49 protein-coding genes and 1 pseudogene (1 of these 50 running past the window's edge) are annotated in these 57,671 nt (G+C 72.2%); 19 read left to right on the plus strand and 31 right to left on the minus strand.

From position 1 onward, the window contains the following. Positions 1–168: 168 nt before the first annotated feature. Positions 169–954, minus strand: coding sequence for a hypothetical protein (locus AB0P03_RS24520; RefSeq protein WP_363630743.1), 786 nt, complete (start codon positions 952–954; stop codon positions 169–171). A 253-nt stretch (positions 955–1,207) separates the two neighbouring features. Continuing rightward, positions 1,208–2,695: a DUF2079 domain-containing protein gene (locus AB0P03_RS24525; RefSeq protein ID WP_363630744.1), complete on the minus strand. Its 1,488-nt coding sequence runs from the start codon at positions 2,693–2,695 to the stop codon at positions 1,208–1,210. A 130-nt stretch (positions 2,696–2,825) separates the two neighbouring features. Between AB0P03_RS24525 and AB0P03_RS24530 the strand changes: the two genes are divergently transcribed. Next, positions 2,826–3,500, plus strand: coding sequence for a response regulator transcription factor (locus tag AB0P03_RS24530; RefSeq protein WP_363589498.1), 675 nt, complete (start codon positions 2,826–2,828; stop codon positions 3,498–3,500). Then, positions 3,493–4,959, plus strand: coding sequence for a HAMP domain-containing sensor histidine kinase (locus AB0P03_RS24535; protein WP_363630746.1), 1,467 nt, complete (start codon positions 3,493–3,495; stop codon positions 4,957–4,959). The genes AB0P03_RS24530 and AB0P03_RS24535 overlap by 8 nt, the downstream gene beginning before the upstream one ends. 96 nt (positions 4,960–5,055) lie before the next feature. On the opposite strand, the gene AB0P03_RS24540 is transcribed toward AB0P03_RS24535, so the two are convergent. Next, a complete protein-coding gene (locus AB0P03_RS24540) occupies positions 5,056–6,099 on the minus strand; it encodes an MBL fold metallo-hydrolase (protein ID WP_363630748.1) in 1,044 nt (347 codons plus the stop codon). Positions 6,100–6,162: 63 nt separating this feature from the next. Continuing rightward, positions 6,163–7,098: a class A beta-lactamase gene (bla, locus tag AB0P03_RS24545; RefSeq protein ID WP_363589492.1), complete on the minus strand. Its 936-nt coding sequence runs from the start codon at positions 7,096–7,098 to the stop codon at positions 6,163–6,165. Between the two features lie 115 nt (positions 7,099–7,213). Between bla and AB0P03_RS24550 the strand changes: the two genes are divergently transcribed. Then, positions 7,214–8,161, plus strand: a complete 948-nt coding sequence (locus AB0P03_RS24550) for a LysR substrate-binding domain-containing protein (RefSeq protein ID WP_363589490.1) — start codon at positions 7,214–7,216, stop codon at positions 8,159–8,161. Positions 8,162–8,232: 71 nt separating this feature from the next. Continuing rightward, positions 8,233–9,120 carry a serine hydrolase gene (locus tag AB0P03_RS24555; RefSeq protein ID WP_363589504.1) on the plus strand — a complete coding sequence of 296 codons (888 nt, stop codon included), beginning with the start codon at positions 8,233–8,235 and terminating at the stop codon, positions 9,118–9,120. Positions 9,121–9,169: 49 nt separating this feature from the next. On the opposite strand, the gene AB0P03_RS24560 is transcribed toward AB0P03_RS24555, so the two are convergent. Then, positions 9,170–9,382 (minus strand): hypothetical protein, encoded by a 213-nt coding sequence (locus tag AB0P03_RS24560; protein ID WP_363589506.1) that lies wholly within the window; start codon positions 9,380–9,382, stop codon positions 9,170–9,172. Between AB0P03_RS24560 and AB0P03_RS24565 the strand changes: the two are divergent. Both AB0P03_RS24565 and AB0P03_RS24570 read left to right on the plus strand, forming a co-directional pair. Continuing rightward, positions 9,360–9,497, plus strand: a pseudogene (locus AB0P03_RS24565) (pirin family protein); the annotation flags it as partial. The gene AB0P03_RS24560 and the pseudogene AB0P03_RS24565 sit on opposite strands and share 23 nt — an antisense overlap. A gap of 369 nt (positions 9,498–9,866) precedes the next feature. Next, a complete protein-coding gene (locus AB0P03_RS24570; protein ID WP_363589488.1) occupies positions 9,867–10,223 on the plus strand; it encodes a beta/gamma crystallin domain-containing protein in 357 nt (118 codons plus the stop codon). A gap of 166 nt (positions 10,224–10,389) precedes the next feature. Here the strand turns inward: AB0P03_RS24570 and AB0P03_RS24575 are convergent, their stop codons facing one another. The 4 genes from AB0P03_RS24575 to AB0P03_RS24590 form a co-directional block, all read right to left on the minus strand. Then, positions 10,390–10,575: a hypothetical protein gene (locus AB0P03_RS24575; protein ID WP_363630749.1), complete on the minus strand. Its 186-nt coding sequence runs from the start codon at positions 10,573–10,575 to the stop codon at positions 10,390–10,392. 352 nt (positions 10,576–10,927) lie between these two features. Then, positions 10,928–11,848, minus strand: coding sequence for a CAP domain-containing protein (locus AB0P03_RS24580; protein WP_363630751.1), 921 nt, complete (start codon positions 11,846–11,848; stop codon positions 10,928–10,930). Positions 11,849–12,186: 338 nt separating this feature from the next. Further along, complete coding sequence (locus AB0P03_RS24585; protein WP_363581303.1) at positions 12,187–13,311, minus strand: hypothetical protein; 1,125 nt, start codon at positions 13,309–13,311, stop codon at positions 12,187–12,189. Between the two features lie 335 nt (positions 13,312–13,646). Beyond that, a complete protein-coding gene (locus AB0P03_RS24590; protein ID WP_363630752.1) occupies positions 13,647–14,768 on the minus strand; it encodes a basic secretory protein-like protein in 1,122 nt (373 codons plus the stop codon). A 431-nt stretch (positions 14,769–15,199) separates the two neighbouring features. On the opposite strand from AB0P03_RS24590, the gene AB0P03_RS24595 reads away from it, so the two are divergent. The 4 genes from AB0P03_RS24595 to AB0P03_RS24610 all read left to right on the plus strand — a co-directional run bounded on the left by AB0P03_RS24595 (position 15,200) and on the right by AB0P03_RS24610 (position 17,702). After that, on the plus strand, positions 15,200–15,478 hold the full coding sequence (locus AB0P03_RS24595; protein WP_363581299.1) for a hypothetical protein: 279 nt from the start codon (positions 15,200–15,202) through the stop codon (positions 15,476–15,478). Between the two features lie 232 nt (positions 15,479–15,710). Next, the gene (locus AB0P03_RS24600; protein WP_363581297.1) at positions 15,711–16,235 is read left to right on the plus strand and encodes a MepB family protein; all 525 of its coding nucleotides are present in this window, start codon (positions 15,711–15,713) and stop codon (positions 16,233–16,235) included. A gap of 146 nt (positions 16,236–16,381) precedes the next feature. Continuing rightward, positions 16,382–17,203 carry a lipase family protein gene (locus AB0P03_RS24605; RefSeq protein WP_363581295.1) on the plus strand — a complete coding sequence of 274 codons (822 nt, stop codon included), beginning with the start codon at positions 16,382–16,384 and terminating at the stop codon, positions 17,201–17,203. A gap of 217 nt (positions 17,204–17,420) precedes the next feature. Next, the gene (locus tag AB0P03_RS24610; RefSeq protein WP_363581293.1) at positions 17,421–17,702 is read left to right on the plus strand and encodes a hypothetical protein; all 282 of its coding nucleotides are present in this window, start codon (positions 17,421–17,423) and stop codon (positions 17,700–17,702) included. A gap of 267 nt (positions 17,703–17,969) precedes the next feature. On the opposite strand, the gene AB0P03_RS24615 is transcribed toward AB0P03_RS24610, so the two are convergent. Further along, positions 17,970–18,191 carry a hypothetical protein gene (locus AB0P03_RS24615; RefSeq protein WP_363581291.1) on the minus strand — a complete coding sequence of 74 codons (222 nt, stop codon included), beginning with the start codon at positions 18,189–18,191 and terminating at the stop codon, positions 17,970–17,972. A 905-nt stretch (positions 18,192–19,096) separates the two neighbouring features. Between AB0P03_RS24615 and AB0P03_RS24620 the strand changes: the two genes are divergently transcribed. After that, a complete protein-coding gene (locus AB0P03_RS24620) occupies positions 19,097–24,229 on the plus strand; it encodes an RICIN domain-containing protein (protein ID WP_363630754.1) in 5,133 nt (1,710 codons plus the stop codon). Positions 24,230–24,453: 224 nt separating this feature from the next. Here AB0P03_RS24620 and AB0P03_RS24625 read toward each other — a convergent pair whose 3' ends face one another. Genes AB0P03_RS24625 through AB0P03_RS24640 form a run of 4 tightly spaced genes read right to left on the minus strand, consistent with a single transcriptional unit; the run spans position 24,454 to position 30,346 of the window. Next, positions 24,454–26,514 (minus strand): ABC transporter ATP-binding protein, encoded by a 2,061-nt coding sequence (locus AB0P03_RS24625; RefSeq protein WP_363630756.1) that lies wholly within the window; start codon positions 26,512–26,514, stop codon positions 24,454–24,456. 19 nt (positions 26,515–26,533) lie between these two features. Next, positions 26,534–27,451 carry an ABC transporter permease gene (locus tag AB0P03_RS24630; protein ID WP_363630758.1) on the minus strand — a complete coding sequence of 306 codons (918 nt, stop codon included), beginning with the start codon at positions 27,449–27,451 and terminating at the stop codon, positions 26,534–26,536. After that, a complete protein-coding gene (locus tag AB0P03_RS24635) occupies positions 27,451–28,395 on the minus strand; it encodes an ABC transporter permease (RefSeq protein WP_363581283.1) in 945 nt (314 codons plus the stop codon). Before AB0P03_RS24635 ends, AB0P03_RS24630 begins: the two co-directional genes overlap by 1 nt. Positions 28,396–28,441: 46 nt before the next feature. Further along, on the minus strand, positions 28,442–30,346 hold the full coding sequence (locus AB0P03_RS24640; protein WP_363630760.1) for an ABC transporter substrate-binding protein: 1,905 nt from the start codon (positions 30,344–30,346) through the stop codon (positions 28,442–28,444). Positions 30,347–30,750: 404 nt separating this feature from the next. On the opposite strand from AB0P03_RS24640, the gene AB0P03_RS24645 reads away from it, so the two are divergent. The 3 genes from AB0P03_RS24645 to AB0P03_RS24655 all read left to right on the plus strand — a co-directional run bounded on the left by AB0P03_RS24645 (position 30,751) and on the right by AB0P03_RS24655 (position 34,462). Next, entirely contained in the window at positions 30,751–32,355 is a 1,605-nt protein-coding gene (locus AB0P03_RS24645; RefSeq protein ID WP_363630762.1) for an alpha/beta hydrolase, read from the plus strand. Between the two features lie 89 nt (positions 32,356–32,444). Continuing rightward, positions 32,445–33,146, plus strand: a complete 702-nt coding sequence (locus AB0P03_RS24650; RefSeq protein WP_363630764.1) for a response regulator transcription factor — start codon at positions 32,445–32,447, stop codon at positions 33,144–33,146. After that, positions 33,146–34,462 carry a HAMP domain-containing sensor histidine kinase gene (locus AB0P03_RS24655; protein ID WP_363630765.1) on the plus strand — a complete coding sequence of 439 codons (1,317 nt, stop codon included), beginning with the start codon at positions 33,146–33,148 and terminating at the stop codon, positions 34,460–34,462. Before AB0P03_RS24650 ends, AB0P03_RS24655 begins: the two co-directional genes overlap by 1 nt. A gap of 95 nt (positions 34,463–34,557) precedes the next feature. On the opposite strand, the gene AB0P03_RS24660 is transcribed toward AB0P03_RS24655, so the two are convergent. From AB0P03_RS24660 to AB0P03_RS24735, 16 genes are all read right to left on the minus strand, one after another. Then, complete coding sequence (locus AB0P03_RS24660) at positions 34,558–35,412, minus strand: formylglycine-generating enzyme family protein (protein WP_363630825.1); 855 nt, start codon at positions 35,410–35,412, stop codon at positions 34,558–34,560. A 177-nt stretch (positions 35,413–35,589) separates the two neighbouring features. Further along, a complete protein-coding gene (locus AB0P03_RS24665) occupies positions 35,590–36,933 on the minus strand; it encodes an MFS transporter (RefSeq protein ID WP_363630767.1) in 1,344 nt (447 codons plus the stop codon). A 113-nt stretch (positions 36,934–37,046) separates the two neighbouring features. Continuing rightward, positions 37,047–38,810, minus strand: a complete 1,764-nt coding sequence (locus tag AB0P03_RS24670; RefSeq protein WP_363630768.1) for a sulfatase — start codon at positions 38,808–38,810, stop codon at positions 37,047–37,049. Beyond that, complete coding sequence (locus tag AB0P03_RS24675; RefSeq protein ID WP_363581269.1) at positions 38,807–39,409, minus strand: PadR family transcriptional regulator; 603 nt, start codon at positions 39,407–39,409, stop codon at positions 38,807–38,809. The genes AB0P03_RS24670 and AB0P03_RS24675 overlap by 4 nt, the downstream gene beginning before the upstream one ends. Before the next feature lie 350 nt (positions 39,410–39,759). Beyond that, positions 39,760–40,122, minus strand: coding sequence for a hypothetical protein (locus AB0P03_RS24680; RefSeq protein ID WP_363581267.1), 363 nt, complete (start codon positions 40,120–40,122; stop codon positions 39,760–39,762). Positions 40,123–40,247: 125 nt separating this feature from the next. Further along, positions 40,248–41,993 (minus strand): FAD-binding protein, encoded by a 1,746-nt coding sequence (locus AB0P03_RS24685; RefSeq protein WP_363630770.1) that lies wholly within the window; start codon positions 41,991–41,993, stop codon positions 40,248–40,250. A gap of 140 nt (positions 41,994–42,133) precedes the next feature. Further along, positions 42,134–43,339: a serine hydrolase domain-containing protein gene (locus tag AB0P03_RS24690; protein WP_363630772.1), complete on the minus strand. Its 1,206-nt coding sequence runs from the start codon at positions 43,337–43,339 to the stop codon at positions 42,134–42,136. 268 nt (positions 43,340–43,607) lie between these two features. After that, positions 43,608–44,180, minus strand: coding sequence for a hypothetical protein (locus AB0P03_RS24695; protein WP_363630774.1), 573 nt, complete (start codon positions 44,178–44,180; stop codon positions 43,608–43,610). Positions 44,181–44,619: 439 nt separating this feature from the next. After that, the gene (locus AB0P03_RS24700; RefSeq protein WP_363630776.1) at positions 44,620–45,432 is read right to left on the minus strand and encodes a TIGR03619 family F420-dependent LLM class oxidoreductase; all 813 of its coding nucleotides are present in this window, start codon (positions 45,430–45,432) and stop codon (positions 44,620–44,622) included. Then, a complete protein-coding gene (locus AB0P03_RS24705; RefSeq protein WP_363581258.1) occupies positions 45,429–46,787 on the minus strand; it encodes a class I adenylate-forming enzyme family protein in 1,359 nt (452 codons plus the stop codon). Before AB0P03_RS24705 ends, AB0P03_RS24700 begins: the two co-directional genes overlap by 4 nt. Further along, positions 46,784–47,302 (minus strand): polyketide synthase, encoded by a 519-nt coding sequence (locus tag AB0P03_RS24710; RefSeq protein WP_363630778.1) that lies wholly within the window; start codon positions 47,300–47,302, stop codon positions 46,784–46,786. The genes AB0P03_RS24705 and AB0P03_RS24710 overlap by 4 nt, the downstream gene beginning before the upstream one ends. Further along, complete coding sequence (locus tag AB0P03_RS24715) at positions 47,299–48,396, minus strand: beta-ketoacyl synthase N-terminal-like domain-containing protein (RefSeq protein WP_363581254.1); 1,098 nt, start codon at positions 48,394–48,396, stop codon at positions 47,299–47,301. The genes AB0P03_RS24710 and AB0P03_RS24715 overlap by 4 nt, the downstream gene beginning before the upstream one ends. Positions 48,397–48,401: 5 nt before the next feature. Further along, entirely contained in the window at positions 48,402–48,785 is a 384-nt protein-coding gene (locus tag AB0P03_RS24720) for a polyketide dehydratase (protein ID WP_350876226.1), read from the minus strand. 7 nt (positions 48,786–48,792) lie between these two features. Next, the gene (locus AB0P03_RS24725; protein WP_363581252.1) at positions 48,793–49,341 is read right to left on the minus strand and encodes a thioesterase family protein; all 549 of its coding nucleotides are present in this window, start codon (positions 49,339–49,341) and stop codon (positions 48,793–48,795) included. Beyond that, the gene (locus AB0P03_RS24730) at positions 49,338–50,723 is read right to left on the minus strand and encodes an aminotransferase class III-fold pyridoxal phosphate-dependent enzyme (RefSeq protein ID WP_363630779.1); all 1,386 of its coding nucleotides are present in this window, start codon (positions 50,721–50,723) and stop codon (positions 49,338–49,340) included. The genes AB0P03_RS24725 and AB0P03_RS24730 overlap by 4 nt, the downstream gene beginning before the upstream one ends. Continuing rightward, positions 50,720–50,989, minus strand: a complete 270-nt coding sequence (locus tag AB0P03_RS24735; RefSeq protein ID WP_363630781.1) for an acyl carrier protein — start codon at positions 50,987–50,989, stop codon at positions 50,720–50,722. Before AB0P03_RS24735 ends, AB0P03_RS24730 begins: the two co-directional genes overlap by 4 nt. 637 nt (positions 50,990–51,626) lie before the next feature. Between AB0P03_RS24735 and AB0P03_RS24740 the strand changes: the two genes are divergently transcribed. The 5 genes from AB0P03_RS24740 to AB0P03_RS24760 are packed head-to-tail and all read left to right on the plus strand — an operon-like array spanning position 51,627 to position 56,679. Further along, complete coding sequence (locus AB0P03_RS24740; protein WP_363581246.1) at positions 51,627–52,142, plus strand: hypothetical protein; 516 nt, start codon at positions 51,627–51,629, stop codon at positions 52,140–52,142. A 1-nt stretch (position 52,143) separates the two neighbouring features. Beyond that, positions 52,144–53,058, plus strand: coding sequence for a dihydroorotate dehydrogenase (locus AB0P03_RS24745; protein WP_363581245.1), 915 nt, complete (start codon positions 52,144–52,146; stop codon positions 53,056–53,058). Then, a complete protein-coding gene (locus AB0P03_RS24750) occupies positions 53,055–53,846 on the plus strand; it encodes a creatininase family protein (protein ID WP_363630783.1) in 792 nt (263 codons plus the stop codon). The genes AB0P03_RS24745 and AB0P03_RS24750 overlap by 4 nt, the downstream gene beginning before the upstream one ends. Continuing rightward, complete coding sequence (locus tag AB0P03_RS24755; protein ID WP_363581241.1) at positions 53,843–55,138, plus strand: hypothetical protein; 1,296 nt, start codon at positions 53,843–53,845, stop codon at positions 55,136–55,138. Before AB0P03_RS24750 ends, AB0P03_RS24755 begins: the two co-directional genes overlap by 4 nt. Continuing rightward, positions 55,135–56,679: an MFS transporter gene (locus AB0P03_RS24760; protein ID WP_363630785.1), complete on the plus strand. Its 1,545-nt coding sequence runs from the start codon at positions 55,135–55,137 to the stop codon at positions 56,677–56,679. Before AB0P03_RS24755 ends, AB0P03_RS24760 begins: the two co-directional genes overlap by 4 nt. 233 nt (positions 56,680–56,912) lie before the next feature. On the opposite strand, the gene AB0P03_RS24765 is transcribed toward AB0P03_RS24760, so the two are convergent. Then, positions 56,913–57,671, minus strand: the 3' portion of a protein-coding gene (locus AB0P03_RS24765; protein ID WP_363581237.1) for a zinc-dependent alcohol dehydrogenase family protein. Its footprint extends 273 nt past the window's final position; only the last 759 of its 1,032 coding nucleotides appear in the window; the start codon falls outside the window, past its right edge; it ends in the stop codon at positions 56,913–56,915.

A 57,671-nucleotide genomic window follows, 5' to 3' on the forward strand; every position in this document is an offset into this window, starting at 1 on the left:
CAGTACCGCTCCGACATCCTCGACGGCTTCCTCAGCGGAACCGGACTCTCCCTCGACCTCCCACCGCCATCACCTTGAAACGCCGAGGTCAGTAACCGCCCCGGTTTCGATGTCATCTTCTTGTTTCGACACGTCGTCAGCGCTGCCGGTTCCTCTTCCGGCCGACTGTCACGTGTCAGAACGACGTCGGAGCCATGCCGTGGCCAGCATTCCCAGAACCACCAGCAAACCGCCGACCGCGATCCCGATGTGCTTCGCGCTCAGCAGACGGTTGTTCCTGCCTTCAGCCGCAGCATCGCGCGGAGGAGGAGGGATGGTGGCCCCGGAGCTGGGAGTCTCCGGCCCAGGCTGGCCGTCTTGGGGATTGTCCCCTGCTTGGGGCGACGGGGAGCCGGACGCGCCGCTCCCGTCGGCAGCTCCACCCCCGTACGGAGGAGCGCCGTCACCGCGGTCACCGTCGTCGTGCTTGTCGATGCAGTGGGCAGCCGGGAAGGAGAAAACTCGCTCGTGGCGGTCGAATGCCTTCACCACGAAGAGCGGGTGCTCCCTGAAGAAGTCACGAATCTGCCACTCGTACTGGTTGCTGGTCTGGGTGGGATAGTTCACGTCCAAATACGTTGAAACATTGAAGCTGTCCCACGGTGCTGCCGGCGACGAGGGTGAGGATGACGCGTCCCCCTGGAGAACGAGAGCCTCCGGCCCGTGCCGGCCGTTCTTCAGGATGATTCTGAAGTTCTGGTCGATGAGTACGACACGGCGGGAACTGTGGCAGTCACGCAAGGGATTGTGGTCATGGTGTCGCCCCTCCCCCTCCCCCTCCCCATCCCCGTCCTGGAGCCACATGGAGCCGAACGCATGCCGTGCGGACGCCTGCGCAGCGACGTCCGCCAACGGAGACGCAAGGGCGATTACCGCACCCGCCAGCGACGCTGCGACCCGGGGACGACGATTCATCCAACGACCTCCATGGGTGGCGAACGCGCTGGACCGCCTGTTGGGCGACGCATCCGAATCTCGGAAGAAGTTAAGAGGAGTCGACTCGTCATATCGTGAACATCTCGGGGGAGCCCTCCTTTTGTCACTCAGCCGCAGCAGTTCCGGGAGAAGGAGGTAGGGCATGGGCCGGTCCGGGCACCGTGACCGGCCTCCCTGGCCTCCCCGGCCCACCGGCAGCGCCGCTGGGCCGCTGGGCCGCTGGGCCGCCTTGTCATTCCCGCGCGCCGAGGTGGTAGACGGTGACGCCGCCGGCGCTGGCGACGGGACGGTAGCCGGCGGCGGGGAGGGCGCGAAGGGCCTCGGCCTCCTGGCCGGCGGGGAAGAGGCCATCCCGCGGGTGGTCGGGGGCCGCGACCCAGTCGGGCTTCGCGCCCGGGCCTCCGGGGTAGTACGGGAAGAGGAAAACCCGGGTGCGGTCGGTGAGTTGGGGTGCGATGCCGTTGGCGGCAGCCACCTGCGCACCGTCCGGGATCACCCGCAGCACTCCGCGCACGGCGTCGGCCGTCGCGTCGCGCTGCCAGGTGGCGGGCCGGGCCAGCTCGGCGAGGGGGCGGAAGGGCAGGGCGGCGGCCGTCACCGCGAGCCCGACGGCCACGAGGCCGCAGGCCGTCCACCGCCGCAGGCCGTGCCGCGCGCGGAGCCGGGCCAGGGCGTCGGCGAAGGCGAGGAAGACGATCGGCATCAGGACGGCGCCGTAGTGGAAGCCCGTCCCCCAGTAGGCGGGGTTGGTGGACCAGAACCGCCAGCCCAGGGTGGGGAGCGCGAGCAGGATCAGTGGGGAGCGCAGCGCCAGGAACGCGGTGGGGGCCAGCAGCACGGCGACGGTCCCCCACTTCTGGGCGGGCAGGAGCAGCCTGGTCACGGGGTCGCCGGCCGGGCCGTCCACGTTGGAGAGGTAGGTGTAGACGCCGTCGGGATTGAGGGCCGGGATGACGACCAGCACCACCAGCGCCACGGTGGCGGCGGCGAGCGCGACGACGCCCGCGCCGAGTCGGCGGCGACCGTGCCAGAACAGGTAGCAGCCGACGGCCACGACCGTCGCCGCCAGGTCCTCCTTCACGAGCAGCAACGGCAGCGCGCACCACGCGGCCGCACGCCACCTCCGCAGCGTCAGCCGCTCCAGGGAGAAGGCCAACAGCGGTACGGCGAAGGCGATTTCGTGGAAGTCGAAGGCCACCGCCTGCTGCAGACCGACCGACAAGCCGTACCCGACGCCGATGCCCGCGCCCGCCCACGGACCGGCCGCCCGCGCCGCCACCCTGGTCACCGGGACGGCGGACACGGCGAGCAGCGCCGCCTGGGCGACCAGCAGGGTCATCGGGGAGGGGAAGACCCGGTAGAGCGGTGCGAGGGTGGCCAGGATCGGGTGGAAGTGGTCCCCGAGCAGGTGGAAGCCCGGCCCCTTCAGCTCGGAGACCGGCGCGCGGCCCTCGGCGTAACCGCGGACGGCCTGCTCGAAGATCCCCAGGTCGAAGCCGGACGTCCGCAGGTGCAGATGGCGGGAGACGGACAGCGCGCTGTAGGCGGCGAACAGCACGGCGGCGAGCGCCCAGGACAGCAGGACGGTCCGGCCCGGCCGCGGCGGCTCGGGCAGCGGCCGGGATCCGGGCCGGGTCCGCAGCTGGGACTGGAGCTGGGACTGGAGCTGGGACTGGGGTGCGACCGTGGCGCGGGGTGCGCGGGTCAGGGTCAGGGTCACGGGGCTCACCTCGCGGTAGGGCGGACGTGGGGCGACCCCCGAAGCGTCCGACCCGCCCTCTGAAGATCCGCTGAAAGAGCCTGAAAGCACCTTCAGGAACCGTGACACCCCCCGTGACATGCTGAGACGCATGCGCGTACTGGTGGTGGAGGACGAGACCCGGATGGCCGATGCCCTCCGGGACGGGTTGGAAGCGGAGGGCTACACCGTGGACGTCGTCCACGACGGCCGCTCCGGCCTCTGGTACGCGCGCACCGGCGACTACCGGGCGATCGTGCTGGACGTCATGCTCCCCGGCCTCAACGGCTACCGGGTCTGCGCCCAGCTGCGCCAGGAAGGCATCACCGCCCCGATCCTGATGCTCACCGCCAAAGACGGCGAGTACGACGAGATCGAGGCCCTGGACACCGGCGCCGACGACTACCTCGCCAAGCCCTTCTCCTATCCGGTCCTGGTCGCCCGGCTGCGCGCCCTGGTCCGCCGCGGCGGCGCCGAGCGCCCGCCCGAGCTGACCGTCGGCGACCTGATCCTCGACCCCGCCGACCGCTCCTGCCACCGCGCCGGCACCCCGGTCGCCCTCACACCCCGCGAGTACGCCGTCCTGGAGTGCCTGGCCGAACGCCCCGGCGAGGTCGTCGCCAAGACCACCATCCTCGACCAGGTCTGGGAGAGCGGCTACGAGGGCGACCCGAACATCGTCGAGGTGTACGTCAGCGCGCTGCGCCGCAAGATCGACGTCCCGTTCGACCGGAACTCCATCGTCACCGTGCGCGGTACCGGCTACCGGCTGGACTCCCGTGGCTAGGCCGCCGCGGCTGCTGCGCTCACTGCGCTCGCTGCGGGCCCGTTCCGCGGCGGCGGCCGGCCTGGCCGCTGCCGCCGCCTTCACCGCGGGCGCGTTCTGGCTCAGCCACAGCCTCTACGACTCCCAGTCGGACGACGCGAAGGCCGCCGCGCAGGCCCGCCTCGACGTGGCGGTCGCGGACATGCGCACCGGCCACGTCCCGGCGAGCGGGCTGCTCGGCGGCGACCGCGCCTACGCCCTCGTCCTGGACTCCGGCCGGCTCCTGGAGGTCAGCCCCGACCTCGAACCCTTCCGTGCCCAGGTCGCCGCCCAGCTCACGCCGCTGCCCGAAGGCGAGCAGGTCTCCCGCACCCTCACGCTCGGCGCCCCGGCCGCCGGCACCGCGAGCCGTCTGGCCCACCACACCCTCCCCCTGTACGGGCAGAGCGCCGGCGGCATCGACGGCTACTCCCTGCGGTCCGGCTTCGGCGAACCCGACCGGGGCGAGCGCACCGTCACCGCCTACCTGCTCGTACCGCCCTGGGACGCCGAACGCGTCCAGGAATCCGTCCAACGGCTGCTGCTGGTCGCCGGGCCCTTCGCCGTCCTGCTGGTGGCCGCCATCGCCTGGGCGGTCACCGCCCAGGCGATGCGCCGGGTCGAGGCGATCCGCGCCCAGATGGCCTCCATCACCGCCCAGCACCTCGACCGGCGCGTCCCCGTCCCGCCCACCGCCGACGAGATCGCCCACCTCGCCACCACCACCAACCAGACCCTCGAGAAGCTCGACTACGCCGTCACCGCCCAGCGCCGCTTCGTCGCCGACGCCTCCCACGAACTGCGCAGCCCCCTCGCCGGACTGCGCACCTCCCTGGAGGTCGCCCTCACCCACCCCGACCGCACCGACTGGCCCACCGTCGTCCGCGCCGCACGCGCCGACACCGTCCGCCTCCAGCACCTCGCCGACGACCTGCTCCTGCTCGCCCGCCCACCCCTCGCCGCACCGGCCCACCACACCCGGGTCGAACTCACCGACCTCGCCCGCGACGTCGCCGCCGAACTCCCGCAGGGCACCAGCCGGATCACCGTCCACGCCGACCGCCCGCTGGAAGTCCCCGGCAACGCCGCCCAACTCCACCGCCTGTTCCGCAACCTGCTGGAGAACGCGCTGCGCCACGCCGCCGACCGCGTCACCGTCACCCTCACCGAGGACCACGGCCCCGACGGCCAGTGGGCCGTCCTCGAAGTCCTGGACGACGGCCCCGGCATCCCCGCCCCCGACCGCGAGCGCGTCTTCGCCCCCTTCACCCGCCTCGACGAGGCCCGCACCCGCGACACCGGCGGCGCCGGACTCGGCCTCGCCATCGCCCGCGACCTGGCAACCCGCCACCACGGCACCCTCACCCTCGCCGACTCCCCCACCGGCGCCCGCTTCCTCCTCCGACTCCCCCTGCCACCACACCCCGCCCGCACTCCGTGAGCCCCGCCCGGACCAGCCGCTCACCGGCGATCCCCCCGGCTCCACGCCAGGAGGTCGAACTCACCGGCACTGCCCCTGGCCGGGCGATCCGGACGGTCAGCAGCAGGTGTGCGGTGCCGCGACGGCCCGGGCTGTCGGCGCCTCGGCGTCGGCGATCCGGCCGCGCAGCATCGCGTCCATGACCGCCATGTACCGCTGCGTCCGGGGGCCGCCGAGGAGGAAGGGGTTCGCGGCGCCGGGCGGCTGGCGGCGCAGTTGTTCGGCGCGTTCGAGGCCGTGGTCGTTCGGGTGGTTGGAGAGCTCGACCTCCACGTTCGCCCGGCGCATGACGGCCCGGAAGGCGTGGACGGACGCGAGGAAGGTGCGCAGCTCCTCCGCCGTCGAGGGCGGGTTGAGGCCGCCCCACAGCATCGCGCTGTGGTGCCGGCGGCCGGCCCGGACGGGGATGACCGGGGAGACGGTGCCGGGGGTGTGGCCCGGAGTGTGGTGCAGCTCGATCGTCGTGCCGCCGAGCGTGAGCTGCTCGCCGTCCGCGATGTCGAGGTCCCGGGCGGGGGCGTCGGCCGGGCGGGTGCGGGCGAGGAGGTCCCAGTCGGCCGGGGACATGTGCACGCGGGCGCCGTAGCGGTCGGCGACGGTTTGCGCGCCGCCGAAGTGGTCCGAGTGGCCGTGGGTGAGGACGACGTGCTTGATCGCCGCCGGATCGGCTCCGACCGCGCGCAGCCCGGGGACGATGATGCCGTCGGCGTCGGCCGGGGAGGTGAGTGCGTCGATCAGCACGATGCCGTCGTCCGTCAGCACCGCCATCGCGGAGACCCAGCCCGCGCTCAGGAGCACGAGGTTGTCGAACAGCTTGACGGGCGCCGGCGCGGGCAGGTCAGGAAGGTCGGAGCCGGGGGTCAGCGCCGTCACCAGGGCACGCAGCACGGGGTCGTCGCCGGCGAGGCGGCGGGCGCGGTCATAGTGCGGGCGGGAGGCGGACGGCGTACCCGCGGAGGTGGAGGCCGGGGCCGACGCGGCGGCCGGGGCCGAGGCGGCGATCGGCACGGCTCCGGCGGCGATGCCCAGGGCGGCGAGCTGGGCGAAGCGGCGTCTGGTGAAGTCGGCGTCCGTGGCGGTCCGGCGGGTGGGGTGGATCACGGCGGTCGGGGCTCCTGGTGGTCGGGGCTCTTGGCGGTCGGGGGTATTGGTGGTCGGGGGTGTTCAGCCGAGGGCGCCGACGACGGTCTTCGTCGCCTGGGCGATCAGCGCGTCGTCGGAGGTGGCGTCGGCCTTGCCGCGGTCGGACATGACGACGATCACGACCGGGCTCCGGCCGCCGGGGGGCCATGCGACGGCGACGTCGTTGCGAGTGCCGTAGCCGCCGTTGCCGGTCTTGTCGCCGACCTTCCAGTCGGTGGGCACGCCCGCGCGGACGTAGGGGGCGCCGGTGGTGTTGCCGATGAGCCAGTCGGTCAGCAGTCGGCGCCGGTCCTCCGCGAGGACGTCGCCGAGGGCGTAGCGGCGCAGGTCGGCGGCGAAGACGCGGGGGGCGCTGGTGTCGCGGGTGTCGCCCGGGGTCGCCTCGTTGAGGGTCGGCTCGGTGCGGTCGACGCTGGTGGTCGGGTCCCCGAGGTCGCGCAGCGACTGCTGGACGGCCGCCGGACCGCCGAGCTCGGCCATGACGAGGTTGGCGGCGGTGTTGTCGCTGTACTGGATCGCGGCGGCGGCCAGATCACGCACCTTCATGCCGGTGGCGACGTGCTGAGAGGTGATCGGCGCCCACGCCAACACGTCCTCCTGGCGGTACGCGACCACCTTCTCCAGTTCCTCGTCGGAGGCCTTGCGCAGCAGAGCGCCGGCGGCGAGCGACTTGATCGTGGACGCGAACGCGAACCGCTCGTCGGCCCGGTAGGCGATCTCCCGGCCGCTGCCGGTGTCCACCGCGTACACGCCGAGGCGGGCGCCGAACTGCTGCTCAAGTCCCTTGAAGGAAGCGCTCGTCGTATCCGTCGAAGGCGTCGCGCTGGATGCCGGGGCGGGTGTGCCGGCAGCGGCATGGCTACTGAGTCCCGCAGAGCCGCACCCGCTCAGCAGGGTGGCCGCGAGCAGGGCCACGGCGGGCAGCGCGGTACGGGGGCGGCGAAGGGCAGGCGTCATCGGTGGTCTCCCAGGTGGTTCGTGTCGTCACCCTCAGCTAAACAGGCCGCCTGGCCATCAGTCCAAGACCACTATGGTGAAGAGATCGATATGAGAATGCCTATGATTGCTGGCCATGGACCTGTTGGGGCACCTACGCCACTTCCGCGCTGTCGCCGAGGACCGGCACTTCGGCCGCGCCGCCGAGCGCCTGCGGATCGCCCAGCCCTCGCTCTCCCAGCGGATCAAACGCCTGGAGCGCGAGCTCGGCGTGACCCTGTTCGACCGCGGCCCGCGCGGAGTCGAGCTCACCCCGGCGGGCCTGCTGCTGCTCGCGGAGGCGAAGGAGGTGCTGGAGAGCACCGCCCGCCTCCTCGCCACCGCCGCCGACCTGCGCACCGGCCGGGCGGGCACCCTGCGCGCGGCCGTGCCGCCCGAGCTGGGGCCGGCCGTCCTGGCCGCGCTGCTCACCGGCTTCGAGAGTGCCTCCCCCGGCACCCGGCTCGAACTGCGGGAACTGCCGGTCGCGGCCATGGCGCGCGAACTCGCCCAGCACACGGTCGACGTCGCCGTCGTCCGCCACCCGTGCCCGGCCGCCGGGCTGGCGTTCGGGCCGGTCCTGCACCAGCCGCTCGGCGTCCTGCTCGCCGCCGGGAGCCCGGACGCCGACCGCCCGGAGCTGGCGGTGGCCGAACTGACCGGCCGGCGCCTGGTGTTCTTCCCCCGCGCCACCGCCCCCGCGCTGTACGACGAGATGCTCACCACCCTGACCCGGCACGGCTGCACTCCCGAGGCCGTCGTCGACCCGCCCGGCCCGGACGTCGCGGGCGCACTCGTGCTCACCGGCAGCGCCGTCGCCCTGGTGCCACGCACCGCGCCGCCACCGGGTACAGTCTGGCGTCCGCTGACCGGCACCCCGCTGGCCTGGCGCACCTCCACGGCCTGGCCGACCGGGAGCGGCGGCCCCGCCGTCCGGCTGTTCGCCGAGGCCGCCCACGAGGCGCTGACCGAACACGGCGGCCTCCTGCCCCAGCCGCCCAACCCCCCGCTCTTCCCCCGGCCCGCAATGGAGTTCCCGCTGTGACCAGCGACCGCGCCCACGGCAACCGCGCATCCGGCTACCGCCCCGCCGGCGCCCGCACCGCACGCGCCCGCATCGCCGCCGCCTTCGCCGACGCCGGCGTCAGCGGCCGGCTGCACGCCCGCGACCTCGACACCGGCACCGAGATCGCCCTCGACGCCGACACCCCGGTCAGCACCTCCAGCGTTCACAAGCTCTGCCTCCTGGTCACGCTCTTCCGCGAGGCCGCCGCCGGACGGATCGACCTGACCCGCCAGGTGGACGTCCCCGCCGCCGGCCGAACCTCCGGGGGCACCGGCCTGGCCGCCATGCTCGACGCCGCCCGGCTCTCCCTGCGCGACCTCGCCTACCTGACCGTCGCCGTCAGCGACAACGCCGCCGCGGACGTCCTCTGGGACGAGATCGGCCTCGACACCGTCAACCGCACCATGGCCGACCTCGGCCTGACCCGCACCGTCGCCGTCCACAAGCTCCGCGACCTCATCGCCGCCCTCGCCGAGGACACCGGCCGGGACTCCCCGGTCGACCCCGCCGTCGTCGCCCGCCTCAGAGTCCTCGACCCCGCCTTCACCAACCGCAGCACCGCCCGCGACATGACCACCCTGCTCGCCGCCCTCTGGCACGGCGACGCCTGCCCCGGCGAACACGGCGCCGCACTCCGCCGCCTGCTCGGCCTCCAGGTCTGGCCGCACCGCCTCGCCTCCGGCTTCCCCTACGACGACGTCCGCGTCCACGGGAAGACCGGCACCCTCCCGACGCTGCGCCACGAGGTCGGCGTCGTCGAATACCCCGACGGCGGCCGCTACGCCCTCGCCGTCTTCACCCGCGCCGCCGCCACCACCATCACCCTCCCCGCCGCCGACGCCGCCATCGGCACCACCGCCCGCCTCGCCGTCGACGCCCTGCGCGCGATGGCGGCCGGGAGGGGGGACGGCCCGTCAGCAGATCAACAGGTCCGGTGACCTGCGAGGTCACGCAACGAGCGCGGCTCGCGGTTCAACTCCCGACGCCCTATTGAACGCTGTAGTTCAGGATGATGGTGGTGTCGTCGGCAGTGGTGTACTCCAGGGTGCCGTCGCCGGTGATGGTCCGGTAGGCGCCGGTGCCGCCGACGATCGCCACCGGGAATTGCCTTCCGGGGTTGGGGACGGTGCGTTCGTGCATGGTGCTCACGTGCACCTCCCCGCCGGCCAGGCGCAGGATCGCCTTGTCGTGGAACTTCATCGGGCGGTCCCACGAGGACATCGTCCAGGCTCGCGACGAGTGGCAGGCCGCCACCGACCGCTTCGGCGCCGTCCAGGGCTACCCGGGCAACCACCTCCCCGCCCCGGAGCTCCCCGGCAACACCCGGCAACACCCGACACGTCATGCACGAACTCGCCAGCCCCACCCCCCTCTCCCAGCCAGGTGCCCCCAACACCTGTCGCGCGCGGTCGACGGTCGGACCATCACCCCACGTCAGAGCAGCCGGTAGGCGATCTCGGTCGACGGCCCATCCGCCCGGCCCCGGAACCACTCGCGACACACCAGAACAACGCACCCCACGCCTCGCCGAAAGTCCGGATGGAAATGACCGAGAACACGTAAGGTCGAGGTTCGTTCGATTGACCCTCACAAAGGCGGTCTGGATACTGATCGAGCACGATGCAACCGAAACTCGTTGCGAAGCGGACTCCGATTCGACATTTTATCCGACTGAGGAGAATCCATGATCTCGAAAGCGAAGAAGGTCGTGAGCTCGATGGCGATGGCCTTCGCCGCAGCGGCCACGCTCACCGTGGCCGTGCCGTCCGGCACCGCCTTCGCCATCGACCATGTCCAGTGTGACGGGAGCCGCAATGACTTCCTGAAGATCTGGTCGCACCTCGACGGCCGTGACAGCGTCGACTGCTACGCGAACGGGGGGACGATCGGCTTCGGCGGGTGGTGGATCGACCGGATCTCCACGGGGAACAACGACTTGGTCTACTCCGATGCCAACGGCGACTCGGTGAGGGTCAACCGCTGGACCGACATCACGTACCCGAACCGCCCGCCGAGGGTCAACTCCATCCAAATCCTCTGACGAACCGGCGGAGCGGGACCCGAACGGAAATTCGCCCGGCCGCATCACCGCAAGTCCCCGCGGCGCTTTGATCGCCGTCGAATTTTCTGTGACGTGAATTCGCTCAATTCCGGTCCACCGGTGCCGGCCATGCCCTCCAGGGGCTGGCCGGCGCCGGCATGTGGTGTCACGGCTGCCCGCCGAGCCCCAACTTCCGGACCCCGAAAGGGGAGAAGACCATGTGCGCGGCCCAACCGCGGTGAATCAGCGCGATCTGCGAGGGCACCGGCATCACCGGGTACAGCTCCCTGCCCCGCGACCAGTTCGCGAGCAGGCCCTCCGTGGTGTCGACCGCCGAAACCAGCATCGTCACCTGGAGGTCCCCGTCACCCCAGGTGTTCCACAGGGCCCATCCTTCGGGCCTGGCCTCGACCCCGAGGCGCGAGCACACCTCCTCGTAGCTCTCCCCCCCACGCTCTCCGGCATCGCCCCGGGCCGCGGGATCGCCACCCCGGCCAGCTTCACCTCGGACCGGTCCGCCTCCTCGCCGAGGCAGCCGTCCCCCGGGAAGTGGTAGTGCCGGATCTCCCGGTCCAGCCGCGCGCGGTCTGGTCGTACACCTCGGTACGCCGGCCGGCCTCCCGGAAGTGCCGTCACTGGCGGAGGCTCCGGCCGGGGCCGCTCCGCCGGGTGGAGCGGCCCCGGCGGAGCGGTCGCGGCGGGGGTCAGCGGGTGCTGAAGTCCGCGTTCCAGGAGGCGTTGCCGGTGCGGGCCAGGCCGACCTCGTTGTAGTCGCCGAGCATGATCCCCAGGTGAAGGGGCGACCTGATCCAGCCGTCGACGGCGGCGTCGATGTCGGTGGGGCCGTAGAAGGCGATCTCGCCGAATCCCCTCCCGGTGTAGCCGAGGTTGCGCGCGATGCCGTTCGAGTCGCAGAAGTGGCCGGAGACGCGGCGCTGGTCCATCTGGTCGGCGTTGCACTTGGCGGCCTGGGAGAGCGTCTGGTTGAGGCGCACCGCCGGCTTGCCGTTCTGGGCGCGCACGGTGTTGAGCCGGTCCAGGAAGCGCTGCTCGACGGAGGTACCCGGGCCCGGGCCGGTGCCCGACCCGATCAGGTCGAACCGCTGGGACATGCTGCCGTCGCAGTTCTCGACGGTGACCTCCCGGTCGAGGCCGTGGTAGGTCAGACAGCGGTTGTCGCGGGCGTTGTGGAGGTAGGTGCCGCCGCCGGCGACGGGCTCCAGGGTCCACTGCTGGTTGGCGCCCGCCCACCAGTGGATGAACTGGGTGGACCGGCCGTCGTTGGTGTCCATCTCCAGCACGCGCTCGGTGCCGTCGACGTTGCGGGCGAAGTCGACCCGGTCGCCGGGCTTGTTGGAGATCCAGAACGAGGTGGAGGCGTTCTGGTAGTTGCGGGCGACGATCCGGGAACCCTCGCCGTCGGCGCTGGCCAGCGAGTTGTGGTTCTGATGGTCCTGGATCGTGATCATCTGCTCGACCACGGCGGCGTTCGCCGGCGCGGCGAGCAGCGTGATGCTGCTCGCCGATATCGCGGAGACGGCGAGCGCCAGGCCTGCCAGCCGGGTGCGGCGGCGGGTGCCGGTGCTCGGGCGGGGGCGGAGGGTCCGGGCGGACGGGTGGGACACGGGTATCTCCTGTTGTCGGTGGACCGCGTGCGGATGCGACTGCGGAACGCGGTCAGGACACCAGGACTGGATTGACGATCGATCAGCAGCGTGTTGACGAACAGGGTGTGCGTCGTCCATGGAGGCGGCGCGGAGCTCGGGTGGACCCCGCCCGCATGAAGGCGCCAGGGTGAACGCGGGCAGGTGAACGCGCCGCCGCGCCCCGGCACGAGCGGTGCCGGGGCGCGGTACGCAGCGGAGGAGAACGGGCCGACCCGGTCCCGCCCGCCCACACGTGTGTCAGCCGGACCGTGCTGCCGTGCGCGGCCTCGGCGGGGAGCCGAGGCCGCGCGCCGGGTTCAGTTGGCCAGGCTGAAGTCGCCGCCGAGGGGTGCGGCGATCTTGTCGACGCCGGTCAGCGCGGTGAGCGAGGTGACGGGGGTGCTGCTGTCGGTGGTGGTGCCGTTGCCGAGTTGGCCGGAGCCGTTGTTGCCCCAGGAGCGGACGGTGTTGTCGCCGAGCAGGACGATGGTGTGTTCGCGGCCGCCGGCGATCAGTTGGATGCCGGTGAGGCCGGGGACCTGGACGGGGGTGATCCGGTAGTCGGTGGTGCCGTCGCCGATCTGGCCGGAGGTGTTCCGGCCCCAGGCCTTGAGCTTGTTGTCGCTGTCGGTGACGGCCAGGCTGTGGTGGGCTCCGGCCGCGATCCCGGAGACCCCTCCGAGCCAGCTGCCCTGGGTGTCGACCGGGGTGAAGCGGCTGATGGTGGTGTTGTCGCCGAGCTGGCCGGTGGCGTTGTAGCCCCACGCCTTCACCGCGTTGCCGCTGGTGGGCTTGGTGGAAGTGCTCGGCGGGCCGACCAGGGCCAGGTTGTGGTCGGCTCCGGCGGCGATCCGGGTCACACCGGTCAGGTTGTTCACCGGGGACGGTACGTTGCGGCTCGCCGAAGTGCCGTCCCCGAGCTGGCCGTTGATGTTGTAGCCCCAGGCCCACACGGTGCCGTCCTCGCGCAGCGCCAGACTGTGGTTGAGTCCGGCGGCGATCGCGATCACCTTGTTGAGTCCCTCGACCCGGACCGGGACGCTGCTGTCGGCGTTGGTGCCGTTGCCGAGCTGGCCGTAGTTGTTGCGCCCCCAGGCGACCACGGTCCGGTCGGCGAGCAGTGCCAGGCTGTGCACTCCGCCCGCGGCGACGTCGGTGGCATCGGAAAGATTGACGACCTGGCCGGGCGCGTTGTGGCTGAACACCGAGCCGTCGCCGAGCTGCCCCGACCCGTTGGCGCCCCACGTCTGCACCGTGCGGTCGGTCAGCAGGGCCAGCCCGAAACCTGCGGTGGGGCCACTTCCCCCGGCGGCGATCTTCACCACCTCGGCGCTCGTCAGCCCCAGCACGGTGGTGGCCGTCGTACGGATGTCCGTCCAGGTGCCGTCGCCGAGCTGACCCGCGCGGTTGTTGCCCCAGGACTTGAGCCGCTTCTCCTGCACTTCATCTCCTCATCGGGTGTGCTGTCACTCGGGAACGCGGCCTCGCCGGGCGCTGCCGCGGAGGCTGCCACGAGGACGCGGCGATGCCGCCTCCCGACAGACCGCTCCTGCCCGGCCCTCTCCGCGAGCTCTCGAACGCATCATCGGGGACGAGCGATCAGAACTCGGGGCCCCAATCTCGATCTTCACTCGAAAAGGTGACCTTCCGGTGTTTCCAGGCGCGCCGGGCCGTCCCGCACCGCGCACACCCGCCCCTTGGCGGCGCTCCTGACGTCAACACGACGGCCCGGCACCTCGTGGGTGCCGGGCCGTCGGGTGGGGTGTGGGGGCGCGGGTTACTTGGGCATCTCGTTCCAGAGCTGCTGGGCGCTCTTGCCGGTGAGCTGGACCCAGATCTGCTCGTTGTAGTTCGTGGTGTTCAGCAGGTGTGCCAGGTCGGGCTTGTTGTAGGCCTTCGAGACGTAGTCGATGAACCGGGCGGTGGCCTGGTAGCCGCTGTCGTAGTTGGAGTCCGGGCCGAAGTGCTGGGCGCCGGTGCCCGGCTGGAAGTTGTAGTCGCGCACCCAGTCCGCCAGGCCCTCGCCCAGCCACCACTTGCCGGAGAACGGGCTGTCCCAGACCGCGACGTGCACGGCCTCGTGCACCAGGAAGCCGGTGTCACCCTGGTTGCCGCGGGTGTAACCGATGTTGACGTGGACCTCCTTGGCGCCGCTGCTGGGGTTCACCGTGGTGAACGCGGGGTAGTCGGTCAGCTTCGGGTCGAAGATGATCTTGAAGTAGCTGGGGGCGGCGAAGGCTCCCTTGGTGATCAGGTTGGAGATCGTCGGGTAGTAGTCCGCGACGGTCCTCTTCTGCTGCTCCAGCCACGGCCCGAGGTCCGGGGCCTGCGAGTAGTCGAGGTCGATGGTCGGGCGGCCGGCGGTCGGCGGGGTGGTGGCGCCGTTGCGGTCGAGGTTCCAGGACTGCGCCGGGTCCCCCGCGTTGCAGGCGGCCACCTTGGCGTTCAGGTCCGCGCCACGGGCGAGGCAGAGGTTGCTGTCCGAGACGCTGTGCAGCAGCCAGGCCCGGCCGTTGCCCATCGAGGTGTTCTCCAGCCACCACCTCTGGTTGTCCGCGCCGACGTAGTTCCAGGCACCGACGGTGTTCTTGCCCCGGTCCCGGTCGACGGCGTTGTTGGTGCCGGGCACCTTGACCGACCAGGCGCCGTTGCCCTCGTCCCTGACCGTCCAGACCTGCTGGGCGGAGGACTCGTTCCAGTCGCGGACCACCACGTTGGAGGCGTTGTTGCGGCTGTCCCACTGGAGGGCGCCGCCCGCGTAGCTGGAGATGCGGTAGTCGGCGCCGCTGGACGGGAGCGACTCGGCCGCACTGGCGGTCCCGGCGCCGAAGGCCATCCCGGACACGACGGTCGCGGCGGACAGGACGACGGCGGCGGCGGCCGTACGACGGGTGATCATCTCGGGGTTCTCCTCTCGGGCGGCTCCCCCCTGGAACCGGCCTGCGGTCATGCCACCGGGCCCCGGTAGACGCGGCGTCAACGCTCCCGTCAACGGGTGCGTTGACGGGCCGTCGGTCCGGTGGTGTTCACCCGAAGGTCCAGGCCTTCTGCCAGGTGGCTCCTCACTCGCGGATGCCCGCGCTCTCGACCGCCCGCCGCCGGGTCGCCCGCCGCCGGTGTCGCCCGACAGCGACAGCGGCGCTGTCACGCGGTGACATGCCGCGCACTGACCGTCGGATCCGTGCCAGGCCCGGCCAACGCGAGCCCCTGAGGGGCAACGCGACTCGCCGGAGGTCGGGTGCCTTCGTCCTCGGACTCTGGCACGCTCGGTGTGGCGAGGTCGAGTCGAGTGGTCGTCCCATCACCGATGTTCCGTACGAGGAGGCATAGTTGACGCTGAGGAAGAAAGGGTCGCGCCTGATCACCATCGACGAGGTGGTGTACCGGTGGCGGGTACACGGTGGTGTCCGCTGCTGCATCGCGTGCGCATGGGGCCGGTCCGGTTTCGCGGTCCAGCGGGTCGACCAGATGGGCCCGGTGCTTCTGGCAGCCACGTCAGCGTTCCCCGTCGTGCCGTCCATCGTCGAGGCGGGAGTGCGCACCGCGCTCGATCAAGGATGGCAATCTACCGGGGCAGGGCCCGCTTTCCGCCTGCGGGAGCTGGTTTAGAGCGGAGGCGAAGGCCGCGGTCTGCGGCATCGGATCGGCCACCGGCAGGTCTACACGACTCCGTGTAGAGCGACGCGCTCGACCACCCGACCAGGAGCGGCGCAGCCGGGAGCGGCTGCCGACCGGACGGCGACGGCGCCTGCTCCACCCGCCTGTCCGTGATCGGGTCCGATGGCAGGAGCCCCTGATAGAGCACCTCAAGGGGTGGCAGCCTCGATGGCAGAATGACGGAATGGTGACGAATCAGCCGTGGGCAGGACTTCATGCTGACCTGCTGGCGGCGAAGGCCTTGGTGTACGACCCGAGCGGTTTGGCCTGTTCGCCCCCGGTGGCCGAACCGGAGAGCACCGAATACGCGGCTTGCCGGTTCACGATCGACGGCCGCTCGGTCCGGTTCCGCGCGGCCAAAACCACCCCGACGAAGGCGGGCCAGTTCGTCACCGTGTGGCTGCGATCCGAAGAGGGACCGATCCGGCCCTTCGACACCGACGACGGGGTGGACCTCTTCGTCATCAGCTGCCGCGACGACAACGGCTTCGGGCAGTTCGTCTTCCCGTCCGAGGTGCTGTGCGAGCGCGACATCGTCTCCCGCAACGGCTCCGGCGGGAAACGAGGGTTCCGCGTCTACCCGCCATGGGTGACCACGACCAACCGGCAAGCGCGCAGCACGCAGGCCTGGCAGGTGAACCACTTCTTCCACATCGGCCAGAACGGGCCCGCCGACCTGGCGTACGCCCGCGCCCTCCACCACCCGTAGCCGCCCCCGTGCGCCGGCTCGGCTGTCGGGATGACATCCGGGCGCGGCCCACCCGGAGCGGCGGTCCGCGCTCTGGTACGACGGGGCTGATGTCCGCGCCGGCGGTGCGTCCCCCGTCCGCCGGCCGTCCCGGAGGAGAGATCGCCGTGCCCGTGCCCACCACCTTCGACCACCAGGCGAAGAACTACAGCGTCCCGCACGCCTACTGGCTGGCGAAGGCGTCCGAACTCGCCTACCAGGACGAGGCCACCATCGAACAGCAGGCCCGCGACTGGGGCTTCGACCGGGTGCGTCACCACCAGACCCGGTTCACTCCGCCCTTCCCGCTGGAGGACACCCAGGGCTACACCATGGCCAGCGACCACATGGTCGTCACGGCGTTCCGCGGCACCCAACCGATCGAGATCCGCGACTGGCTCTCCGACTCCTCCACGCCGCCCTGGCCCGGCCCCGCCCGCACCGGCTACGTCCACTACGGCTTCGCCGAAGCGCTGGAGTCGGTCTTCCCGGACGTCCGGGACGCCCACGCCCAGCTGCGCACCAACGGCCAGACCGTGTGGTTCACCGGCCACAGCCTCGGCGGAGCCCTGGCGATGCTGGCCGGCGCCCGGTTGTACCTGGAGGACCCGCGCCTCCAGGCCGACGGCATCATCACGTTCGGGCAGCCCCGCACCTGTGACCGGCTGCTCGCCGCCGCCTGCAACGAGGGCTTCAAGGGACGCCTGTACCGGTTCGTCAACAACAACGACATCGTGCCCCAGCTGCCGCCGGAGCCGGCCTACACCCACGTCGAGGCGCTGAAGTACATCGACTCCTCGGGCCGGCTCCACGACTCCATGGGCCTGGTCGCCGGGCTCGCCGACCGCGCCAAGGGCCTGACCGCCGACGCGTTCGCTCCGGCCACGGCCGGTGTGCGCGACCACGCGATGAAGCGCTACCTCGCGGCCCTGGAACAGAACCTCGCCTGACGGAGTCAGGCCCTGCGGGCGGGACGGGCGCCGGTGGGTCCACGGCCGGCAGGCCGGGCCCGGCGAGCGGAACCGGGCCGAGGGCCGAGTGAACCGATGGTACGAACAGCCTCCCCCCGGTAGCGATGCGCACACGACCGTGTGTGGATGGTGACGGGCCGCCACACCACGGCCGTCCGATCCACCCTCACCATTCGCACCTCGAAGGGTTCCACCCATGCGTACCGCGCACCGCATCCTGGCCGTCTCCGTCCTCAGCCTCCCGCTCGTCATCGGCGCGGCGACCACCGCCTCCGCCGCCGAGACCGACAACATCCCCACCGTCAACTTCGACAGCGGCGCGTTCGCCGTCGGCCCGAACGGCAGCGCCCTTCAGGTCACCGACGCCCAGTTCGGCCCCTGTGGCTCCTCCTTCCTCACCGGCGCCGTCGTGGTCGGCCCTGGCGGCGTCGCGGGCAGCGCCACCGAGACCGGCATCAGCACCGGCGGGCAGGGCTGACCCCACCCGCACCCGCGCCACGGCTGCCCCGGGAGCACCCCGCCCCGGGGCAGCCGCCCGTCCGAAACCGGACGGGGCCAGGACAAAACGCCCTACCCGGCCCGCGGGAGGACACCCGCCCCCTGCCGGACGGCACCGCCAACGCCACGATCACCGGCGTCAGCGGCGCCGCCGTCCTCACCGAAGCCACCGAAGCCACCGGGGGACCGGGCGCCGGAGGGCACGGCAGCCGGCGCGCGCAGTGTCCATCCGGCATCTGGTGCGTGGTCACCGGACGGCCCAGGCCAGGCAGGCGGGCTGGTGCCAGGTCGTCCGGACCACCTGGCCGCCGGGCAGCCTGTGCTCGCTGTTCCAGGTCCGGCAGCACCCGGCGGCAGGTCGACGCGGCCCGGACGGCACCGCGGGACCGGCGGCCTGGCGGACGGGCACGGGCGCGAAGGCCGGCTTGCCAGGGCGGCCCCGGCGGCGCCTGGTGGAGGAAGTCGTCATGCCCGCCGTTCTGCCACCCCCGGCCCCCCTCCAACCTCGCCTCACCCGAACGGATGAGCAGCCCGGGCCGGCTGCGGGACGCTGACGCGGCAGCAGGAAGCGGTGAGGGGCAGGCCTGGGCGAGGGCGTCGAGCAGGGGGCCTGCTGGGAGGCGGGCTTGCCGTCGGCGCGGCCCGTCTACAGGTCCCGCACGGGGATCAGGATCATCTGGGGCTGCTGGTCGACCGTGGCCACTGGCGGGGCATCGGACCCGTCGCGGGTTCACAGCCGGTACCGCAGCGAGATATACGCGCCAGGGCCATCCGTTCATCGTTTGTCTACCACCCACTGTCAACGTGCCCCGGTACAGCTGTGAAGTTTCAAGGAGTTTCTCAATGGCACACCCGGGCACGGCCGCCTCACCGACCGAACGGCGAATACCGTGGCGACCACAATGGGCGTACACGGCGGTCGTACCGCTGTTCGCCCTGCTGGCGGGGCTCATCGGCGCGTTCCCGATACCCGCGCACGCGGTGGGCCCCGTCGCTCCGCCGCAGGCCGTACCAGCGACCGTTCAGGAACACTCGGCCGCGACCTACAACAATCGGTACGGCACCAGATGGCGGGGGGAGATCTTCGATCTCGCCCAACGTGTTGACATTCTCGCGCTGCAGGAAATCCGGGACGCGGAACCGGACGATCCGGACATCGTGCCCGAAGCATCGATCAACACGAACGGTTTCGAGGTCCAGAGGTACCGATGGGAGGTGTTTCCCGCCTGGACAGGCGGCACTCGCACCATCTACCGGGTCAGGACAGCCACCCGTGAAGAACGCTCGCTGGCCCTCGTGGTGCCCCGGAGCATCGACAACGCTGCGGCGCCCGTGGTGAGGGTCATCCCGCCTCAGCCGGAGAACAACGGCCAGGTGGCTAACGATGCCAAGCCCATCCTGGGCGTCAAGCTCGCGGACGGCACGTGGTACTACTCCATGCACGCCACCAACAGGGCAGCAGGCTTCCATGAGCGGAACAACGTGCCGGCCGCCATCCAGGCGGTCACGGCGACGGGCGACGCGAACTGGGCCCTGATGGGCGACTTCAACCGCGAGCCCGGGTCGCTGTCGATGGCGCAGGTGTTCGGCGACGGCCGTCGGCTCGTCAGCTCCGGCATGATGACCTACTCCAGGAACCGCCCGACCTCCGAATACGACTACATGATCGCCCGGGGGCTGCCGGCCGACCACCAGTACACGGCGCGCCGCCTCGGCTACGTGGAGGAATCGGACCACTTCCCGGTGATGTTCAGCAAGGACCCGCTGCGTCGCAAGGACGAGACCTGTCGGCCGAACGTCCCGTCCCCGCCCCGAGCAGCGGCCGCGTCCATGATCTCCCTCGCGGCGGCCGGCGTCCCCGCTGACGTCCCGGCCGGCGTCCCGGCCGACAGCGCGCCGCCGACGGCCTCCGCTTCCGCCGCCACAGCCCGGGAGCCGCAGCACGGGAAGGTCTCCGTCCTGACCTCCGGAGCCGCCGGCCTGGTCGCCGACGTGCCGGACGCCTCGCCCGCTCCGGGCAGCCCGGTACGGGCCGCCGCCCCCGACTGCTCCGCCGGGCAGAGCTGGGCGACCTGGCAGAAGGCGGACGACACCTGGGTGATCGAGACCGGCCGGACCAACGGCACCACCCCGGCCGGACAGGGCAGCGTGCTCAGCGTCCCCGCGTACGGTGACCGGCTGGCCGTGCGGCCGATCGAGAACGACGCGACGAACGGCAAGCCCGACGGCAGCCCCGGCCAGCGCTGGCGCTTCGTCGCCGACGGCGCGGGCGGCTACCGCATCACCACGGCCACCGACGGCCGTTGCCTCACCCTGGACGGCACCGCGCTGACGGTGGCGCCGTGCGACGGCTCCGACCGGCAGGGCTGGCACCTGTCCGTGCCGTGCTCCGGCGCCGGCCACACCGTCCCCGGCTTCCCCGACCTGCCGTGGCCGACCGTCGCGGACCGCCCCGAGGTGACCTGGCCGTCGCTGCCAGGGCACCCGGCGATCCCGTGGCCGTCCGTCCCGGGCTTCCCGGGCGTCCCGATGCCCGGCCACCCCGACCTGCCCGAGCTGCGCGGGCCCGGCTTCCCCACTCTGCCCACCACGGCGTGGCCCGCCGTCTCCGGCCACCCCGAGGCGACCTGGCCGGCCGTCCCCGGCTCCCCGACCGTCCCGTGGCCCGCCATGCCGGGCCACCCCGGCGTCCCGTGGCCGGTGCTGCCGCTGCCCGGCAACGGCAACGACGACGGCAGGGCCCTGATCCCCGGGCTGCCGAGCGCCACCGACCCGGCGATCCCGGGGCACCCGGACCTGGCCTGGCCCACCGTGCCGGGATTCCCGCAGGTGAAGTGGCCCTCGGTGCCCGGCTCCCCGAACGTGCCGTGGCCGGGCCACCCCGACCTGCCGGACGCGCCGGGGACGGACGGGCCCTCGCTTCCGGACGTCACCTGGCCGACGCTCCCGAGCATCCCGCTCTGGCGCTGGCCGTCCGTCCCCGGGTTCCCCACCGTCCCGTGGCCCTCCCTGCCGGGGCTGCCGGACGTCCCGTGGCCCACGACCACCGGCTTCCCGAACGACCCCGCCGCCTGGTCGAACCCGCCCAAGTCGCCGGAGGAGCCTCCCAAGTGCAAGCGGAAGGACCAGCCGGACGGCAACACCCCTGGCGGTGACAACGGTTCCACCGGCGGCCGTCCGCCGGTGCCCGCGCCTCCGGGGATCTCGCTGCCCGGGTTCCCCGTTCTGCCCATGTTTCCGCCGATCTTCGGCGGCCCGTCGACTCCCAGCGGCCCCAACAACGGCACTGGCCCCGACGGCGGCACTGGCAACGACGCCGGGACCGGCGCATACCTCCAGCCGGGCACCGGGGACACCCTCGTGCCCGACGTCCGCGGCTCCAGCACCGTGGCGGGCAACGCCGTCCAGGCCTACGAGCCGAACGGCACGGACGCGCAGAAGTGGGTGTTCTGGGACCGCGGCAACGGGAACTGGGCGATCGAGACCCGGCTCACCTACAACCGCGCCTCCGCCGCCGAGCGCATGCTGCTGGCCCACGACACCGGCCGGCACGAGAGCGTGCTCGCACCGGCCGCCGCGGACGGGCAGCCCGGCCAGCTGTGGCAGTTCAGGGACGCCGGGGGCGGCTGGACGAACGTCGTCAGCGCGGCCGGCGGCTGCCTGACCCAGCGCGGCGCGCACGAGGTACTGGCCGTCCGCGACTGCGACGGCAGCGCGCAGCAGAAGTGGAAGCTCTCCGGCACCGTGCCGACGACCGGGGGCGGCAACGGCAACAACGGCGGCAGCACGGGCGGTGGCGGCACCGGCGGCCAGCCGCCGCTGGGCGCCGGTGGTGCGCAGCCCGTACACAACCGGACGGTGGTACTGCAGTCGGGCAACGGCGGCCTGCTCGCGGACCTCGACGGCGCCAACACCGCCGCCGGGACCCGCATCAAGGCGCAGGGCCGCAACGGCAACGACGCGCAGAAGTGGACGCTGTGGCAGAAGCCGGACAGCCGGTGGCTGATCGAGACGAAGCTCGGCGGCGGCATGGTGATGGACCACAACCCCACCACCCACCGCACCCATCTCATCGGTGCGCAGGAGGGCAACGCCAACCAGCTGTGGCGGTTCACCGACGCCGGGGGCGGCTGGTTCACGGTCGTCAGCGCCGCCGGCAACGGCTGCCTCACGGCGGCGGCCGACGGTGCGGAGCTGGCGATCCTCGGCTGTGACGGCACCAACGCCCAGAAGTGGCGCCTGACCGAGGCCGTCGACAACCCGTCGACCGGCGGTGGCACCGGTGGCACCAGCGGTGACGGTGGCGGTGGCGGTGGCGGGAACTCCGGCGGCGCGGCCGCGGTGCCGGTCTACTCGGCGCTGCCGTCCAAGTGCCTGGACGTCACCGCCGGCAACACCGCGAACAACACCCCGATCGACCTCTACGACTGCAACAACACCGCCTCCCAGCAGTGGACCCCGACCGCGACCAGCGGCGGGCTCGTCCTGAAGGCGTTCGGCAAGTGCCTGGACGTCGCCGCCGGCAACACCGCCGGCGGCACCCGGGTGGGTCTGTACGACTGCAACGCCAGCGCGGCGCAGAACTGGCGCCAGGGCGCGGACTCCTCCCTGGTCAACCCGAACTCGGGCAAGTGCCTGGACGTCGTGGGGGGCAACTCCGCGAACGGCACCGCACTGCAGATCTGGGACTGCAACGCCAGCGACGCGCAGCGCTGGGGCCTGGGCACCGTCCCGCCGCGCGCCCCGCAGCGGCCCGCGCAGCAGCCCGGCACCACCCCGGTGGTGAGCCCCGGCGTCGGTTCGTCGCAGGTCGCCACCCTGCGCTCGGCGAACAACACCATGGTCGCGGACCTCGACGGCGCGAACACCGCCTCCGGCACCTCGATCAAGGCGCTCGGCTCGAACGGCAACGACGCGCAGCGCTGGGCGTTCTGGCCCACCGCGAACGGGCGCTGGATCATCGAGACGCTGCTGACCGACGGCAAGGCCGCCGCCGGCCAGGGCATGGTCATGGACCACGACCCGGGCACCCACCGCGCCCACCTGATCCGGACGATGGACGGCAACGCCAACCAGCACTGGGCCTTCCACGACGCCGGAGGCGGCTGGTTCTGGATCACCAGCGACACCGACAGCGGCTGCCTGACCGCCAACAACGCCGGTGAGCAGCTGGGCATCTGGGCCTGCGACGGCTCGGACCGCCAGCGCTGGCGGCTCGACAACATCCAGAACGGGCCCACCCCTGGCGGCGGCTCCGGCGGAGGCGGCGCCGGTGGGAACACCGGCGGCTCGTCCGGCGGTGGCGGTGGGAACAACGGCGGGAACAACGGCGGCTCGACGGGCGGAGGTTCGACCGGCGGCGGGAACGCCGGCAGCGGGGGAACCCCGCAGGCGCCCGGGGGCAGCGGGGTGCGCCACGGCGTCACCACCGTCCTGCGCTCCGGCAACAACGGCCTGGTCGCGGACCTCGACGGCGCCAACACCGCCGGCGGCACCCGGATCAAGGCCCTGGGCGGCAACGGCAGCGCCGCACAGCAGTGGATGCTGTGGCAGAAGCCCAACAACCAGTGGCTGATCGAGACGAAGTTCGCCGGGGCGATGGTGATGGACCACAACCCCAGCACCCACCGCACCCACCTCACCAGCGCCCAGGAGGGCAACGCCAACCAGCTCTGGCGCTTCCAGGAGAGCCAGAACTTGCCCGGCTGGTACCGGATCATCTCCGCGGCCGACAACGGTTGCCTCACCGCCGTCAACAGCAGCGAGGACCTCGCCGTCTGGGCCTGCACCTCCTCCACCGCCCAGTGGTGGAAGCTCGACGACTCAGCGGTCACCGGAGGTGGCGGTGGGAACACCGGCGGTGGCGGTACCGGCGGAGGCGGAGGCGGCGGGAACACCGGCGGCGGTGGCGGAGGAAGGGACCCGCGCTTCCCGGACAGCATCCAGCTCCCCCCGGTCTGCAACGGGCGGCAGTCCTCCGACTCGTGGATGTGGCACGGGGACACCCTGTGCCCAGGGCAGAGCCTGGAGTCCTCGGCGGCGGAGCAATCCACCCGGCTCGTCATGCAGCAGGACGGCAACCTCGTCGCCTACTACACGCAGGGCGACGCCATCGGCGACCACACCTGGCCCGTATGGGAGTCGAAGACCGTGGGCTGCGGGGCCAAGGCCGTCATGCAGGACGACGGGAACCTCGTCGTCACCGCCGCCGACGGGCGGGTCTGCTGGGCCTCGGGAACCAATGGCCGCAATGGCGCCTGGCTGATGGTCAGCCCCCTGGGCGACGTCCAGATCCTGCAGGCCGGCGACGCCACCGGCGCCGCCATCGACGGGGCCCGCGCGGTGGCCGCCGCAGGAAAGGGCGACTTCCTGGAGGCCTTCATCTACGCGCTCCAGGCGATCATCAAGGGCGTCCCGAAGGTGCAGTGGCAGACGAACACCGGACACCCGCGCCTGGTGCCGCCCAAGTGCGTCGTGACAGGAGGCCGGGTCATCCCCTGCACCTGACCTTCCTCCCGCGGGCGGCCCGCGGGCGCCCGGCACCCGCCGGGTGTGTCCGGACGCGCCGGCCTCTCGGAAGCCGGCCCGGTGGCCTCCACCCCGCTCTCGGGGTGGAGGCCACCGCCGTGTGCCCATCGCCGTGTGCCCACCACCACGTGCCCACCGCCGCGTGCCCATCGCCGACGGCCTCGCCGGCCCGCTCCCGGAGGGGGCGTGGCCGGAGGCGCGGTTCAGCGGATCGGGGCGGCCCGCAGGGGGAAGTGGCAGGCGGCCAGGTGGTCGTCGGGGCCGAAGGCGGTCAGCGGTGGCTCGACCTCCGCGCAGATCTGCTGCGCCGCCGCGCAGCGGGTGCGGAAGCGGCAGCCGGACGGCGGGTCGATCGCGGACGGGAGTTCCCCGGCGACGCCCCGGCTGCTCTTGGCCTTCTCCACCACCGGGTCGGCCACCGGGATGGTGTCCAGCAGGCCGCGGGTGTAGTGGTGCACCGGCCGGGCGTACACCGACGGCGCGGGGCCGATCTCCACCAGTTTGCCCAGGTACATCACGCCGATCCGGTCGGACAGGTACCGGACCACGGACAGGTCGTGCGAGATGAACAGGTACGACAGTCCGAGTTCGCCCTGAAGGTCGCTCATCAGGTTGAGCACCTGCGACTGGATCGACACGTCCAGGGCCGAGACGGGCTCGTCCGCGACGATGAGCTTGGGGCGCAGGGCCAGCGCGCGGGCCAGTCCGATGCGTTGGCGCTGGCCGCCGGAGAACTCGTGCGGGTAGCGGTCCAGGGCGGTGAGCGGCAGGCCGACCAGGTCGAAGATCTGCCTGATCCGCCGGTCGCGCTCGGCCTGGCCGTCGACCCGGTGGATGTCCAGCGGCTCGCGCATGATCGATTGGACGGGCATCCGGGGGTTCATCGCCGCGTAGGAGTCCTGGAACATGAGCTGGACGTCCCGGCGCAGTCGGCGCCGCTCGGCCCGTGGCACCAGGGCCAGGTCCCGGCCCTCGAACACCAGGCTGCCGCTGGTGGGCCGCTCCAGGCCGACGATGAGCTTGCCGACGGTGGTCTTGCCGCAGCCGGACTCGCCGACCAGGCCGAGCGTCTCTCCCCGGCGGACCGTCAGGGAGATGTCGGCCACGGCGCTGACCGCGCCGACGGCCCGGCGCAGGATCAGGCCGCTGGTCACCGCGTACTGCTTGACCAGGTTGTCGATGCGCAGCAGCGGTTCGGCCGGCGCGTCGTCGGGCACCGCGGGGGCCTGGACCGCCAGGGCCCGTACGGCCGTCGCCGGGGGCGGTGCCACGGCGGCGGGGCGGCCGCCCGGCTCGGCCTCGCCGACCGGGAAGTAGCAGGCGTAGCGGTGTTCCGGGGCCTCCCCGGACAGCGGCGGCTCCTGCGCGTGGCACCGCTCGGTGGCGTAGCGGCAGCGTGCGGCGAACCGGCAGCCGGGCGGCGGGGTGGTCAGGTCCGGCGGCAGGCCGGGGATCGAGTAGAGCCGGCCGCCGGACTCGGCGAAACGTTCCGGCAGCGATTCGAACAGTGCCTCGGTGTACGGGTGGCGGGGGTTGGTGTAGAGCTCCTCGGTGCCGGTGGTCTCGACGACCTTCCCGGCGTACATGACGGCGATCCGGTCGGCCCGTCCGGCGATGACGCCGAGGTCGTGGGTGACCAGGATGACGGCCATGCCGAGCTGCTGCTTGAGGTGGTCGATGAGTTCGAGGATCTGCTTCTGGACGGTGACGTCGAGGGCGGTGGTCGGCTCGTCGGCGATGAGCAGCTTGGGCTCGTTGGCCAGGGCCATGGCGATCATGGCCCGTTGGCGCATCCCGCCGGACAGTTCGTGCGGGTAGACCAGGGCCCGCTGGGCCGGACTGGGCATCCCCACCAGGGACAGCACCTCGACGGCGCGCTCGTGCGCCTCCTTCCGGGAGGCCCGGCGGTGGATGCGCACGGACTCGGAGATCTGCCGGCCGATGGTCATCGTCGGGTTGAGCGAGGTGGTCGGGTCCTGGAAGATCATCCCGATGTCGTTGCCGCGCACCCGGTCCATCTTCTCGGGGCCGAGCGCGAGCAGGTCGCGGCCGTCGAGCAGGACCCGGCCGTCGACGACGCTGCCGCCGTTCGGCAGCAGCTGCATGATCGACATGGCGGTCATGGTCTTGCCGCAGCCCGACTCCCCGACGATGCCGAGGGTCTCGCCGACGTCCACCGCGAGGTCGACGCCGTCCAGGGCGTGCACCACCGAGCGCTTCAGCCGGATCTCGGTGCGCAGGCCGGTCACTTCGAGGAGCGCCACTGCTGATCCTCCGTCGGGTTCACCGCTTCTGCAGCCGGGTTTCGAAGGCGTCGCGCAGGGCGTCGCCGATCACGTTGAAGCACAGGATGATCAGGATGATCACGGCGGCGGGCGGATAGATCATCCACCAGCAGCCCTGGCCGGCGAAGGTGGTGCCGACGTCGAGCATGCCGCCCAGGTCGTTGTTGGGGGCCTGGAGGCCCAGCCCGATGTAGCTGAGCGTGGACAGGGCGAAGACCGCGTCGGCGATCGAGAACGTGGTGTTGACGATCGTCGTCCCGATGGTGTTGGGCAGGATGTGCTTCAGCACGATCCGCCGGCCGCCCGCGCCCATCATCCGGGACGCGGACACGTACTCGCGGACCTTGATGGCCAGGGCCTCGCCGCGGACCAGGCGGGTGATGCCGAACCAGGAGGTCAGGCCGACCTCCAGGATCAGCATGGCCTTGCTCTTCCCGTAGACGCTGCTGAGGTAGATCAGCAGGAAGATCAGCGGGAAGGACATGAAGGAGTCGATCACCCGCATCATCAACGCGTCGATCCAGCCGCCGAGATAGCCCGCGACCGCGCCGTACAGCGCGCCGAGGACGGCGGCGATCAGACCGGCGGCGAGGCCGATCTCCAGGCTGGTCTGCCCGCCGACCATCACCTTGCCGAGCTCGTCGATGCCGTCGTTGTCCGTGCCGAGCGGGTGCCCGGCGCCCGGCGGCAGGGTGACGGCGGAGAGGTTCACCACCGAGGTGTCGGCGTGGTAGAACAGCGGGCCGAGGAAGCAGAAGGCGATGATCGAGACCAGGACGGCGACGGCGACCAGGGCCAGCCTGTTCTCGGCGAAGACCTCCGCGCCGCGCCGGAGCATCGAGCGGGGCCGCCCGGCCGGCTCCCCGCCCGGGGCGGAGGCGGGCCGACCTTCCGTGGTACCGGGTGTCAGGGCCATCAGGTGAGCCTCACTCGTGGGTCCAGCACGGCGTAGCCGAGGTCGGCCAGCAGCGAGCCGACCACGGTGGTCACCGCGGTGAGCAGGGTGGCCGCCAGGGTGATGCCGTAGTCGTTCTGCAGCGCGGCACGGGTGGTCAGCAGGCCGATGCCCTGGATGTTGAAGACGTACTCGACGATCAGCGCGCCGCCGACCAGCGCGGGCAGCGAGAGACCGACCAGCGTGACCATCGGGATCAAGGCGTTGCGCAGCACGTGGCCGTACAGGGTGCGGCGCCGGGAGGCGCCCTTGGCCTGGGCGGACCGCACGTAGTCCTGGGTGATCTGGTCCAGCACCCCGGAGCGCATGTAGCGGCTGTAGCCGGCCACGGTGGTGACGGTCAGGGTCAGGACGGGCAGGCAGACGGCCCCGGGGTGGGTGAGCGCGTCGCCGAAGGTGGCCACCTGGTCCTGCACCGAGACCCAGTGCAGGTCGTCCTCGAACCACTGCTGGATCAGGAAGCCGATGAAGAACGTCGGCACGCCGTAGGCGACGAAGGAGAACACCGTGAAGGCGTGGTCCAGCACGCTGTTGCGGCGGGTGGCCTGGAGCAGGCCCGCCGGCACCGCGATCAGCAGCGCGAGCAGCAGCGAGGCGCCGACGATGTAGGCGGAGGCGCCGAGGGCGTTGAACAGCAGGTCGGAGATCGGGCGCTGCTGGATGTAGTCGAAGCCCAGGTTGCCGTGCAGCAGGCCGTCCAGCCAGGTCCAGTACTGCACGTAGACGGGGCGGTCCAGACCCATCTGCTGGGTCAGGTGGGCGATGTTGGCCGGGGTGGCGTGGGAGCCGAGGATCGCCCGGACCGGGCCGCCCGGCATGAGCTGCATCAGGCCGAAGGAGATGACGGTGACCATCAGCACCGTCAGGAGGGCCTGGAACAGCCGTCGGATCAGGTAGGCCGTCACCGCCGCCCCCCGAGGGGGGCAGCGGCGACGCCGTTGCGGATGGCCGTCATTTCGTGTAGTACCAGTACTCCGGCTCGTAGCCCTGGAAGGGGTCACCGGCGTCGAGGTGCAGCTTCTTGGTGACCTCGCTGATCGCGAGCGTGTTGGGGGTGTAGATGACCGGCTGGTCGCCCGCGATGTAGTCCTCGTAGGCGTACAGGTCGTTGACGTCGCTGCCGGTGGTGGTCTTGACGATCAGCTGGTCCAGCTTCGGGTCGGAGAAGCTCCAGACGTTCGGCCCGGCTCCCGTGGCGAACAGCGCGTCGCCGGTCGGGTAGTAGTCGGGGGCGTAGACCCAGCCGCCGTAGAGCAGGCCCTGCCACTGGCAGCCGGCCGGCTGGGCGGCGCTGCAGGCCACACCCTCGTTGCCGATGGTGTTCTGGGTCTGGCTGACCATGGTGATGCCGATGCCCGCCTTGGCCGCGTCCGAGCGCATGTCCGCCGCCATGGTGTCCAGCGCGGCCTGGCCGGAGGGGTAGTCGAGCGTGAACGCGGCCTTGGTGCCCGCCGCGATACCGGCGCCGCACTGGTTCGGGCCGGTGCCCGGGTCGGTGCAGGTGGCCGGGACGCTGTCGGTGTTCCAGCCGTGGCTGCTCAGCAGCTGTTTGGCGGCCGCCGGGTCGTACGTGGCGCGCTCGGACTGGCTCTTGGGGGAGAGCGGGTTGCCAGCCGGGAGGCTGGGCACGGCGCCGGTGCTCGGGTAGCCCCAGCCCTTCCAGATGCCGTTGATGATGCCCTGCTGGTCCACGGTGTCCTGGACGGCCTTGGTGAAGTAGGGCTGCTTGAACAGCGGCCCTACGGCCGGGTTGGCGAAGTTGATCTGGTAGTACGAGATCTCGTCCAGGTAGGTCGGGGCCGGGATGTAGTAGCCCGCGCTGCTCAACGGGTTGCCCGCGTCCGGGTTCTTGGCGTTGAAGGTCGGGGAGTTCTCGGCCGGCAGGTAGCCGACGTCGATGGCGTTGGCGCCGCCGCTGCCGGCCTTCAGGTCCGCGTACTCCGTGGTGGCCGAGGTGTACGGGACGAAGTCCACCTCGTCGAGGTGCGGCTTCTGCGGCCCCGAGTAGGCGGGGTTCGGCACGATCCCGTACGCACCGGAGGTGCCGTTGTAGTTCTTGAGCTTCCACGGGCCGTCGACCACCGACCACAGCGGGCTGCCCGCGAAGTCGCCGCCCTTGGTCGACTGCGCGCTGAGGTAGGCGTAGTCGGCCGCGCAGTCCTTCGCGGCGGCGTCCGAACCGAACGCGTCGCTCGCGCAACTGCCCTTCTGCCCCTGGCCGGTGAGGTCCCAGGCGAGCGGCATCGGGGTGATCTGGCTGAGCTCGTCGTCGGTGAACCAGGTCTGGTTGACCGGGGTGTTGAGGGTCAGCGTCAGGGTCTGTCCCGAGGCGGTCGCCGAAGCCACGTTGTCCGGGAAGTACTTGGCGCCGATCGCCGGGTTCGGCGGGGTGTAGTAGCCGCTGTTGGACGACTCGGCCTTGGCCATGTTGATCCAGAACAGCACGTCCTGGGCGTTGACGTCCTCACCGTTGGACCACTTCCACGGCTTGACCTGGAGGGTGACGGTCCTGCCGTCCGCGCTCCAGGTGGGCGCCTCGCCGAGGGACACCTCCGGGTCGAGGGCGACCTTGTCGTTCAGGCCCCAGTAGTACAGGGGGCGGTAGAACAGCTCCTGGAACTGGCTGGTGTTCACCGTGGTGACCTGGGCCGGGGAGTCGAACGGCCAGATGGCGTCCGGGAAGGTGGAGGGCGCCTCGGCGACCCGCACCACACCCCCCTGCACCGCCGCTCCGGCCGGCCCCGGGTTGCCGCTGCCGCCGCCCCCACCGCCGCCACTGCAGGCCGCGGCGGTTGCCACGACCGTGACCAGCGCCACCACCTGCGCGAATCTGCGCGCTCCTGCGGACTTCGTCATCCTTGACTTGCCCCTCTCCCCCACGTGAACACCACGAGTTCTTTCCTTGCGCGACCTGACGGTTCGCCGACGCGGGCATGGCGGTGCCGTGGCCGGGCAAGGTGAGCGGCTTTCCCGACGGCGGGAAGGCACCGGCGTCCGTGGGCTTCAGCCGCTTGCCGCGTGCTGGCCCTGCCCCGTCCGGTGCTACCAGTTAGACCGATTTTTCGAACAGAGAGAAGCCTTGGGGACGACTCGTGTTCGTCAAGTTTCCATCAAGGAAAGGATCTTGAGGACGCGCGTGGTTCTCGCACCGGGACCGGCCGGAGTTCTTACACGCCTTTGCCGTCGCTCTGCCGAACCGCTGACCGGCACCCGGCAGGGTCGTGCCCACACCGACCGCAGGACGTACGGAGGGCACCACGATGACGACGAACACGGCGACGAACACGGCGGCAGGGACGACCGGCACGGCGACGGACGCGACCGCGAGCCGGGCGAAGGAGCCGGCCCGCCGGGGCGGGCTGGCCGCCGCCGCGCTGGCGGTGCTGGCCGCAGTGCTGCCGGTCACCACCGCCTCGCCCGCGCAGGCCGCCCCCACCGGGGCGGCGGGCCGGCCCGCGTGGTGCCCGACCGTCCCCGGGCACCAGGTCGACTGCACGACCATGCGCCGCCCGCTGGTGGCGGACGAGCCGCGCCTGGGCGGCATCGGCGTGAGCTACGCGGTGGTGCGCCACAGCCGCCCCGGCCCGGCCCGGGGCACCATCGCGTTCAACCCCGGCGGCCCCGGCGAGACCCTCATCGACCGCGCCGACCAGGTGGCCGGGGCACTGCAGGGGGTGCTGGACGACTACGACCTGCTCCTGCTGGACCCGCGCGGCACCGGCCGCTCCGGCCGGCTCCCCTGCGACGTCACCGAGGCCGACTACCGCTTCGCCCCGCGCCCCGCCCAGCGCGAGCTCGTCGCCGACTGCGCCGACGAACTCGGCCCGCGCGCCCGCGGCTACACCAGCGCCGCCACCGCCGACGACCTCGATGCCGCCCGCGCGCGCCTGGGCGCCCCGAAGCTGGTCCTGTACGGCCTGTCGTACGGCACCTACCTGATGCCGGTCTACGCCGACCGCCACCCCCAGCGGGTCGAGTCGATGGTGCTGTCCGGCGCCTACCCGCTCGCCTTCGACTCCCTGGCCCGGCCCGGCGCCCAGCAGGTCTCCCTGACACTGCGCCGGATCTGCGAGCGCAGCGGGGCCTGCGACCCGGAAGGCGCCGTCCGCGACCTCGCCGCCACCACCGAGCGGCTGCGCACCCGCCCGCTGGTGCTGACCGCCTCCCTCGGCGGCAGGCCGCGCACCGTGGTCTTCAGCGAGGACAAGCTCGCCGACCTGATGTACGAGCCCGCCACCCGAGGCATCGGCCTGCACCCCGAGGAGCCCGGCCTGCTCGGCGCGCTGCCGGCCGCCCTGCACGCCCTCGCCGCGGGCGACGAGGGGCCGCTGGCCGCCCTGGTGCGCGCCGAGGTCGAGCACACCGGCACCGAGGACCAGGCCTCCTTCCTGGCCGTCACCTGCAACGACTACGCCCGCGCCTGGGACCCGGCCGCCCCGCCCGCCGAGCGCCGCCGCCAGTACCGGGCCGCGCTGGCCGCCGCCGACCCGGCCGACTTCGGGGCGTTCAGCGTCAAGGGCTGGACCGAGGGGCAGACCGACGGCGGCGACAACTGCCTGTCCTGGCCGCGCCGCGGCACCGCCGACCCGCAGCCGACCGACCTGGAGAACGTGCCCGACGTGCCCGTCCTGGTGCTCTCCGGGGACCTCGACACCAACACCCCCGAGGCCAACTCCCGCCTCTCCGCCGCCCAGTTCCGCCGCAGCGCCTTCGTCTCCGTGCCCAACAGCGGGCACGTCCCGGAGATGGAGTCCACCGGCTGCGCGGTGGACATCTCCACCCACTTCATCCGCACCGGCGCGGTCGGCGACACCTCCTGCCTCGCGCACATCCCCCCGGTGCCCGTCGTCCCGGTCCCCCGCTGACCCGCTGCCCCCCTTGACCGGCCGCCTGACCCGCGGACCGACCACCCCCGACCGGCATGACCACGCCCGCCACCAGCGAAGATGACACCATGACAGATCCCACCGCCGCCCGGCGCACCGTCCTGGTCGTCGAGGACGACCCCGGCGTCCGCAACACCCTCGACCACCTGCTGCGCTTCGAGGGCTACCGGGTGCTCACCACCGCCGACGGACAGGAGGCCCTGGAGCTCCTGGAGCACCGGCGCCCCGACCTCGCCGTGGTGGACGTGGTCATGCCCCGCCTCGACGGCCTCGCGCTGTGCCGGATGCTGCGCCAGCGCGGCGACCGCCTGCCCGTCCTGGTCCTCACCGCCCGCCACCAGCTCGGCGACCGGGTCGCCGGGCTCGACGCCGGCGCCGACGACTACCTGGCCAAGCCCTTCGCCACCGAGGAACTCCTGGCCCGTATACGCGCCCTGCTGCGCCGCACCGAGCCGCTCGGCGGCGAGAGCGCCGAACTCGGCCTCGACGACCTCGCCCTGGACCCCGGCGCCCGCCAGGCCCACCGCGGCGGGCGCCGGCTCGACCTGACCAAGACCGAGTTCGACCTGCTGGAACTGCTCCTGCGCAACCAGGGCACCGTCCTGACCCGCCACCAGATCTACGAACGCATCTGGGGCTACGACTTCGACACCGACTCGCGCTCGCTCGACGTCTACGTCGGCTACCTGCGCCGCAAGACCGAAGACGGCGGCGCGCCCCGGCTGATCCACACCGTGCGCAACGTCGGCTACACCGCCAGGACCGCCTGATGCTGCGCACCAGGATCGGCCTCGTGGTCCTCGCCTCCGTCCTGCTGGCCATCGCCGTGCCCGTCACCGCCGCCTACCGCGGCGTCAGCACCCTGGTCGCCGACCAGCTCGACCGGAGCCTGGAGGACCGGGCCCACACCGTGCTCGCCGCCCTGGACCTCGACCGCTCCCCGCCCGCACGGCCCGACACCGTCGAACAGCTGCTGCTCCCCGACGGCACCACCCGGCCGCTGGGGGCCCCGGGCGGCCCGGCGCTGCCCGTCTCGGCCCGGGCCCGGGAGGTGGCCCGTACCGCACAGGGCGCCCACCAGGAGGACGCCACCGTCGACGGCACCCCCTACGGCATCCTCACCAAGGCCCGCCCCGACGGGCAGGGCGCGGTGATGGTCGGCCAGACCTACGCCGGGGCGCAGACCGTCGACGACGCGTTCCTGCGCCGCATCACCTGGACCAGCGCCGCGGCCGCGGCCGCCTCCGCGCTGCTCAGCTGGCTCGTCCTCGGCCGGATCCTGCGCCCGGTGCGACGCCTGGCCCGCGCCGCCGAACACATCACCACCACCCGCGACCTGGCCACCCCGCTGCCCGCCGCCGGACGCGACGAAGTCGGCCGCCTCACCCGCGCCTTCGAGGCGATGGTCGGCGCCCTGCGCCGCTCCCGCGACCAGCAGCAGCGCCTGGTCCAGGACGCCAGCCACGAGCTGCGCACCCCGCTGACCTCGGTACGCGGCTGCGCCGAACTCCTCCAGCGCGCCCGCGGCCGGCTCGCCCCCGCGGACGAGGAGCAGATCCTCGCCACCCTGGTCACCGAAACCGTCGCCCTCGACGAACTCGTGCGCGAACTGGTCGAGTTGGCCACCGACCAGCAGACCGTGGAGGACCCGGAGCCGGTGGACCTGACGGCCGCCGCCGAGGACAGCGCCCGGCGCTTCCGGCGCCGCACCGGCCGCGAGATCACCGTCACCGCCGAACGGCCCGTGCCGGTGCGGGCCCGCCCGCGCGCGCTGCAGCGCTGCGTGGACAACCTGGTCGGCAACGCCGTCAAGTTCAGCCCGGACGGCACCCCGGTGGAGGTCCACGTCACCGGCACCCGGCTGGCCGTGCGCGACCACGGGCCCGGCATCGCCCCCGGCGACCGGCAGGCCGTCTTCGAGCGCTTCTACCGCGCCGCCGGCACCCAGTCGACCCCGGGCTCGGGGCTGGGCCTGGCCATCGTCCACGACCTCGTCGCCGCCGACCACGGCACCGTCTTCGCCACCGCCGCCCCCTCCGGCGGCGCCGAGGTCGGCTTCCACCTGCCACCCGCACCGGAGGGCTGACGGCCCGCCCGGAGGTCGGGACGAGGTCAGGACAGCGGGTCGGTGATCTGCGAGCCCGGCTGAACGGCGTGGCCCGTCGCGGACGGGTCGGCGCGTCAGTCGGGCTGTTCGGCGTTGCGGGCGCAGCGGAAGCCGGCGTGGCCGCTGGAGCTGTCAGGGGTGTTGGAGCTGCGGGCGGCGACGCGGTAGCGGTTGCAGTAGGACTTGTGGCACAGGTGGGAGCCGCCGCGGATGACCTTGGCGGTTCCGGTGGCGGGGCCGGTGGGATTGGCCGGGGTGGGGGATGCGGGGTGGTCGGTGGTCCACCAGTCGGCGCACCACTCCCACACGTTGCCGGACATGTTGTACAGGCCGAAGCCGTTCGGTGCGAAGGAGCCGGCGGGGGCGGTGGCGCGGTGGCCGTCCGCGGCCGTGTTCTTCGCCGGGAAGGTGCCGCGCCAGATGTTGCAGCGGTGGGTGCCGTCGGGATCGAGTTCGTCGCCCCACGGGTACCGGGCCTGTTCGAGTCCGCCGCGGGCCGCGTACTCCCACTCCGCTTCGGTGGGCAGGCGTTTGCCGGCCCAGGAGGCGTAGGCGTGCGCGTCGTTCCAGGAGACGTGGACGACGGGGTGGTCGCCGCGGTCGGCGACCGTGCTGCCCGCGCCCTCGGGCCGGTCCCAGGCGGCTCCGGTGACCGCGCACCACCAGGGGGTTCGCTCCACCCGTACGGCGGTGCGCCGCACGGCGGCCGGGAGGAAGCCGGCGAAGACGTAGGACCAGCCCAGGCGCTCGGCGTCGGTGCGGTAGCCGGTGTCGGCGGCGAACGCGGTGAACTGCTCGTTGGTGACCGCGCGGGCGTCGATGAGGAACGGGTCCAGCCGGACCTGCCGCACGGGGCCTTCGCCGTCGTCGGGGAAGCCTTCGGAGTCGTCGGTGCCCATCAGGAACCCGCCGCCGGGCAGGAGGACCATGCCGTCCGTCGGGCCGGCGGGACGCGGGGCCGCGAGGTGGAGCGGGCGGAGCGTGCCGGGGCCTCGCGAGGGCGTGCAGCAGGGCGCCGAGGGCAGGTTCACGGGTTCCTCCGGGAGTGGGTTCAGCCGGCCGTGTGAGGCCGGCCGTGCAAGGCGGGCCGGGTCAGGCGGGCCGGGTCAGGCCAGGGCTGCCCGGCGCCTGAGGTCGAGCTCCCGCTGCACCCGCTGAACGTCCTTCGCGTAGGGCAGGTGGAGCAGCGTCAGGAAAGCGCCGTTGACGAGCATGAGGACCACCAGGACCGCCAGGAACACCGGGCGGAGTCCGACCACCTGGCCGAGGAAGCCGGCGCCCAGGCCGAAGGCGGCCCACGCGAGGGCTTCGAAGACCGAGACGTAGATCGTGAAGGCGGTGGCCCGCAGCTCGGGTGGGGTGACCGCCATGACCATCGGGCGGTTGAGGCTGGGATTGACGCCCTGGGCGACACCCATCAGGCAGAAGAGCAGGGCGTAGGCGCCGATGCCGCGGTAGTGGACCTGGGTGCCCAGGAAGGCGAGGACGGCGAAGGCGACCTGGGCGCCCTGGAGCGCGCCGGGAAGCCCGTGGCGGGGGCTGCGGCGGGTGGCCCAGTCGGCGAGGAAGCCTCCCAGCAGGGTGCCCAGCAGGTATCCGATGCCCAGCGGCATCAGGACGACGGCGGCTCGCTGGGTGGTGAAGCCGAACACGTCCACCAGGTAGACGACGGCGAACGAGGAGAGCAGCAGGTGTCCCGAGAGCAGCCGCGACACCAGGAGGATCGCGAAGCTGGGGATCTTGAACAGCGAGACGACGGTGGCCAGGCCGACCTTCGTCCGGGGCTCGCGGGCGGCCCGGTCGAGGTCCGCGAGTTGCCGCTCGGCCGCGCCGCGGCCGGGGTCGCGGAAGCAGAGCAGCAGCACCCCGCCGAAGAGGATGTTCAGGACGCCGACGCCCCACAGTCCCCAGCGCCAGCCGTCGTGGACTCCCGCCAGTTGCCCGATGAGCGGGCCGAGCACCGAGCCGACCAGCGACAGCGCACCGTAGAGGGCACCGACGGCGCGACCGCGCGACGCCGGGTCGAACAGGTCGCCGATGATCTCGGAAACCAGCGGCTGGGCGGCCGCGTAGCCGGCCGCGAGGACCGTGACGAAGACCAGCAGTTCGGTGAAGTCCCTGGAGAAGCCGGCGGCCACGCCCCACACCCCCCACAGGCCGGTGGACAGGACCAGGACGCTCTTGCGCGACCAGCGGCGTGCCGCCCACACCCACAGGGGGGCCGCGAGCACGCCGATCAGCTTGCCGGCGGCGGTCAGGACGCCGAGCGAGCCGAGGGTCAGGCCGAGGGCGTTTCTGATGACCGGGAACAGGCCGGTGACCAGGCCGGCCTCGGTGCCGTCGACCAGCATGGCGCCGCCGAGGACCGAGAGCTGGGCCCATCGGCCTTTGACCGGGGGCGGGCCGGTCCTCGTGGCGGGCCCGGAGGTGCCCTCGATAAGGTCGGACATGCGCGACTCCACTTCTTCGCATCGTTCGTCACAGGGGCAGTGCGGGGGAAAGGCGGCGTGCTCGCCGGTGACGGGGCTGCAACCCCGTCACCGGTACGTCGTGCGCCGGCTGGTCAGAGAGCGGCGAGTTCCTCGGCCACCCGGCGCAGGGCCGACACGTCGGTGAGGCCGCCGGCCAGGGCGGCGACGTCGATCAGCGGCGTCGGGCCGAGGAACTGCAGGAATTCGGAGTCGACGATGCCGGGCAGGTGCCTGCGCATCACCTCCACGGCGACCGGGTCGGAGATCAGGGCGAACACGGGGGTCCGCAGCGAGAAGCGTCCTGGGGGGTAGTCCTCCGGGTGGGGCAGCGGCTCGGCGGCCCGGTCGGCCTGCTCGCGCTGGGCCCGGACCAGCAGGTGCTCCGCGCCGACCGGGCCCTCGGCCGGCAGGCCGAGGCGCTCGTACTGGCTCGGCGGTGCGTCGCCCGCGCGCATCAGCTCCACCAGCAGGGTCGCCATCCGCAGCTCGGCCGCGTCGTCGACGAGGGGGGTGCGCTGGTCGGGGTCGCCCTCCAGGTCGAACAGCAGGGTGCCGTGCTGGTAGGGGTTGATGAAGGTGCGGCCGGGGACGCGCAGGGTGCGCACGCCCTTGGTGAAGGTGAACGGCTCCGCCAGTTGGAGGTTCGCCAGCTCGGCCGGGGAGAACCGCCCGCGCATGTGGGTGGGCATCAGCGTGTGTTCCAGCAGCGGCGCGTTCTGCGCCGTGGCGGGGGCGCGCATGTAGACGTACCGACCGTCGGTGACGTTGACGTGGCCGCCGTGGATTCCGAACAGGGCCGCCTCCCGCACCGGGGTGTCCTCGGCCACCGGCAGCGGGCGGCCTTGCACGTCCGCGGGGCGCTCGATGCCGAAGTACTCCAGCAGCGTCGGTGCGAGGTCGATCGTCTGCACCAGGGCTCGGCGCCGTTCCCCGGCCTTGCCGGCCCGTGGGTCCCACACGAACAGCGGCAGGTGGACCAGTTCGTTGTACCAGGGCTGGACGGTCTTGCCCCACCAGCCCTTCTCTCCCAGCAGCAGGCCGTGGTCGGTGTTGACGATCAGCAGGGTGTCGTCCCAGAGGTTCTGCTCGTGCATCAGGTCCAGCACCCGTCCGAGGGAGTGGTCGCACATCGACAGCAGCGCCGCGTACTCCAGGCGGGCGTGCTCGACCTGGCCGGGGGTCTCCACCACGCGCTTGTAGTCGGGCCAGTCGAAGTGCGGGCCTTCGTAGTCGTGCGGGTAGAGGTCCTTGAACCGCTGGTGGCTGAAGAACGGCTCGTGCGGGTCGAAGGTCTCGATCTGCACGAACCACCTGTCCGCCTCCCGGTTGGTGCGGACGAACTCCAGGCCCGCGTCGAAGGTCAGCGTCTGCGGGTGGCGGTCCTCGGTCGCCAGGTGCGGGCGGTTCACCCAGTCCTGCCGGTAGGACTCGAACCGGAGCTTCTTCAGGTCCTCGGGGATCTCCGGGTCGGCCACCTGGCCCTTCCACGGGTCGCCCTCCTGGCCGCGGAAGAACTCCCAGGTGTTGTACCGGCCGTGGTAGGTGGCGCCGCCGTCCTCCCAGTAGTGCGGGTGGTCGCTGACCAGGTGGGTGTACACCCCGTTCTGCTTGAGGAGCTCGGGCATGGAGTCGTCGAACGGCTCCAGCGGGCCCCAGCTGCGGTGCAGGAAGTTGTACCGGCCGGTGTGGATCTCGCGGCGGGCCGGCATGCACGGCATCGACCCCGCGTAGGCGCTGTCGAAGGTGACCGACCGCTCGGCCAGCCGCGCGAAGTTCGGCGCGTGAGTCCAGTCCCCGCCGTAGGGCGGCAGCATGTGCCGGTTGAGGCTGTCGAACATCACCATGATCGCCTTCATGCGGCGCTCCCTTCTCCGGCCGGTGGCGTCTTCCGCCCCGGCTGCCACTGTTCGAGACGCCGGAGCATGCGCTCCAGCCAGGCCACCCACGCGTCCATCGCGCCGGCGCCGTACTGGTGCAGTTCCTCGTAGACCTCGCGTGCAAGTTCCTGGTCCAGCTCGGGCAGCGGGTCCTCGAAGCGGACCGTGCGGTCGCGGGGCCGGTTGCGGGCGATCTGCTCGCGCCGGTGGTCCAGTTCGGTGCGGATCAGCAGGATCGCCGCCTCGCGGTCCAGGACCGCGGCGAAGGCGAAGCGGGAGAGGAAGTCCGCGTCCTGGAACCGGCTGGGCGGCTCGTACGGGGAGCGCACCCACTCCATCAGCGCTTCCCGCCCCACCGGCGTGAGCCGGTACACCTTCGCGTCGGGACGCCCCTCGCGCGGGTCGACCTCGAACGCCACCCAGCCGTCCGCCACCATCCGCCCCAACAGGCGGTAGATCTGGCTGTGGTGGGCCCGCGAACGGAGGAACTGGCCCTCCGTCTCGACCCACTTGCGCAGGTCGTACCCACTGAACGGCCGGCCGGCCAGCAGGGCGAGCAGGACGTACTCGAACTGCATCGAGCCCCCTATGTGCGGAATCACTTATGTGCTCAGTGTTCTATCCGCGACACGGGGGTCGTCAACGCGGCGGGCGGTGAATTATCCGACCGTTCATATGAGTTCACGGTGATTCACAGTGCACAGCGCACAGTGCACAGCGCCTGCGCTACCGGCGGGGACGTCGAAACCCGGCGCGGCTGCGACGGAACAGGCCCCTCCCGGGAAAACGGGCGCCCCGTGGCGGTCCGGGCGAACCCGGAACCGCCACGGGGCGGGCCGTGCCTGTCGTCACCGGAGCGGCACGGTCCCCGGCCTGCGCGTCCGGGGCGACCCGGGCGGCCGAAGAGGTGTGCTCAGGAGAGGCGTGCTCAGTTGAAGACCAGGACGTCGGTGCGCATCGGCAGCGCGCTGCCCCAGCCGATATTGATCTTGAACGTCACCAGCCCGTTGCCGGGGGCGATGCTCGACACCTGGAAGGGTGCCGCGCCGACGAACCGGTTCCCGTTGCCGTCGATCTCGGAGGCCGTGATGACGACCGTCGAGTCGATCCCGATGACGTTCCAGGCGATCTGGAGGTTGAACGTCCCGTTCCCCGGGGTCCACGTCCACCACCCCCGCCACACGGCGCCGACGTTGCCGCCGATCGCCGCGAGGCCCTGGTCCCGGTCTGCGGGCTGCGAACTGCTCGCGATCCGCGGCACCTCGATGGAGGAAGATTCGGCTGCGGCCATGACGGCTCCCCTCGCGCCGGGAGAGCTCCCATGAGCTCCCCGATACTTAGAGTGTCCAGTAATGTGCACAGCGTAACAATCACTCGTGCGAGTGAACCTCCGGCGCGCCTCCCCCGGTACTTTCGTTACGGCCTCTGGTCGGGCGGTTCGATGGCGAGGGCGTGCCGGAAGATGTTGCACGGGTCCCAGCGGGCCTTGATCTGTTGCAGGCGGGGGTAGTTGTCCTTGTAGTACAGGGCGTGCCACGGGGTGCCGGAGGTGTTCCACGCCGGGTCGGCGAGGTCGGTGTCCGCGTAGTTGATGTAGGAGCCGTCACTGACCTCGCCGGGGACGGGGACGCCTCCGGTGTCGCGGTACACATCGCGGTAGAAGCCGCGGACCCAGGCCAGGTGGGCCGCGTCGTCCGACTCGTCGGCCCAGACGGTGTAGTAGACGGCCTTCATGACCGAGTCGCGCTGGGCGACGGCGGTGGCGTACGGGGGCACCGCGTTGACCTGGCCGCCGTAGCCGACGAGGAGCAGGCCGCACTCCGCACCGCCCGTGCCGTCCGTCAGGTACCGGTAGACGGTCGCGAGTTGGGGGTCGGTGAGGGAGCGGCGCAGGTAGCCGGCCTTGTCCTTGTAGCGCCGGGTGATCGAGTTGCCGGCCTCGCCGGTCCCCGGCCAGGTGCTGGTGGGCAGCCAGGGCATGGTGCCCCGGAGGGTGGCGGGTTCGGTGGCACCCACGTCGGCGGTCACCGCGCGCACGAAGTCGGTGAGCACCGCGTCGGAACCCGGAACACCCGCGTCGATCTGCACGACCAGCTCAAGGGTGCCGGACTTGCGGTGTCCGGCGATGAGGACCGCGTACAGGTTCGCCGCGGGGGTGCCCGGTTCGCTGTTGCGCTCGTGCCAGGCGCCGTAGTTGCGCAGCAGGGTGGTGAACGCCCGTTCCGTCATCTTCTCGTCCCAGGTCCAGGCGACCAGGCACCTCCGCAGCTCGCCCGGGGCGCGCGGCAGGAGTGCAGCGGGGTCGCCGTGGGAGCGGGTGCCGGAGGCGTCGGGGCCGGGGGCGGGGACGTCGGGGCCGGGGGTGTCGTGGGAGCGGAGCCAGTAGCGGGTCACGACGCCGAAGTTGCCACCACCGCCACCGGTGTGGGCCCACCACAGGTCATGGTTCGGATCGTCCGGGTCCCGGGTGGCGACCACCGCCCGGACGGTCCCGTCCCGGTCGGCCACCACCACCTCCACGGCGTGCAGGTAGTCCACGACCGAGCCGTAGGCGCGGGACAGCGGACCGTACCCGCCGCCGGCCAGATGCCCGCCCACGCCCACCTCGGGGCAGCCGCCGGCCGGGATCGTCACGCCCCAGCCCTTGAACAAGACCCGGTACACGCGCCCGAGGGTCGCTCCCGGCTGCACCGCGAAGGCACCCATCGCGGGGTCGAAGCCGACGGCGTCCATGGGAGAGAGGTCCAGCAGGAGCTGCACCGCCGGGTCGCCGGTGAAGTTCTCGAAACAGTGGCCGCCGCTGCGCACGGCGATCCGGCGCCCGGAGCGGACGGCGTCGGCGACGGCCCGCACCACCTGCTCGGTGGAGCCGGCCAGGCGGATCTCCTCCGGCCGGCCGACGAAACGGTAGTTGTCGCCCCGCAGCAGGCTGTCGTAGCGGGAGTCATCGGGGCGGACCGTGACCGGCCCGAACGGCCGACCCTCCGGCCCGCCCCCACCTCCCGCCGGACCACCTCCCGCTCCCGCCGGCCCCGGGCCTTGGCGGCCCGCCGCCTCGGCGGGCCCGACGGCCAGGCCGGCGACCGCACCGCCGACCGCCACCGCACCGGCCCGAGCGAGCAGGTGGCGACGCCCCAGCCGTTCGTCCGCCGACCAGTCCATCTCTTCCTCCGTTCACCACGACCATCCGTCAGCGCATGCTACCGGCGCCCACGGAATCCAAATATGCTTACTGTAACGACAATTGACGTAGAATCAGCAACACTGATCGTCGACACGCCCAGCCCGCCCCCGGCGGACGTTCAGCGGGCGCCGCAGAAGACGGCGTCGAGGAACTTGATGCCCGCCTCGTTCTGCGCCGTCTGCTCGGCGTCATCGCCCCGCGGGGTGTAGGAGACCGCGACCTGGCGGTCGGCGGTGCCCCACAGCTGGGTGGAGAAGCCGAAGGTGCCGCCGTTGTGGCCCAGCACGGTGGTGCAGGAGAGCTTCGCCCGCGCCAGCCCCATCCCGTAGTCGATGTCGTGCGAGCCCGGCACGGTCTCGAGCATCGTGGTCATCTCGCGCTGCTCCGCCGGACGCAGCAACTTCCCGTTCAACAGGGCCTGCTGGAAGCGGATCAGGTCGTCGGTGGTGGAGATGATCTCTCCGGCGGCGCCCGCCCAGGAGGGGTTCTGGTCGGTGACGTCGATGTCGGTCTTCTTGACGTTTCCGGTGCCGGCGCCGTCCACGGTGGTCCAGTAACTGTGGGCGTGCGGGCCGGGGATCGTGGTGGAGCGGCCGGGGACCATGGTCTTCGTCATCCCGAGCGGGCGCAGGATGCGCTGACCGACCTCCTGTCCGTAGGGGTGCCCGGTGACCTGCTCGATGATCAGGCCGAGGACGTCGAAGTTGGTGTTGGAGTAGCCCCATTGGGTGCCGGGCGCGAAGTACGGCGCGTGGGAGACGGATGAGGTCACCAACTGGCGCGCGGTGAACGTACGGTTCAAACCGCCCTGGGCCAGCCATGTCCGGAAGACGGCCGGGTCGTTGAGGTCGGGAAAGACGTCGGTGCCGTCGTTGGTGGCGTCGAACAGGCCCGTACGCTGGTTGAGCAGCTGGCGGACGGTGATGTTCTGCCCGTTGGGGACCAGCCCCGGCAGGTGGCTCGACACCGAGTCCTCCAGGCCGAGCCGGTGCTCGCCGACCAGTTGCAGCACCGTGGTGGCGACGAACGTCTTGGTGACGCTGCCGATCCGGAACCGGCCGTCGCCACGGACGGGCGCCTGACCGACCAGGTCGGTCACCCCCGTGGTGCCGCGCCACCGCTGGTCACCGTCACGCACCTCGGCGATCGCGGACACCGCCTTGGCGTCGGTCAGCCCGTTGAGGGCGAGTTGCAGCGGACCGCCACGCAGGCGGGCCGACGAAGCTGCGGAGTCCTCGGCTCCCGCCACAGCGGCGGAGGCGGGTGACGCGGACACCGCCAGACAGAAGGCTGCGATCAGGGCACTGGTCAGACGACGAGACATGGGGCTTCCCTTCACTCGGGCGAACAGGAGTTCGCCACGAGTCAGCCTGTCAGCGCCGCCACCGAGGGAGCATCACTCCGGATGAGGACCCGTCCATCCTTCAACAGGCTTACGAAATCGACACCTTAGGACACCAGAGAGGTACGTGAGGGGTCGTCCGGCGGTCGCATCCGGGGATGCGCCCGCGCGCCCGGTGAGTTGTGGCCGGGGGAGCCTCTGGTCTGGTGGCTCCCACCGGCGTCGGCACAAGGCCCCGTTCTCCGGCCGGTCAGCCGGCGCTGACGACCTGGCCGCAGACGATCGTTCCGTTGAGCGTGACCGTTTGACCGAGGTCGTAGGTGGCGGCCACCTCCGTGTTCGTCAGCGTGACCGTCCAACTGTCGCCGGTCTTCGTCGCCTTGATGCCGGTCGCGTTGTTCTTCACGTAGCCGCCGACGTGGGCGGCGGTGCTGACCGGCATCATCCAGCCGGTGCCCGACTGGACGCCGGCGACGCTCGGGCCGCCGGCGTTCTGGTCCGACGGCGCCTGGAAGGACTCCAGCTCGCCCTTGATGACGGTGCAGGTGCTGTCGGCGGCCTTGATGGAGCCCGACTCCACTCCGCTGAAGGTCACGTCGGCGCTGCCCTTGCCGGCCTTCCCCGGCGCGCCGGTGGGGGCGCCCGCCGCCGGGGGCGCCGCCGCGTCAGCCGTCGCCGCACCCGCGGACGTCGAGACCGCGGCCCCAGGTGCGGTGGCGCTCTTCGCCGTGCTCGACGATCCGCATCCGGCGAGGGATATCAGCGTCGCACCGGTTATGAGCCCGATGACGACACGTCGTCGGTGGAGTTCGGTCCGTGACATGTTCTCGCCCCTAGATCTCGCGTGTGAGTACTTGTCGATCACTGCGCAGAGTACGGCAGGCGGATGTCGGTCTCGGGATGCCGGCCGGATGCCGGGCCGGTGTTCTGCGCTGTGATCGCCATGCCCGGCACCATAGCCTGACGGTCTGACAAAAAGTGTTCGCGATCGAGTTGGTGGACACCGGTCCACCTGGCGGCAGAACGGCCGACCCTGACCCGCCACGCGGAAAACCGGATTCCTCCCCGGGCTGAAGGCCGGGACATCCCCCGACACCCGGGTGAAGCACCGCACGAGCGGTTCTTCGCCCCGGAGGGCCAGGCGGAGCGGATCCTCGTCGACTGAGCGTATGTCCCCTCCAGCAACGGCCGCCGGGCCGTACGCGGGCCTCCGGAGGTCGCGCGATGGCCTGATCGGCGGTTCCGTGTCCTGAGCCGGCGCGCTACCCGGTCAGCGCCGTGTGCAGGGGGCCCAGTAGGGAGAGGTCGTCGGTGGTGACGGTGAGGTGGGTGGCGCCGGCGGACCGCCAGGCCTCGGCGAGGGAGCGCCAGGTGTCCGGCCGGCCGGGGGCGGGGCGCAGGCGGGCCTCGACGCCGAAGGCGCTCCAGTCGCGGCCGGCTTCGGTCACCGCCGTCCGCAGTTCGGCGATGAGTGCGGCACCGCGGTCGACCCGGTTGGCGAGCAGGCCGGACATGGTGAAGCCGTCGGCGAGGGTGGCGATCCGGCGCAGTGAGCCCGGTCTTCCTCCGGTGCGCAGGGTACCGCCGCCCATCCAGAGGGGTACGGGACGCGGCCGGGGGGTGAGGGTGACGCCGGAGAACGCGACGTGCTCGCCGGCGAAGTCCGCGTCCGGCCGCGTCCACAGCAGGCGCAGCGCCTGGACCTGTTCCTCGAACAGTGCCGCACGGGTGCCCGGGGCGACGCCGAGGGCGGCGGACTCGGCGGGGTCGGATCCGATGGCGACGCCCAGCCGCAGCCGGTCGCCGCTGAGGTGGGCCAGTTGCGCGGCCTGCTTGGCGGCGAGCACCACCGGGCGGTGCGGCAGGATCGTCATCGCGGTGGCCAGCTCGATCCGGGTGGTGACGGCTGCCAGGAACGCCACCAGCGTCAGGCTCTCGTACGCGGGAACGTCGGACACCAGGTGTTCGGGGACGGACAGGTGGTCGTACCCGAGGCTCTCCGCGGTCACCGCGAACGCGCGGAGTCCGGCGGGTGAGAGGGTCGTCGGGACGGTCCAGCCGAGGCGGAGGGTCATTTGCGGAAGGCCTCCGGGTCGGCGGTGGAGACGAACACCGCGCGCGGGCGTTCGGCGGGCAGCAGCTGGGAGTTGAGGAGGTGGCGTAGCGCTTTCTCGCCGCCGGGGAGGGTGCCGGTGACCGACAGGTGGACGTGGAGGACTTGCGTGCCGTCCTCGTTCACCACCTCGGGCACGCAGTGCACGACCCCCGGGATGGCGTGCGCGGCCTGCCGGACGGTGTTCAGTGAGACCTTCTCGCCGCGCAGCACCACGAAGTCCGACAGGCGTCCGTGGAAGGTCAGATAGCCGTCGTCGATCGAGAAGGCGTCCCCGGTGGCGATGGTCCGCGGCCCCAGCAGGACTCTGCCGCTGTGCTGCCCGACCCGTCGCAGCAGGACGGTGCCGGATTCGACCAGCAGTTCTCCCACGTCGTCCTGCACCCCGCGCAGTGACGCGCGCACTCCCGGCAGCGGGCGGCCGACCGAGCCGTACCGGTGCGCGGGCTCGGCGTGCGCGGCCAGGGTCGACACGCGTGGTCCGGCCTCGGTGAGCCCGTAGGTCAGGTACAGCTCCGCGGAGGGCCGCGCGGCCAGCAGGTCGGCCACCTCCGCGGGTGTGAGCCGGTCCCCGCCGACCGCCAGTGCCCGCAGGCCGCGTGGCACGAGCCCGGGGTCGGCCAGCAGTTGGCGGGCGATCGTCGGGGTCACCGCCGAGTGGGTGACCCCGCGCGCGGTGACCGCGTCGCGGTACGCGGCCGGCGAGAACGGCGGCCCGTCGAGCACCAGCCGCGCCTTGGTCACGTACGCGGCGAACGCCTGCGCCACGAGGGCGTAGGAGTAGTACAGCGGCAGGTTCACCAGCAGGGTGTCGGCCGGGGTGATGCCCGTGGCCCCGGCGTGCAGGCGGGCGTTGTGCAGGAGCGAGGCCACCCGGTGCACGCACGCGCTGAACATCCCGGAGGTGCCGGAGGTGGACAGCAGGATCTCGCCCGGCCGGTACGGGGTGGTGGGGTGCCCGGTCGGCACGGCCAACGCGCCGCCCACCGGCAGCTGCGGCCCCGCGCCGGCCAGCCGGGTGGTCACCACGACGCCGGCCCCGACATGCCCGGCCAGCGCGCGCACCCGCTGCCACGGCGTGCTCGGCGGCACGGCCAGCGGCACCAGGCCCAGCAGCAGCGACGAGAGCAGCACGCGCAGCAGTTCGACTCCGTTGGTGAGGCAGAGCACGACCGCGTCGCCCGGTGCCAGGCCCAGCCCGGCCAGGTCCGCCAGCACGTCGTCCACCCCGGCCGGGGCGCCGCCGCCCGTACTGGCCGGGGTTGCCTCGACCCGGGTCAGGAAGTCGGCCACCTCGGACCGGGTGAGGCTGTTCACCGGTCGTCCCGGGCGCTGGTCAGGACCAGGCAGCGACACAACTTCCCCTCTCCCGCGGCGGGTTGCAGGCCGACCAGGAGCACGTGCCGGGCGTGGCCGTCCGCGAGCCAGCCGCCGAGCACCGTGAACGCGACGGGGGTGGCCCGGTCGGGGTGCGCCGCCAGCAGCAGGGACGGCCCGCGCAACCCGTGGCGCAGGGCGGGCAGCCCGGCCAGCACGCCCGGGTTCGCTCCGGCGAAGCGCAGTGGCGACACCCGGGACCTCGGCACCGAGTCGGCGATGCGGCGCATCGTCCGCTCGCTCCCGGTCGCGCTCATGACCAGGACCCCGGTGTCGGCGGCGTCGTCGAGCACGGGTTCGGCGCAGTCCGCCAGTGCCCGGTCCACGGTCTCGGCGACCAGCCAGGCCGCCGGGTCGGCGTAGAAGGACGGTTTGTTCACCGCGTACTCGTCCGGGTCGTCGGCGACGACCGTCGCCGAACCCAGCATCCGGGTGCCCGTCGGCACGTGTGTCACGCCCTCACCCCTTCGAACAGCAGGCACGTGTTGAACCCGCCGAACCCCAGCGTCAGGCTCAGTCCGGCGCCGGGGCCGACGGGTTGCGCCGATTCCGTGGCCAGCCGCAGCGGGGCCACCGGATCGCGCAGCCCGAGGACCGGTGGGACCTGTCGATGGCGCAGTGCCAGGACCGTCGCCACGGCCTCGATGGCCCCGGTCGCGCCCAGGCTGTGCCCGAACGCCCCCTTGGTGGCGAACACCAACGGGCCGTCGGCTCCGAACAGTTCCAGCAGGCTGCGCGCCTCGACCTCGTCGTTGAGCGGTGTGCCGGTGCCGTGGGCGTTGACCACCGCGATGTCCGCGGGTGCCAGGCCCGCGGAGGCCAGACAGCGTTCGACGGCGCGCAGCACGGCGCGTCCGGACGGGTCCGGTGCGGTGAGCCCGGCGGCGTCGTTGGCCGCGCCGGCCCCGCGCAGCCGGGCGTGCACCCGGGCGCCGCGTTCCCGGGCGGAGTCGGGGTGTTCGACCACCACGAAGGCCGCGCCCTCGCCGAGCAGCATCCCGTCGCGCGCCCGGTCGAAGGCCCGCAGGCCGGTGGGGCTCATCGTGCCCAGCGCGGAGTGCCCGAGCCGCTTGGCCTCGGTGACCACGTCCACCCCGCCCGCCACGCAGACCCGCCGCTCGCCCGAGCGCACCAGGGCGCGCGCGACGGCGATCGCGTCCGACCCCGCGGAACAGGCGGTCATGACGCAGACCGGCGTGCCCGGGTGCCCGATGCCCGCCGCCGCGTCGTCGGCCCAGGCGTGCAGCGTCGGCTCCGCCTCGTCCAGGCAGGCGCCGAAGCTGGTGCCCAGGACGAGGCCGACCTCGGGGTCGGTGGTGGACAGGCCGGCATCCGCGAACGCGGCGGACAGCGTCCGCCCGGCGAGCGCGCGCTGGCGCTCGCCCGCCCTGGTCCCGTACGGCACCGACGCGATGACGGCGGCGGCGGTGTTGCGCAAGGAGTGCGGCGAGTGGACGGGCGCCAGCGCCGAATCGCCCGCGCACAGCCGTTCCCACACCGCCTCCTGGTCCCGGCCCAGCGGAGTGTCCCACGCCAGTCCGGTGATCACCGGGGTCACCACGGCCGGGCCGCCGCGGGATCGACCTTCGTCCGGCTCATCGCGCCGCGGAACCCGGCGACCGACCGGCCCTCCACGGTCACCACGGCGGAGAAGGCGAAGGTGGGGCCGGACAGCCGGTCCGCGCGGACGTCGAGCACGACCTGGTCGCCGGGCACGACCGGGGCGAGGAATCGGGACTTGACCGTGCCGACCAGGGTGACCTCGTCGTCGGCGAGCGGATCGCTGCTCAACTGGTAGAGCAGGACGCCGGACTGGGCGAAGGCCTGCATGGTGTGGCTGCCGGGCAGGATCAGCCCCGGGGTCAGGCCGCGCTCGGGCAGGTGCCCGGACAGCGCGCCCATCTCCGCCGAGACGGCGAACATGCTGCGCAGGAACACGCCGGGCTCATGGTCCAGAACCCGGTCGATGAACAGGCGGGGGTGGCGTCCGCGCACCAGGGCCGCGATGGCCGAGGTGCCCAGCGGACGCGCCTCGCGGACCGTGACGGGAGGGGGTGCCGATTCGTTCGGGTGTCGCATCCGGGACGATTCCTCTCAGGGCCTGTCGCAGCGGTGCCGGCAGGGGCACCGCGCGCCGGGTGTCGGGGGCGACGGCGGCGAAGACGAGGTCGCCGGTCACCAACGGGGTGCGGGTGCCGTCCTCCTCCTCCCGCAGCAGACGTACCGCGAGGGCGAACCAGGCCGCGCCGACGTGGTCGACCCGGGTGTCCCCGATGATCACGTCGCGGTACACGGCGCTGTTGAGGTAGGCCACCCGCAGGTCGGCGACCACCAGGTCGACGTTCGCCGCACTGAAGGCGGTCAGACCCGCGTCGTGCGCTTCGAGGTGTTCGGTGCCAGCGGTCTCCATCAACGAGGTGTAGCGGGAGAAGTGCACGATCCCGGTCGCGTCGGTGTCGACGTGCTCGACCCGGGTGCGGAACCCCGCGCTCACCACAGGGCCCGGGCGCCCGCCGCCACCCGGTCCACGATCTCGTCGGCCTGCGTCCCGGTGGTGATCAGCGGCAGCACGATCCGCAGGGTGGGGTGGACGTAGCGCCGGCCACCGGAGCGTTTGCCCGCGCCCGCCATGAACTCCGCGTACACGCCCGCTTCGATCAACTCCCGGCGCAGCGCGCCGATCCGGTCCGCCGCCGCGGCGGTCAGTTCCACGCCGAACATGACCCCGCTCCCGCGGACCTCGGTGAACACGTCCGGGTGGCGGCCCACCAGGGCGTCGTCGAGATGCTTGGCCAGGTTCACGCCGACGTCGGCCGAGCCTCTCAGCAGCCCTTCGGTCTCGATGTGCTCGATGCCGTCGCGGATCACCGCACAGTTCGGTGGTCGCAGGTCGGAGGTGGTCACGGCGCCGGAGGAGCGGACGGCGAGCTCCTCGCGGGCGATCACCATCGAGGTGGACACCGTGCCCATGCCCAGGAACTTGCCGATGACGGTGATGTCGGTGGGCACCGGTCCGTCCGCGTCGCGCATGGCGAACCAACTGCCGGTCTTGGCGAACGTCAGCACCTCGTCGGCCACCAGCAGCACGTCGTCGGCCGCGCACCGCCGCGCGAGTTCGCGCAGGTATCCGGGCGGAGGCGGGAGGATGCCCGCGTCGCCCTGGATCGGTTCGACCACGACGGCCAGCAGCCGGTCGGCGGACTCGGCGAAGTACTCCGTCAGGGCGTCGAGGTCGCCGAACGGGATGTGGTGGACCCGGACTCCGTACGGGCCGGCGGTGTCCGTGCCGGGCAGCCCGGCCCGGTAGTACCTGCGGTTGAGCAGCTGCACCAGCCCACTGGTCCAGCCGTGCCAGGCGCCGTGGAAGGCGAGGATGGTGTCGCGCCGCTCCTTGCCCGGGCGGTGGCACAGCCGCCGGCCGTCGAAGCGGGACTCCAGCACCAGCCGCAGCGCCAACTCGTTGCCCTCCGAGCCGGAGTTGCGTCCGCTGACGTGGTACCGCCCTGCGGGGAAGTGGTCGGTCCACAACCCGCCGGGGCCGAAGAGCCGGTCGAGGAGCTCCGCCCGTTCCAGCGAGCCCAGTTCGTCGGTGACGTTGCCGACTCCGGTGCCGCGCGCCAGCGCCGCCCGTACGACGGGGTGGTCGCCGCCGAGGGTCGCGCTGGCGTAGCCGCCGCTGGCGTCCAGCAACCTCAGCCGCCTGCCCCGGCGTTCCGGGCTCAGATCGACCACGTCGAGGTGCAGGCCGCGCCCGCCCACGCAGGCGAACGGGAGCCGGGCCGCCCCGTAGTGGTTGAGGTGCAGGTCCGCGCCGCGCAACAGCGCACCGGTCTGGTCCCCAGTGTGGTCGTCACCGGCGACCGGGGCCGTGCTCACGCGGTGGCCGGGGGGCGGTCGGCCCCCGCCAGCCGCTCGACCAGTGCCAGCACATCACCGAGGGTGGACAACTCCCCCGCCGCGATGGCCTCGTCGGGGATGCTGATGTCGAACGCCTCTTCACACTGCACGCGCAGTTCCACGAAACCGAGCGAGTCCATGCCGTAATTCTCGCGCAGCCTGTCGTCGAGTCGCATCCGGTCGATCGGCACCTCCACCAACACCTCGGAGTGCAGAATTCGCTTGATGGTCTGCAAAGGATTCACCAGAACTTCCCCTCTGGGTGGGTTCATTCGAACAGGCTGCGACCGGACGTCCGGCGCGCGGAAAGGCGAGCGAGATCGCGGAAACGGTCGGGCCGAAAGTGGGCCGACGCTGATCGAAATTGAGGCGGTGTCAGCCATTCGCGCTTTATCGAAGCTAGCCGAGGCTTTATCACCTGTCAATGGTCCCCGATTTACCCGCCATGCGGCTTCGAGCTCCGGAATCGACGATTATTTTGCACGTTAGTTCGACGGCGATTCGGCCATTCACGAGCACACGGTCCATTTACCTGCGAAAACCAGCCCGCAGCGCGTCCCGGGCGGGCCGGCATCGATGGCCAGGTGACAGTTATGCACCTTTTACACTATTTGAGACACATCTCCGCCTGGCGCATATGCTTCTTGTCCTGGTGAATCGTCCCGAACTAGCCTGAGGTCGTCCATTTGTCTGGATGGACGCACAGCGCGGGAACGGGTACGCCATCGGGCCCCCGGCGGCGTCAGGCCTCGCACCCGGCTCCCTCCCAGTTCACTGCAAGCGCACCATCTGATGACGCTGACTACTTCTGCTTCCTGCCGACCGAAGTCCACGCCCCTTGCACGGCCGTCGGCAGACTCCTTCGAAGGAGCTTCGAAAGTCATGAGTGTCACCCCGGACGCCCTGCGCGGCGTCACCGTGTTCGTTGGCGGCCCGATCCAGCACGCCTTGGTGCCCGGCGGGATGGCGGCGCCGATCCACGATTTCCTGAGACTGACCATCGACCAGTCGCAGCAGGCCGGCGCCACCGTGCTGTCCGCGCACGTGGCCGAACGATTCGGTGCCGACACCGCTTCGTTCACCCCCGAGGAGGTGTCCGTGCGCGACTACGCGTGGATGCGCGAATGCGATGTGTTCGTGCCGGTACTGCCGGTGCTCGACGGCACCTTGCTGCGCACGGACGGCACACACATCGAACTGGGGTGGGCCAGCGCGCTGGGCCGCCCCATCGTGGGCATCACCGACCAGCCCTTCGCCGAGTCGGCCAGCCACCTGCTCAAGGGGCTCGCCCAGGTCGCGTCCGCAACGTTCCTGTCCGCCAAGGAGATCGCCAAGGACCCGGCGCTGCTGGTCGACGGCGTGCTCGCGGCGCTGGGCCGGACCAGGGCGGCGGCCTGACATGGCGGCCCCGACCCACCTGCTGGGAATGCACCTGGCCAACCCTGTCGTGGTCGGCTCCGGCCTGCTCACCGACCAGGAACGCAACATCCGCAGGCTGCTGGACGCCGGCGCGGGCGCGGTGGTCACCAAGACCATCCACCCCAACCCGCCGATCGGCCTGGACGAGCGCCTCGTCAGACTGCCCACCGGAATGATCAACAGCACCACCTACTCCAAACGGTCCGTCGATCACTGGGTGCACATCCTGCGCGACCTGACCCGGGACGGGCTGCCGGTCATCGCGTCGCTGCACGCCGACAGCCCGGCGGAACTCGCCGAGTTGGCGGCCCGGGTGGAGGCGACGGGCTGCCCGGCGCTGGAACTGGGCATCTCCTGCCTCAACGAGGAGGACGGCCTCGACGACACTCCCGAGCGGGTGCACGCCTACACCGCGGCCACCCGCGCTGCGACACGGGTGCCGTTCTCGGTCAAGCTGGCCAGCGGGGAGGGCCTGCACGCCCGGGCGTTCGCCGCCGCCCGCGCCGGCGCCGACGCGGTGACCATCAGCGACACCCTGCCCGCCGCCGCCGTGCACCCGGAGACCGGCGACCTCCAACTCGGCGGCGTGTTCGGCTACTCCGGACCGGGCATCAAGCCGCTCGTGCTGGCCTCCCTGTGGAAGCTGCGCCGAGCCGGGTTCGCCCTTCCCGTGCTGGCCTCCGGCGGCGTGCAGTCGGGCCGGGACGTGCACGACTACCTGGCGGTCGGCGCGGTGGCGGCCCAGGTGTACACCGCGCTGCACACCGACATGTACCACACGCTCGCCCGGATCGTGACCGAGACCACCGGGACGGGGAACACCGAAACGGGGAACACCGGCCACGGCCTCGCACCCGTCACCGGAGCGGACCGATCCGAGCAGGTGCAACCGTGACCCCCCGCAGCTCCGGGCCGCAGCTGTGCGACCTGAGCAGCGCCGACGTCCTGGCGGCCACCGCCGGGCGGACCGTGGTGTGGCCGGTGGGGGCCACCGAACAGCACGGTCCGCACCTGCCGCTGTCCGTGGACACCGTGCTGGCCGACGCGTTCGCCCGGCAGATCGCCTACGAGCTGAACGCCCTGACCCTGCCGGCGCAGTCCATCGCGGCGCGGTCGCTGCCGCAGAGCGGCGGCGGCCTGGCCTTCCCCGGCACCGTCTACGTGCGCGGTCGGTCCCTGCTGGCCTTCCTGGAGGACGTGCTGGAGTCGTTGTGCGCCCTGCCCTGGCGCCGACTGCTGGTCGTCAACGGCCACTTCGAGAACGAGCCGTTCCTCTTCGAGGCCCTCGACGAGGTGGGCCGACGGCCGGCGGCCGCGGGCAAGGAGTTCATCGCGCTGAGCTGGTGGAGCCTGGTCGACCCGGACTGGCTGGCCGGGCGGGTGCCGCTCTTTCCGGGCTGGCACGCCGAGCACGCGGGGATCACCGAGACCAGCCTGATGCTCTACCTCCGCCCGGACCTGGTCTCGGCCGCCCGGCCCGACCACGCCGACCCACCCCGCCCGGGGATCTACCTGCACCCCGCCGACGTGAACCGCACGACCAACCAAGGCGTCCTGTCCAGCACTTCGGGCGCCACCGTCGCCCTGGGCAAGGAACTCTTCTGGCACGTGGTCGCGGCCGCGGTCGACCTGGTGTCCCGGGGCGACGGACTTCTGCACGATCTGCACGAGGAGAAGCCTTGACCGTACCCACCCTCTGCGTGAGCAACGCCGTCGACACCCTGCGCGACTTCGCCGTCCGCGCCGACGACGTCGACGAGCTGCTCTCGGAGTGCTACGCCCAGCAGGACCAGGCGCTGTTCTGGGGGCCGCTGGACAAGATGCTCATCACCTACGAGCCGATCGGAGACCTGGACTGGCAGCGGAAGTTCCTGGAGATCGACGGTGTGGTGAACCTCAGCCCGGCGGGCCGCACCGGCTCGCTGTTCGCCGACATGCTCGCCGATCCCGAGCTGATGGCCGCCGTGGCCGCCCACGCCGGACCGGGCCGCAGACTCCGGCTGATCCCGCACACCACCACCGCCGACCTGTGGCGGTTCACCGAGGCCCTGCGCACCCGGTACGACGTGGTGACCGAACTGCCGGAGAGCCCGCCGCAGCAGGCCCTGCGCGACCTGCTGGACACCAAGACCGGCCTGCGCGACCTGGCCGCCGACCTCGGCATGACCGACGGACCCTGCCGCATCCCGCCCGGTACGCACTGCGCCGGGAAACAGGACGTGCCGGCCGCGGTCCGGGACATGCTCGCGACCGGCACACCGTGCATCGTCAAGGCGGACCGCGGCGAGGCGAGCCTCGGCCTGCTGATCTTCCGGCCCGGCGACGACGACATCGCCGAACGCCTGGCCGGGAGCACCTTCTACGACGAGGACCCGGTGGTCGTCGAGGAGTTCCTCGACGGCGACATCACCTTCCCGTCCGTGGAGTACATGGTGCCCGCGGACGCCCCGCCCCACCTCTGCTACACGACCGACATGCTGTTCGAGGGCGCCACGCACCTGCGCGGCAACGTCACCGCGCGCGAGCTGCGCCGCGCATGGTGGTACCGCCCGCTGACCGAGGGCGGGCTCCGGCTGGCCGAGGAGATGCAACGGCGCGGCTACCGCGGGCGCTTCGGCATCGACGCGATCGCCCGCGACGGCGTCGTCTACCTGCACGACCTCAACGCCCGCCGCACCGGGTCGAGCCACGTGCACGAATTCGGCGAGCACCTCATCGGCCCCGGCTACCTCGACACCCACGCGGTCGGCAACTACGACTTCTACGGCCTTCCGACCGGGCTGTACCTGCCGGAAGTGCTGCGCCTGCTCGGACCGCTCGTGGCCTCGCCCCGACACGCCGACCGGGGTGTGGTCCCGACCGAGCTGACGGACCTTCAAACTGGCAGACTGAGCTGCATGTTCTACGCCCCCAGCCTCGCCGAGCTGCACGACCTGATCGACAGAGCCAGGACGGCTCTGGACCTCGGCCGGTGAGCAGCCCGCTGCCCGTGGTCGGGACGGCCCGGCGCTGGCTGGTGCTGACCGTGGTGCTGCTGTGCTTCCTGCCCGCCGCCGTGGACGTCACCATCCTCACCATCACCGTCCCGACCCTCGCCCACGAACTGCGGGCGTCCCCGACCGAACTGCTGTGGGCGGTCGACGTGTACTCGCTCCTGATGGTCGGACTGGTGCTGGTCAGCGGGCCGTTGGGCGACCGGATCGGGCACAAGCGGCTGCTGCTGGCCGGACTGGCCGTCTTCAGCGCGGCCTCGGCACTGTGCGCGGCGGCACCGAACCCGCCGGCCCTGATCGGCGCCCGGGCACTGCTGGCGGTCGGCGCGTCGATGATCATCCCGGCCACGCTGGCGCTGATCCGGCAGACCTTCGGCGACGGCCGCGACCACGCGGTGGCCATCGGGGCGTGGAGCGCGGTCGCCGCCGGCGCCTCGGCGCTGGGACCGGTGGCCGGCGGCTTCCTGCTCCAGCACTTCTGGTGGGGCTCGATCTTCCTGGTCAACCTGCCGATCGTGGCACTGGCCGTACCCGCCGTGGCACTGCTGCTGCGCAACGAGGTCGAGTCCGAGCGGCAACCGTGGGAGGCCACCTCGCCCCTGCTCTCGATGGTGGGGTTCCTGGGCTGCGCCTACGCCATCATCGCCTTCACCCACGACGGCGTCGGCATCCCGGAGGTGGTGCTGCCGGCGGCGGCGGGCCTGACCGCGCTGGTGCTGTTCGTGCGACGGCAGCAGCGGATGCCGCACCCGATGCTGGACCTGTCCCTGTTCCGGCTGCCCGGGCTGCGCGCCGGAGTGGTGGCCTCGGTACTGCCGGTGCTGGTGATGGTCGGCTTCGAACTCCAACTGGTGCAGTACCTGCAGATCGCCAAGGGACTGTCGGCGGAGGCCGCCGCGCTGTACCTGATCCCGATGCCGTTGGCCGCGACGGTCGCGGGGCCGGTGGGCGGACTGCTCCTCTCCCGCCTGGGACAACCGCGCGCGGGCGTGCCCGCCGGCCTGCTGCTCGCGGCGACCGGATACGTCCTGGTCGCCTCCGGCACGGTGGCCCCGCTCGGGCTGGCCCTGATCGGGTTCGGCCACGGCCTGGTCCAGATGGTCGCCTCGAACCTGATCATGACCACCGCGCCGTCCTCCCTGGCAGGCGCGGCGGCGGGCATCGAGTCCGTCGCCTACGAGGCCGGCGCCGGCCTGGGGATCGCCGTCTTCGGCACGGTCACCACGGTGGCCTACCGACTGCTCCTCCCCCCGGGCACGTCATCGTCCCCGCTGGACGCGGGCGCCTCCCCGGAAACCGCCCGGGCCTTCACCGAGGCCTTCCACTCCACCACCTGGCTGGCTGCCGCCCTCACCCTGGCCACGATCCTCCCGGCCACCGCGAGGAGGGCGTCGGCGCGGTCCGGAACACCCGGCGCAGCCACGAACGCCTCGACTTCCCCGATCCCGTCGAGTCCGGGGACGAGCAGCACTTCGGGGACGAGCAGCACGCCGAGCAGGAAACAGCCGAACGAACGGACCTGAAAGCCCGTCAAGCAGACCCCGACGGCGCCCTCACTACTGCTGCCCGGATGCCGGTAGCGTTGAGGCCGTCCGCGATCCCGAGCACGTCACCCAGGACCCGCCCTACGTCGTGGTCGGTGTGGACGGCAGCCCTCGCGGCGCCCGAGCCATGGCTCTTCGTGTCCGTCATGTCGACCGCGCTTGAATACGCGGCACCTCGACCTGCGGGCCTACCAGTCCCGGGGCCGGAGCCTTCACTGCGTGATGAGGACGGCGGCTCCGGTGATCCGGTCCGCCGCGAGGTCGGCCAGCGCGGCGTCGGCACGGTTCATGGGGTAGCGCTGCACGTGCACCGCCGGGTGGTGCCGGGCGACTTCCGCGAGGTAGGCGAGGCCGTCCTCACGGGTGTTGGCGGTGACGCTGCGCAGACTGCGCTCCTGGAAGAGGTGCCGCTGGTAGTCGAGGGCGGGAACGTCGGTGAGGTGGATCCCGGCCACCGCCAGCGTGCCGCCGCGGTCCAGCGCGGCGAGCGCGACCGGCACCAGGTCGCCGACCGGGGCGAACAGGATCGCCGAGTCGAGGGGTTCGGGCGGTGTGCCGTAGGCGTCGCCGACGGAGGACGCGCCCAGCTCCAGGGCCAGGCGCCGGGCGCTCGCGGCCCGGGTGAGGACGTGCACGGTGGCGCCCCGGGCGAGCGCGAGCTGCGCGGTGAGGTGCCCGGAGGCGCCGAGGCCGTAGATGCCCAGCCGTCCGCCGGGCGGCAGCTGCGCGCGTTCCAGGGCGCGGTAGCCGATGATGCCGGCGCACAGCAGCGGGGCGAGGTCCTCGTCGGGCGGCCCCTCGGGGAGCGGGTAGGCGTACCCGGCGTCCACGAGGGTGTGTCCGGCGTAGCCGCCCTGGACGTCCCAACCGGTGTACCGGGAGTTCGGGCAGAGGTTCTCGCGGCCGGCCCGGCAGTACCGGCAGTCGCCGCAGGTGCTCGCGAGCCAGGCCGCGCCGACCCGGTCGCCGGG

The organism is Kitasatospora sp. NPDC088779 (genome assembly GCF_040685395.1).
In the GTDB taxonomy this organism is placed as follows: Bacteria; Actinomycetota; Actinomycetes; order Streptomycetales; family Streptomycetaceae; genus Kitasatospora.

Bases quoted from the DNA above. Each gene is read 5' to 3' on its own strand.
- AB0P03_RS24520 (WP_363630743.1), bottom strand. From the start codon at position 954: ATGAATCGTCGTCCCCGGGTCGCAGCGTCGCTGGCGGGTGCGGTAATC.
- AB0P03_RS24530 (WP_363589498.1), top strand. From the start codon at position 2,826: ATGCGCGTACTGGTGGTGGAGGACGAGACCCGGATGGCCGATGCCCTC.
- bla (WP_363589492.1), bottom strand. From the start codon at position 7,098: ATGACGCCTGCCCTTCGCCGCCCCCGTACCGCGCTGCCCGCCGTGGCC.
- AB0P03_RS24550 (WP_363589490.1), top strand. From the start codon at position 7,214: ATGGACCTGTTGGGGCACCTACGCCACTTCCGCGCTGTCGCCGAGGAC.
- AB0P03_RS24560 (WP_363589506.1), bottom strand. From the start codon at position 9,382: ATGAAGTTCCACGACAAGGCGATCCTGCGCCTGGCCGGCGGGGAGGTG.
- AB0P03_RS24570 (WP_363589488.1), top strand. From the start codon at position 9,867: ATGATCTCGAAAGCGAAGAAGGTCGTGAGCTCGATGGCGATGGCCTTC.
- AB0P03_RS24590 (WP_363630752.1), bottom strand. From the start codon at position 14,768: ATGATCACCCGTCGTACGGCCGCCGCCGCCGTCGTCCTGTCCGCCGCG.
- AB0P03_RS24600 (WP_363581297.1), top strand. From the start codon at position 15,711: ATGGTGACGAATCAGCCGTGGGCAGGACTTCATGCTGACCTGCTGGCG.
- AB0P03_RS24610 (WP_363581293.1), top strand. From the start codon at position 17,421: ATGCGTACCGCGCACCGCATCCTGGCCGTCTCCGTCCTCAGCCTCCCG.
- AB0P03_RS24615 (WP_363581291.1), bottom strand. From the start codon at position 18,191: ATGACGACTTCCTCCACCAGGCGCCGCCGGGGCCGCCCTGGCAAGCCG.
- AB0P03_RS24630 (WP_363630758.1), bottom strand. From the start codon at position 27,451: ATGGCCCTGACACCCGGTACCACGGAAGGTCGGCCCGCCTCCGCCCCG.
- AB0P03_RS24640 (WP_363630760.1), bottom strand. From the start codon at position 30,346: ATGACGAAGTCCGCAGGAGCGCGCAGATTCGCGCAGGTGGTGGCGCTG.
- AB0P03_RS24645 (WP_363630762.1), top strand. From the start codon at position 30,751: ATGACGACGAACACGGCGACGAACACGGCGGCAGGGACGACCGGCACG.
- AB0P03_RS24650 (WP_363630764.1), top strand. From the start codon at position 32,445: ATGACAGATCCCACCGCCGCCCGGCGCACCGTCCTGGTCGTCGAGGAC.
- AB0P03_RS24655 (WP_363630765.1), top strand. From the start codon at position 33,146: ATGCTGCGCACCAGGATCGGCCTCGTGGTCCTCGCCTCCGTCCTGCTG.
- AB0P03_RS24660 (WP_363630825.1), bottom strand. From the start codon at position 35,412: ATGGTCCTCCTGCCCGGCGGCGGGTTCCTGATGGGCACCGACGACTCC.
- AB0P03_RS24665 (WP_363630767.1), bottom strand. From the start codon at position 36,933: ATGTCCGACCTTATCGAGGGCACCTCCGGGCCCGCCACGAGGACCGGC.
- AB0P03_RS24670 (WP_363630768.1), bottom strand. From the start codon at position 38,810: ATGAAGGCGATCATGGTGATGTTCGACAGCCTCAACCGGCACATGCTG.
- AB0P03_RS24675 (WP_363581269.1), bottom strand. From the start codon at position 39,409: ATGCAGTTCGAGTACGTCCTGCTCGCCCTGCTGGCCGGCCGGCCGTTC.
- AB0P03_RS24680 (WP_363581267.1), bottom strand. From the start codon at position 40,122: ATGGCCGCAGCCGAATCTTCCTCCATCGAGGTGCCGCGGATCGCGAGC.
- AB0P03_RS24685 (WP_363630770.1), bottom strand. From the start codon at position 41,993: ATGGACTGGTCGGCGGACGAACGGCTGGGGCGTCGCCACCTGCTCGCT.
- AB0P03_RS24690 (WP_363630772.1), bottom strand. From the start codon at position 43,339: ATGTCTCGTCGTCTGACCAGTGCCCTGATCGCAGCCTTCTGTCTGGCG.
- AB0P03_RS24695 (WP_363630774.1), bottom strand. From the start codon at position 44,180: ATGTCACGGACCGAACTCCACCGACGACGTGTCGTCATCGGGCTCATA.
- AB0P03_RS24700 (WP_363630776.1), bottom strand. From the start codon at position 45,432: ATGACCCTCCGCCTCGGCTGGACCGTCCCGACGACCCTCTCACCCGCC.
- AB0P03_RS24740 (WP_363581246.1), top strand. From the start codon at position 51,627: ATGAGTGTCACCCCGGACGCCCTGCGCGGCGTCACCGTGTTCGTTGGC.
- AB0P03_RS24745 (WP_363581245.1), top strand. From the start codon at position 52,144: ATGGCGGCCCCGACCCACCTGCTGGGAATGCACCTGGCCAACCCTGTC.